Annotated in this window: 51 protein-coding genes and 2 tRNA genes (1 of these 53 only partly in view); 25 read left to right on the top strand and 28 right to left on the bottom strand. The window is 59.8% G+C overall.

The window, feature by feature from the left end:
* Positions 1–95: 95 nt before the first annotated feature.
* From CH92_RS16135 to CH92_RS16110, 6 genes are all read right to left on the bottom strand, one after another.
* On the bottom strand, positions 96–1,037 hold the full coding sequence (locus tag CH92_RS16135; protein ID WP_025242805.1) for a ribose-phosphate pyrophosphokinase: 942 nt from the start codon (positions 1,035–1,037) through the stop codon (positions 96–98).
* Between the two features lie 83 nt (positions 1,038–1,120).
* Positions 1,121–1,195, bottom strand: a tRNA-Gln gene (locus tag CH92_RS16130).
* Between the two features lie 52 nt (positions 1,196–1,247).
* Positions 1,248–1,322, bottom strand: a tRNA-Gln gene (locus CH92_RS16125).
* A gap of 14 nt (positions 1,323–1,336) precedes the next feature.
* A complete protein-coding gene (ispE, locus tag CH92_RS16120; RefSeq protein WP_025242804.1) occupies positions 1,337–2,197 on the bottom strand; it encodes a 4-(cytidine 5'-diphospho)-2-C-methyl-D-erythritol kinase in 861 nt (286 codons plus the stop codon).
* On the bottom strand, positions 2,198–2,818 hold the full coding sequence (lolB, locus tag CH92_RS16115; protein ID WP_025242803.1) for a lipoprotein insertase outer membrane protein LolB: 621 nt from the start codon (positions 2,816–2,818) through the stop codon (positions 2,198–2,200). It abuts the gene before it with no gap.
* Between the two features lie 3 nt (positions 2,819–2,821).
* Positions 2,822–4,549, bottom strand: a complete 1,728-nt coding sequence (locus CH92_RS16110; protein ID WP_025242802.1) for a tetratricopeptide repeat protein — start codon at positions 4,547–4,549, stop codon at positions 2,822–2,824.
* A 182-nt stretch (positions 4,550–4,731) separates the two neighbouring features.
* Here CH92_RS16110 and hemA point away from each other — a divergent pair, with 182 nt between their 5' ends.
* The 6 genes from hemA to CH92_RS16080 all read left to right on the top strand — a co-directional run bounded on the left by hemA (position 4,732) and on the right by CH92_RS16080 (position 10,184).
* Positions 4,732–6,000: a glutamyl-tRNA reductase gene (hemA, locus tag CH92_RS16105; RefSeq protein ID WP_025242801.1), complete on the top strand. Its 1,269-nt coding sequence runs from the start codon at positions 4,732–4,734 to the stop codon at positions 5,998–6,000.
* Positions 5,997–7,079, top strand: coding sequence for a peptide chain release factor 1 (gene prfA / locus CH92_RS16100; RefSeq protein WP_025242800.1), 1,083 nt, complete (start codon positions 5,997–5,999; stop codon positions 7,077–7,079). The genes hemA and prfA overlap by 4 nt, the downstream gene beginning before the upstream one ends.
* Before the next feature lie 108 nt (positions 7,080–7,187).
* A complete protein-coding gene (gene prmC / locus CH92_RS16095) occupies positions 7,188–8,018 on the top strand; it encodes a peptide chain release factor N(5)-glutamine methyltransferase (protein ID WP_025242799.1) in 831 nt (276 codons plus the stop codon).
* A gap of 20 nt (positions 8,019–8,038) precedes the next feature.
* A complete protein-coding gene (locus CH92_RS16090) occupies positions 8,039–8,794 on the top strand; it encodes a molybdopterin-synthase adenylyltransferase MoeB (RefSeq protein ID WP_025242798.1) in 756 nt (251 codons plus the stop codon).
* On the top strand, positions 8,787–9,578 hold the full coding sequence (murI, locus tag CH92_RS16085) for a glutamate racemase (RefSeq protein ID WP_025242797.1): 792 nt from the start codon (positions 8,787–8,789) through the stop codon (positions 9,576–9,578). The genes CH92_RS16090 and murI overlap by 8 nt, the downstream gene beginning before the upstream one ends.
* 87 nt (positions 9,579–9,665) lie before the next feature.
* Complete coding sequence (locus tag CH92_RS16080) at positions 9,666–10,184, top strand: acyloxyacyl hydrolase (RefSeq protein WP_025242796.1); 519 nt, start codon at positions 9,666–9,668, stop codon at positions 10,182–10,184.
* A gap of 41 nt (positions 10,185–10,225) precedes the next feature.
* On the opposite strand, the gene CH92_RS16075 is transcribed toward CH92_RS16080, so the two are convergent.
* From CH92_RS16075 to upp, 3 genes are all read right to left on the bottom strand, one after another.
* Complete coding sequence (locus CH92_RS16075) at positions 10,226–10,543, bottom strand: YkgJ family cysteine cluster protein (protein ID WP_025242795.1); 318 nt, start codon at positions 10,541–10,543, stop codon at positions 10,226–10,228.
* A gap of 90 nt (positions 10,544–10,633) precedes the next feature.
* The gene (locus tag CH92_RS16070; RefSeq protein ID WP_025242794.1) at positions 10,634–11,896 is read right to left on the bottom strand and encodes a uracil-xanthine permease family protein; all 1,263 of its coding nucleotides are present in this window, start codon (positions 11,894–11,896) and stop codon (positions 10,634–10,636) included.
* Position 11,897: 1 nt separating this feature from the next.
* Positions 11,898–12,536 (bottom strand): uracil phosphoribosyltransferase, encoded by a 639-nt coding sequence (upp, locus tag CH92_RS16065; protein ID WP_025242793.1) that lies wholly within the window; start codon positions 12,534–12,536, stop codon positions 11,898–11,900.
* Positions 12,537–12,713: 177 nt separating this feature from the next.
* On the opposite strand from upp, the gene CH92_RS16060 reads away from it, so the two are divergent.
* The 4 genes from CH92_RS16060 (at position 12,714) to CH92_RS16045 (ending at position 20,112) form a co-directional block, all read left to right on the top strand.
* Positions 12,714–13,271 (top strand): hypoxanthine-guanine phosphoribosyltransferase, encoded by a 558-nt coding sequence (locus CH92_RS16060; RefSeq protein WP_025242792.1) that lies wholly within the window; start codon positions 12,714–12,716, stop codon positions 13,269–13,271.
* 601 nt (positions 13,272–13,872) lie between these two features.
* Positions 13,873–15,744, top strand: a complete 1,872-nt coding sequence (locus CH92_RS16055; RefSeq protein ID WP_025242791.1) for a DUF1302 domain-containing protein — start codon at positions 13,873–13,875, stop codon at positions 15,742–15,744.
* Positions 15,745–15,853: 109 nt separating this feature from the next.
* A complete protein-coding gene (locus tag CH92_RS16050; protein ID WP_025242790.1) occupies positions 15,854–17,215 on the top strand; it encodes a DUF1329 domain-containing protein in 1,362 nt (453 codons plus the stop codon).
* 275 nt (positions 17,216–17,490) lie between these two features.
* Positions 17,491–20,112, top strand: coding sequence for a LuxR C-terminal-related transcriptional regulator (locus tag CH92_RS16045; protein ID WP_025242789.1), 2,622 nt, complete (start codon positions 17,491–17,493; stop codon positions 20,110–20,112).
* A 163-nt stretch (positions 20,113–20,275) separates the two neighbouring features.
* Here the strand turns inward: CH92_RS16045 and CH92_RS16040 are convergent, their stop codons facing one another.
* The 4 genes from CH92_RS16040 to CH92_RS16025 form a co-directional block, all read right to left on the bottom strand.
* On the bottom strand, positions 20,276–20,545 hold the full coding sequence (locus tag CH92_RS16040) for a DUF3509 domain-containing protein (protein ID WP_025242788.1): 270 nt from the start codon (positions 20,543–20,545) through the stop codon (positions 20,276–20,278).
* 133 nt (positions 20,546–20,678) lie between these two features.
* Positions 20,679–20,942, bottom strand: a complete 264-nt coding sequence (locus CH92_RS16035; RefSeq protein WP_025242787.1) for a YebG family protein — start codon at positions 20,940–20,942, stop codon at positions 20,679–20,681.
* A 95-nt stretch (positions 20,943–21,037) separates the two neighbouring features.
* A complete protein-coding gene (locus CH92_RS16030; protein WP_025242786.1) occupies positions 21,038–21,502 on the bottom strand; it encodes a hypothetical protein in 465 nt (154 codons plus the stop codon).
* 132 nt (positions 21,503–21,634) lie between these two features.
* On the bottom strand, positions 21,635–22,096 hold the full coding sequence (locus CH92_RS16025) for a DUF721 domain-containing protein (RefSeq protein WP_025242785.1): 462 nt from the start codon (positions 22,094–22,096) through the stop codon (positions 21,635–21,637).
* A 321-nt stretch (positions 22,097–22,417) separates the two neighbouring features.
* Here CH92_RS16025 and secA point away from each other — a divergent pair, with 321 nt between their 5' ends.
* The 7 genes from secA (at position 22,418) to CH92_RS15990 (ending at position 32,123) form a co-directional block, all read left to right on the top strand.
* On the top strand, positions 22,418–25,156 hold the full coding sequence (secA, locus tag CH92_RS16020) for a preprotein translocase subunit SecA (protein ID WP_025242784.1): 2,739 nt from the start codon (positions 22,418–22,420) through the stop codon (positions 25,154–25,156).
* A 112-nt stretch (positions 25,157–25,268) separates the two neighbouring features.
* Positions 25,269–26,486, top strand: a complete 1,218-nt coding sequence (argJ, locus tag CH92_RS16015) for a bifunctional glutamate N-acetyltransferase/amino-acid acetyltransferase ArgJ (RefSeq protein ID WP_025242783.1) — start codon at positions 25,269–25,271, stop codon at positions 26,484–26,486.
* Positions 26,487–26,579: 93 nt separating this feature from the next.
* Positions 26,580–27,521, top strand: a complete 942-nt coding sequence (locus CH92_RS16010) for a Nudix family hydrolase (RefSeq protein ID WP_025242782.1) — start codon at positions 26,580–26,582, stop codon at positions 27,519–27,521.
* Between the two features lie 222 nt (positions 27,522–27,743).
* Positions 27,744–28,307, top strand: coding sequence for an alkyl hydroperoxide reductase subunit C (ahpC, locus tag CH92_RS16005; protein ID WP_025242781.1), 564 nt, complete (start codon positions 27,744–27,746; stop codon positions 28,305–28,307).
* A gap of 143 nt (positions 28,308–28,450) precedes the next feature.
* The gene (gene ahpF / locus CH92_RS16000) at positions 28,451–30,016 is read left to right on the top strand and encodes an alkyl hydroperoxide reductase subunit F (RefSeq protein ID WP_025242780.1); all 1,566 of its coding nucleotides are present in this window, start codon (positions 28,451–28,453) and stop codon (positions 30,014–30,016) included.
* A gap of 222 nt (positions 30,017–30,238) precedes the next feature.
* On the top strand, positions 30,239–31,366 hold the full coding sequence (locus tag CH92_RS15995; RefSeq protein WP_025242779.1) for a DUF3182 family protein: 1,128 nt from the start codon (positions 30,239–30,241) through the stop codon (positions 31,364–31,366).
* Positions 31,350–32,123, top strand: a complete 774-nt coding sequence (locus CH92_RS15990; RefSeq protein ID WP_025242778.1) for an alpha/beta hydrolase family protein — start codon at positions 31,350–31,352, stop codon at positions 32,121–32,123. Before CH92_RS15995 ends, CH92_RS15990 begins: the two co-directional genes overlap by 17 nt.
* A gap of 38 nt (positions 32,124–32,161) precedes the next feature.
* On the opposite strand, the gene CH92_RS15985 is transcribed toward CH92_RS15990, so the two are convergent.
* The 5 genes from CH92_RS15985 to CH92_RS15965 are packed head-to-tail and all read right to left on the bottom strand — an operon-like array spanning position 32,162 to position 37,730.
* Positions 32,162–33,190, bottom strand: a complete 1,029-nt coding sequence (locus CH92_RS15985) for a hypothetical protein (protein WP_025242777.1) — start codon at positions 33,188–33,190, stop codon at positions 32,162–32,164.
* Positions 33,183–33,773 carry a cob(I)yrinic acid a,c-diamide adenosyltransferase gene (locus CH92_RS15980; protein WP_025242776.1) on the bottom strand — a complete coding sequence of 197 codons (591 nt, stop codon included), beginning with the start codon at positions 33,771–33,773 and terminating at the stop codon, positions 33,183–33,185. Before CH92_RS15980 ends, CH92_RS15985 begins: the two co-directional genes overlap by 8 nt.
* 22 nt (positions 33,774–33,795) lie before the next feature.
* On the bottom strand, positions 33,796–35,805 hold the full coding sequence (locus CH92_RS15975; RefSeq protein WP_025242775.1) for an ATP-binding protein: 2,010 nt from the start codon (positions 35,803–35,805) through the stop codon (positions 33,796–33,798).
* Between the two features lie 42 nt (positions 35,806–35,847).
* Positions 35,848–36,765, bottom strand: coding sequence for a putative 2-dehydropantoate 2-reductase (locus tag CH92_RS15970; protein ID WP_025242774.1), 918 nt, complete (start codon positions 36,763–36,765; stop codon positions 35,848–35,850).
* Positions 36,765–37,730: a GGDEF domain-containing response regulator gene (locus CH92_RS15965; protein ID WP_025242773.1), complete on the bottom strand. Its 966-nt coding sequence runs from the start codon at positions 37,728–37,730 to the stop codon at positions 36,765–36,767. Before CH92_RS15965 ends, CH92_RS15970 begins: the two co-directional genes overlap by 1 nt.
* Before the next feature lie 145 nt (positions 37,731–37,875).
* On the opposite strand from CH92_RS15965, the gene CH92_RS15960 reads away from it, so the two are divergent.
* Positions 37,876–38,355, top strand: a complete 480-nt coding sequence (locus CH92_RS15960; protein ID WP_025242772.1) for a YajQ family cyclic di-GMP-binding protein — start codon at positions 37,876–37,878, stop codon at positions 38,353–38,355.
* A gap of 89 nt (positions 38,356–38,444) precedes the next feature.
* A complete protein-coding gene (locus CH92_RS15955; RefSeq protein ID WP_025242771.1) occupies positions 38,445–39,272 on the top strand; it encodes a mechanosensitive ion channel family protein in 828 nt (275 codons plus the stop codon).
* A 46-nt stretch (positions 39,273–39,318) separates the two neighbouring features.
* Here the strand turns inward: CH92_RS15955 and CH92_RS15950 are convergent, their stop codons facing one another.
* Entirely contained in the window at positions 39,319–41,019 is a 1,701-nt protein-coding gene (locus CH92_RS15950; RefSeq protein ID WP_025242770.1) for an AmpG family muropeptide MFS transporter, read from the bottom strand.
* 34 nt (positions 41,020–41,053) lie between these two features.
* The gene (locus CH92_RS15945; protein WP_025242769.1) at positions 41,054–41,413 is read right to left on the bottom strand and encodes an MGMT family protein; all 360 of its coding nucleotides are present in this window, start codon (positions 41,411–41,413) and stop codon (positions 41,054–41,056) included.
* A 138-nt stretch (positions 41,414–41,551) separates the two neighbouring features.
* On the opposite strand from CH92_RS15945, the gene CH92_RS15940 reads away from it, so the two are divergent.
* Positions 41,552–42,556, top strand: coding sequence for a DUF481 domain-containing protein (locus CH92_RS15940; protein WP_025242768.1), 1,005 nt, complete (start codon positions 41,552–41,554; stop codon positions 42,554–42,556).
* A gap of 54 nt (positions 42,557–42,610) precedes the next feature.
* Here the strand turns inward: CH92_RS15940 and CH92_RS15935 are convergent, their stop codons facing one another.
* Entirely contained in the window at positions 42,611–43,369 is a 759-nt protein-coding gene (locus CH92_RS15935) for an SDR family oxidoreductase (RefSeq protein ID WP_025242767.1), read from the bottom strand.
* Between the two features lie 104 nt (positions 43,370–43,473).
* On the opposite strand from CH92_RS15935, the gene CH92_RS15930 reads away from it, so the two are divergent.
* The 5 genes from CH92_RS15930 (at position 43,474) to CH92_RS15910 (ending at position 47,471) form a co-directional block, all read left to right on the top strand.
* Positions 43,474–44,178 carry a HugZ family protein gene (locus tag CH92_RS15930; RefSeq protein WP_025242766.1) on the top strand — a complete coding sequence of 235 codons (705 nt, stop codon included), beginning with the start codon at positions 43,474–43,476 and terminating at the stop codon, positions 44,176–44,178.
* 126 nt (positions 44,179–44,304) lie between these two features.
* Positions 44,305–44,769, top strand: coding sequence for an FxsA family protein (locus CH92_RS15925; RefSeq protein WP_025242765.1), 465 nt, complete (start codon positions 44,305–44,307; stop codon positions 44,767–44,769).
* Between the two features lie 249 nt (positions 44,770–45,018).
* Positions 45,019–45,312, top strand: coding sequence for a co-chaperone GroES (locus tag CH92_RS15920; protein ID WP_019340746.1), 294 nt, complete (start codon positions 45,019–45,021; stop codon positions 45,310–45,312).
* Between the two features lie 57 nt (positions 45,313–45,369).
* Entirely contained in the window at positions 45,370–47,019 is a 1,650-nt protein-coding gene (groL, locus tag CH92_RS15915; RefSeq protein ID WP_025242764.1) for a chaperonin GroEL, read from the top strand.
* Positions 47,020–47,240: 221 nt separating this feature from the next.
* Complete coding sequence (locus tag CH92_RS15910) at positions 47,241–47,471, top strand: hypothetical protein (RefSeq protein WP_025242763.1); 231 nt, start codon at positions 47,241–47,243, stop codon at positions 47,469–47,471.
* 54 nt (positions 47,472–47,525) lie between these two features.
* Here the strand turns inward: CH92_RS15910 and CH92_RS15905 are convergent, their stop codons facing one another.
* From CH92_RS15905 to CH92_RS15875, 7 genes are all read right to left on the bottom strand, one after another.
* Positions 47,526–50,576: a multidrug efflux RND transporter permease subunit gene (locus tag CH92_RS15905; protein ID WP_025242762.1), complete on the bottom strand. Its 3,051-nt coding sequence runs from the start codon at positions 50,574–50,576 to the stop codon at positions 47,526–47,528.
* Between the two features lie 28 nt (positions 50,577–50,604).
* A complete protein-coding gene (locus CH92_RS15900; protein ID WP_025242761.1) occupies positions 50,605–51,759 on the bottom strand; it encodes an efflux RND transporter periplasmic adaptor subunit in 1,155 nt (384 codons plus the stop codon).
* 300 nt (positions 51,760–52,059) lie between these two features.
* Complete coding sequence (locus CH92_RS15895; RefSeq protein WP_025242760.1) at positions 52,060–53,685, bottom strand: methyl-accepting chemotaxis protein; 1,626 nt, start codon at positions 53,683–53,685, stop codon at positions 52,060–52,062.
* Between the two features lie 122 nt (positions 53,686–53,807).
* Positions 53,808–54,902, bottom strand: a complete 1,095-nt coding sequence (locus CH92_RS15890) for a DUF1513 domain-containing protein (RefSeq protein WP_025242759.1) — start codon at positions 54,900–54,902, stop codon at positions 53,808–53,810.
* A gap of 2 nt (positions 54,903–54,904) precedes the next feature.
* On the bottom strand, positions 54,905–55,978 hold the full coding sequence (locus tag CH92_RS15885; protein WP_025242758.1) for an imelysin family protein: 1,074 nt from the start codon (positions 55,976–55,978) through the stop codon (positions 54,905–54,907).
* Positions 55,979–56,020: 42 nt separating this feature from the next.
* Positions 56,021–57,436 carry a di-heme oxidoredictase family protein gene (locus CH92_RS15880; RefSeq protein ID WP_025242757.1) on the bottom strand — a complete coding sequence of 472 codons (1,416 nt, stop codon included), beginning with the start codon at positions 57,434–57,436 and terminating at the stop codon, positions 56,021–56,023.
* Positions 57,437–57,607: 171 nt separating this feature from the next.
* Positions 57,608–57,671: the 3' portion of an imelysin family protein gene (locus CH92_RS15875; RefSeq protein ID WP_025242756.1), read on the bottom strand. Its footprint extends 1,280 nt past the window's final position; only the last 64 of its 1,344 coding nucleotides appear in the window; the start codon falls outside the window, past its right edge; it ends in the stop codon at positions 57,608–57,610.

Here is a 57,671-nt window from a genome sequence, read left to right as displayed (position 1 = left end):
AGTGCTTGCGACCAGCACTACCGGGTGGTTGGGCAAAAAGCCCCGCACGGGGCGGGGCACATTTTCGTCTGCGCGAAGGGCTGAGCTTTTAAGGCTTAGCGGAACATCGCGCTGATCGATTCAGCATTGCTGATGCGGCGAACCGCCTCAGCGACCATTGGCGCGATGTCCAATTGGCGAATACGGGTACAGGCTTGCGCCGCTGCGGACAGCGGAATGGTATTGGTCACCACCAGTTCGTCGAGAACCGAGCCTTCGATGTTCTCGATGGCGCGACCGGACAGAATTGGATGAGTGCAATACGCGAAGACCTTGGCAGCACCATGATCTTTCAGAGCAGTAGCGGCGTGGCACAGAGTGCCGGCGGTATCGACCATGTCATCGACGAGGATGCAGGTACGGCCTTCGATATCACCGATGATGTGCATCACTTCGGACTGGTTAGCCTTTGGGCGGCGCTTGTCGATGATCGCCAGATCCACACCCAGCGACTTGGCGACGGCGCGAGCACGCACCACACCACCAATGTCAGGGGAAACGATCATCAGGTTCTCGAAGCGCTGAGCCTGGATGTCATCGACCAGGACCGGCGAGCCGTAGATGTTGTCCACGGGTAGGTCGAAAAAACCTTGGATCTGATCAGCATGCAGATCAACCGTAAGCACACGGTTGACGCCCACTACATCGAGCATGTCGGCCACGACCTTGGCGCTGATCGGCACACGTGCGGAACGCGGACGGCGGTCCTGACGGGCATAACCAAAGTAGGGAATGACGGCTGTAATGCGGGTAGCGGAGGACCGGCGGAAGGCATCTGCCATCACGACCAGTTCCATCAGGTTGTCATTGGTGGGGGCACAGGTCGGTTGAATCAGAAAGACGTCCTTACCACGAACGTTCTCATTGATTTCGACACTGATTTCGCCGTCGGAGAATTTACCGACGTAGGCGTCACCGAGAGGGATATGCAGCTGACGTACAACACGCCGGGCCAGGTCGGGGTTGGCGTTCCCCGTGAAGACCATCATCTTGGACACGCGCAGTACCTGCCTGAGGGTGGATCCGATGAAACAAAAAGCTGTTCAAAAGGCCAGGCGTTTTGAACAGCTCTCGTGATGTTTGGCAGGGGCGGCTGGATTCGAACCAACGCATGCCAGGATCAAAACCTGGTGCCTTACCGCTTGGCGACGCCCCTGTAGATGTAACCCTGAAAGTGATCGTCTGGCTGTAGCAACCTCGAAAGGTTATGGCAGGGGCGGCTGGATTCGAACCAACGCATGCCAGGATCAAAACCTGGTGCCTTACCGCTTGGCGACGCCCCTACAACGTACAACCTCTAATCACTCACTTCCTGCGTCAGCTGCGCAAGCCTTCGGTGCAGCATCGAAATGTTGCGGCCTTGTGCTACGAAAGCTGGTAAATCGGCTGGAAGTTGGCGGCAAACTCTATCAGCCTCGCCTTTGTTTGGGAAGCTCCCAAACACACAAGCTCCAGTGCCGGTCATCTTTGCTGGAACAAATTTGTTCAACAAGCTCAAAGCGTTACGAACCTCTGGGTAACGCCTTTCGACCACCGGCTGACAGTCGTTATGACCGCCCCCTGCAAGAAGGCTGCGAACTGTAATGGCCGGGGTATTGCGTGTCAACTCTGGGTCGGAAAATATTTCCGCTGTACTAACAGAGACTTGCGGGGCGATCACGAGGAACCAGGGTTCGCTCAATTCGACCGGTTGCAGGCGCTCGCCAACCCCTTCGGCGAAGGCCGCTCGGCCTCTGACGAAGACCGGCACATCGGCTCCAAGCGACAAGCCGATCTCGGCCAGGCGCTCTTCGCCGAGATGGGTTTGCCACAGATGATCGAGGCCAAGCAGCGTGGTCGCTGCATCGGAACTGCCGCCGCCGATTCCTCCGCCCATGGGCAGACGCTTGACCAATTCTATGTCGGCTCCCTGGCTGCATCCGCTCTGGGTCTGCAGCAGGCGAGCCGCACGCACGATCAGGTTGTCGTCATGCGCCACGCCCGGCAGTTCGGAGTGCAGGCGAATCTGGCCGTCCGCCCGCGGCGTGAAGCTCAGTTCGTCGCCGAAATCGAGAAACTGGAAGAGCGTCTGCAGCTCGTGATAGCCGTCGGCGCGACGGCCGAGTATGTGCAGCATCAGGTTGAGTTTGGCCGGTGCCGGCAAGGTCAGCCTGTGCATTCAATGACCGAGCCGGCGCGGCTGCCAGTCCTTGATCACGAGCGTAATCTGCAGGTCTCGACCGGCCAGTTTGATACGCGACGGCAGGCTGTAGCCGCTTTCCTCGCTGTAGCCGAGATACTGCACGTCCCAGTCGTCCTGTTGCAGACTGGCAAGGCGCCCATTGGCATCCAGCGCGACACGGCTGCGGCTGTCCGGGGAGGGGAGGCCGCGCACCCACCAGAGCAGATTCGACACCGGCAGCTGCCAGCCGAGCTGACTTTCCACCAGCGCTTCTGGCGACTCGGCTTCGAAGCGGCCCTGACCTGCAACTTCCAGCGCGACGGCGTCAGGGCGACCGGTCAGACGAGTGGCGCCGCGGCCCAGCGGACCGGACAGCCGGATGTCGAAATAATCCTGGCGCTGTAGCCAGAACAGCGTGCCGCTGCCCGAGTCCTGCGGCGCGCGAATGCCAATCTTGCCATTGATCTGCCAGCCGTCGATTTCGCTGATCTGCCCTTTGTGGGCCTTCCAGTCATCGGCACTGCCTGGACCTTCGACAGATTCCTGCGGGCCGAGACCGGCGCAGCCGGCGAGCAGCAGTACAAGAGTGGAAATCAGCAGGTTGCGCATCGACTTCATGTGTCAGAGGTTCTCCGAGCCGGTCAGGCGTTTGATGGTTTCGCGCAGCACCTGGCTGTCCGGTTGCTGCTTCAGCGCTTCGGCCCAGATCGCTCTGGCTTCTCGCTGCTCGCCGGACGCCCAGAGCACCTCGCCCAGGTGTGCGGCGACTTCATGGTCCGACATGCGCGTATACGCCTTGCGCAATTGGCTTTCGGCTTCGTCAAGATTGCCCAGCCGATAATTGACCCAGCCAAGGCTGTCTAGAATGGCGGCATCGTCCGGGTTGATGCGGTAGGCCTGCTCAATGAGGGCAAGGGCTTCATCGTATCGGTCGGTACGATCGGCGAGTGTATAGCCCAGCGCGTTGATGGCCATGGCATTGTCTGGTTCGCGCTCGATGATATAGCGCAGATCTCGCTCCAGCTGAGCCAGGTCGCCACGCTTCTCGGCGATCATGGCTCGGGTGTAGAGCAAGTTGAGGTCGTCGGGAAACTGCTCCAGCGCTTGCTCGGCCAGTTCCCAGGCCGCTTTGATCTGCTGTTGTCCCGAAAGCGCTTCGATCTCGATCAGGTATAGCTGGATCGCATAGTCAGGCTGCTCCTCCCGGGCGCTGGCCAACAGGCGTGACGCTTCCTGATTGCGGCCAAGGGCAAACAGCAGCTCCGCCTGCATGAGCTTCGCCGGCAAGTACTCGTTGCCGGGGCCGACCTTAGCGAACGCGTTCAACGCTTGCTCCCGGTTGTCCAGCTCGCGATAGGCACGGCCGAGATTGAAGTTGGCTGCGTCGAGGTGGCTGCCGCGCTCGATAAGCTCGTGCAGATAAACAATCGCCTCGCGCCACGCTTGCGCTTCGAGGCACACGAGGGCCATTGAAAAGCGCAGATCGTCGTCGGCGGGGTTTTGTTGGACCAAGGTGGCGAATTCGCCCATGGCGTCGTCAAGGCGGTCCTGCTCGACTAGCAAGCGTGCATAGGTCAGGCGCAGGCGCTTGTCTTCGGGGTGCTGACGAAGGCCTTTCTCCAGCAGCGGCAGTGCTTCCTTACCACGTTCAAGCATCTGCAGCAGTCGAGCCTGGAGCAGGATCGAGGGGATTTCCTGTTCCTTGGCCGGTTGCTCTTCGAGCAACGCGAGTGCTTCTTCAGGGCGGCCGTCCTGTTGCAGCAGTACGGCCTTGCCGAATTTCAGTTGGGGATTGTCAGGGTGTTTGGCCAATAGCTGGTCGAAGCTCTTGAGTAGGCCGGTGCGCGTATCCGGGTCGGTTTCGGCCGCTGACAGGGCAAGGAAATCGAAGTGCGTATCGCCTTGGCCCTGCAGCACTTTCTCCATGAATTGCAGCGATTCCTCGTAGCGCCCGGCGCGCGCCAGCTGCACCGCTGCGGCACGTTGGGCATCGAGATTGTCCGGTGCGTTGCTCGCCCAGATCATCGCCGTGTCCAGCGCCGCCTGATCGGCGCCGAGGTATTCGGCAATACGAAAACCGCGTTCGGCTACCCCGGGGTCCTGGGTCGCGTTAGCCTGCTGAACATAGTTGCCCAGGGCGATATCGAAGCGATTGCGCTGGCCAGCCAGCTCGGCCACCAACAATGCATAAAGTGTGTCGCTGCTGAATGAGCCATATTCGCTCGGGCTGGTTTCTGCTGCTTGCGGTGTGGCCTCCTCGATCGGCGGGCTGCTGTCGGGGGGGCTCTGCATGAAGCTTTGACAGCCACCGAGAAGCAGGACGGCGCTGATGGCGAGGAGTTTTTTCATAGGGAATATAGGCTGGTCTGCGGTCGCGGCATGATGACACAAGCCGTCAGGCAAGCACATGGGCTGGCTTGCCAGGCGAATCGGGCGGCTCGATCTGGTAGAGACAATGATGGGCAACGGTTGTTCTGAAGCAGGCGAAGTAGGAGAATCGCGCGCTCCGTTTTTCGAATCAGCGACCCTGCATGGCTTTCATCGCGCTTGGCATCAATCACAAGACCGCATCGGTGGATGTGCGCGAGCGTGTTGCGTTCACGCCCGAACAGATGGTTGAGGCGTTGCAGCAGCTGTGTCGTGTCACGCCAACACGCGAAGCGGCAATCCTGTCGACCTGCAATCGCAGCGAGCTATATCTTGAGCAGGACCAGATCGAAGCCGAGGCGGTACTGGCCTGGCTGGCCAATTACCATCGCTTGAGCCTTGATGATCTCAAGGCCTGCGCCTACGTCCATACCGACGATCAGGCGGTGCGGCACATGATGCGCGTCGCCTCAGGGCTGGATTCCATGGTGCTCGGTGAACCGCAGATTCTCGGGCAAATGAAGTCGGCCTACGCCGTTGCGCGCGAGGCCGGTAGCGTCGGCCCGCTGTTGGGGCGCCTGTTTCAGGCGACCTTCAGCACCGCCAAAACTGTGCGAACGGATACCGCCATCGGCGAAAACCCGGTCTCGGTGGCCTTTGCGGCGGTCAGTCTGGCCAAGCAGATCTTTGCCAATTTGCATCGCAGTCAGGCCTTGCTGATTGGCGCCGGCGAAACCATCACGTTGGTCGCTCGCCACCTGCACGAGCAGGGCGTCAAGCGCATCGTGGTTGCCAACCGCACGCTCGAACGCGCCAGTATTCTGGCCGAGCAGTTCGGTGCACACGCGATACTGCTTGCCGACATCCCGCATGAACTCCACAACAGCGACATCGTCATCAGCTCCACGGCCAGCCAGCTGCCGATCCTCGGCAAGGGTGCCGTGGAGCAGGCGCTGAAGAAGCGCAAGCACAAACCGATGTTCATGGTTGATATCGCCGTGCCCCGCGACATAGAGGCGCAGGTCGGTGAGCTGGACGATGTCTACCTTTATACCGTCGACGATTTGCATGAGGTGGTTGCAGAGAACCTGAAGAGCCGCCAGGGCGCCGCTCAGGCCGCGGAAGAACTGGTCGCAGCCGGTACCGACGACTTCATGGCGCGGCTGCGTGAGCTGGCCGCCGTGGATGTGCTCAAGGCCTACCGGCAGCATGCCGAACGCATTCGCGACGAAGAGATGTTCAAGGCCCAGCGGCTGCTGGCCAATGGCGGCACGCCCGAGGATGCGCTGGCTCAGCTGGCACGCGGGTTGACCAACAAGCTGCTGCACGTGCCCAGCGTCCAGCTTAAAAAACTTTCCGCCGAAGGGCGGGGGGAGGCACTGAGCATCGTTCAGGAACTCTTCGCCTTGCAGGACAGTACGGACAAATCATGAAAGCGTCGCTGCTCAACAAACTCGACATTCTGCAGGACCGCTTCGAAGAGCTTACGGCGTTGCTTGGCGACGCCGAAGTGATCAGCGATCAAACTCGCTTTCGCGCTTATTCGCGTGAGTACGCCGAGGTTGAGCCGGTCATTGCTACCTATCGCGACTACCGCAAGACCCGGGCCGATCTGGAGGGCGCCCAGGCGCTGCTCAAGGACAGCGATCCGGAGATGCGCGAAATGGCTGAGGAAGAAGTCGGCGACGCCCAGAACCGCCTCGAGGAGATCGAAGCCTGCCTGCAGCGCATGCTGCTGCCCAAGGATCCCAAAGACGGGCGAAACGTCTTTCTGGAGATTCGCGCCGGTACCGGCGGCGACGAGGCGGCGATATTTTCCGGCGACCTGTTCCGGATGTATTCGCGCTATGCCGAACGCCACGGCTGGCGCGTCGAGATCCTGTCCGAAAGCCCTGGGGAGCACGGCGGCTATAAAGAAGTCATCTCGCGCGTCGAAGGCGACAATGTATTCGCCAAACTCAAGTTCGAATCCGGCGCGCATCGTGTACAGCGTGTCCCGGAGACCGAGTCCCAGGGGCGCATTCATACCTCTGCCTGTACCGTTGCGGTACTGCCGGAACCGGACGAGCAAATCGCCATCGAGATCAATCCGGCCGATCTGCGTGTCGACACCTACCGGGCCTCCGGCGCCGGTGGTCAGCACATTAACAAGACCGATTCGGCGGTACGCATTACGCACTTGCCCAGCGGCATCGTCGTGGAGTGTCAAGAAGAGCGCTCGCAGCACAAGAACCGCGCCCGCGCCATCGCGTGGCTGGCGGCCAAGCTGCAGGACGTGCAGGACAGTGCCGCGCATAAGGAAATTTCCGATACGCGCAAGCTGCTGGTCGGCTCGGGCGATCGCTCCGAACGTATCCGTACCTACAACTTTCCGCAGGGGCGGGTGACCGATCACCGCATCAATCTGACGCTGTATTCGCTCAACGAAGTGATTGGCGGCGCAGTCGAGCAGGTGATCGAGCCATTGCTGCAGGAGTACCAGGCGGACCAGCTAGCGGCGTTGGGTGATTGATCGCAACCTGTTGGGGGCCGTGCAAAGCGCCGTTCGCCTCGCCACTGACGATACTGACCTAATCCCGGCATGCCGCATCGGCCAACCGGCTCCTACGGAAGCGCCTTCATGGCCACCATCGAATCACTGCTGCGTGCTGCTGTTCTGCCGGACTCACCGTCCGCCAAGCTTGATGCCGAATGGCTGCTGGCCGCGGCGCTGGGCAAACCCGCCAGCTATCTGCGTACCTGGCCCGAACGAGAAGTGCCGGCCGAGTGCGAAGCGCGTTTCGCCGCTGATCTCGCGCGTCGTCGTCGCGGTGAGCCGGTGGCTTACATACTGGGTTATCAGGGCTTTTGGAGCCTTGAGTTCGAGGTCGCTCCCCATACCTTGATCCCCAGGCCGGACACCGAACTGCTGGTCGAAACCGCGTTGCAGTTATTGCCGCCGATCCCGGCCGACATACTGGATCTGGGCACCGGCACTGGCGCGATCGCCTTGGCACTGGCTCATGAGCGGCCGGCCTGGCAGGTGACCGGGGTCGATCGCGTCGCCGAGACAGTAGAGCTGGCGGCGCGCAATGCCCAGCGGTTGCGCCTCGACAACGCCGTGTTTTGCGAAAGCCGGTGGTTTTCCGCACTCGATGGGCAGCGTTTTTTTTCGCTCATTGTCAGTAATCCGCCCTATATCCCAGCGCATGACCCACATCTTCAGGAGGGGGATGTGCGCTTCGAACCAAGCAGTGCACTGATGGCCGGAGATGACGGTCTGGACGATATTCGTCAGATCATCGCGAGCGCCCCTAGCCATCTGCTCGACCAGGGTTGGCTGCTGTTGGAACACGGCTACGATCAGGCGCCCGCGGTCCGCGCGTTGCTTGTTGAGCGCGGATTCATCGAGGTTCAGAGCCGCAGGGATTTCGGTGGGCACGAGCGTATCAGCCTCGGCCGCCGACCATGACTATCATCGAGGAGAGCGACATGCTGAGCGATGACGAACTGCTGCGCTACAGCCGGCAGATCTTGCTGAAACAGGTCGACATCGATGGCCAACTTAAGCTCAAGCAGAGTCGAGTACTGATCGTCGGGCTGGGTGGGCTGGGTTCGCCCGTGGCGCTTTATCTGGCTGCCGCCGGCATCGGAGAACTGCATTTGGCGGACTTCGACAGTGTCGATCTGACAAACCTGCAACGGCAGATCGCTCACGACACTCCGTCGGTTGGCATGCATAAGGTGGACTCGGTCATGGCGCGACTGTCAGCGCTTAATCCCTTGGCGACGCTGGTGCCGCATCGTGCGGCGTTGGATGTCGACACCCTTGGGGCTGCGGTGGCGGCAGTCGATCTGGTGCTTGATTGCACCGACAACTTCGCCGTGCGGGAAGCAGTCAATGCGGCCTGCGTCACGGCGAAGAAGCCCTTGGTGAGCGGCGCTGCGATCCGTCTCGAGGGGCAGCTCTCGGTGTTCGATCCGCGGGTCTCGACCAGCCCCTGCTACCACTGCCTCTACGGCCACGGCAGTGAAGCCGAGCTGACCTGTAGCGAGGCGGGCGTACTGGGGCCAGTCGTCGGCATGGTGGGAAGTCTGCAGGCTCTCGAAGCGCTGAAGCTGCTTGCTGGCTTCGGTGAGCCTCTGGTGGGCCGGCTGTTGCTGGTGGACGCGCTGTCCAGTCGCTTCCGCGAGCTTAAGGTCAAGCGTGACCCAGCCTGTGAAGTTTGCGGTAACGGCCATGGCTGACAACGCGCCCATCGGCGTCTTCGACTCGGGGGTCGGCGGCCTGTCTGTGCTGCGAGAGATTCGGGCGCGCCTGCCCAAGGAGTCGTTGCTCTATCTGGCCGACAGCGGTCATGTACCTTATGGCGAAAAAAGCCCGGAGTTCATTCGCGAGCGTTGTCGGTCTATAGCAGCCTTCTTGCTAGAGCAGGGCGCCAAAGCGCTGGTGTTGGCTTGTAACACGGCCACTGCGGCAGGCGTCGCCGAACTCCGCCAGCTTTACCCGGATGTACCTCTGCTGGGCATGGAGCCTGCGGTCAAGCCGGCCGCGCAGGCCACACGTAGCGGCGTTGTCGGGGTGCTGGCCACTACCGGCACATTGAAAAGCGCCAAATTTGCAGCATTGCTGGACCGCTTTGCCAGTGATGTGCGCGTCATTACCCAACCCTGTCCCGGTCTGGTCGAGCGCATTGAAGCCGGCGAGCTCGATGCCGAGGCGACACGGTCATTGCTACAGGGGTTCGTCCAGCCCTTGATCGAGCAGGGGTGCGACACATTGATTCTGGGTTGCACCCACTATCCGTTCATCAAGCCGCTGCTGATCGAGCTGCTTCCGTCGACGGTGACCCTGGTAGATACCGGGGCAGCGGTGGCGAGACATCTGGAAGCGATACTCACGGTGCGTGACCAGCTGGGTGCTGGCGACGCGGCGGTGCGTTTCTGGAGTAGCGGTGACCCCCGCCGATTGGCCAGTGTACTGCCGGTACTTTGGGGGGAGCACGGGGCGGTTGCGTACTATCCTGATTAGGAACTCCCCGCTGCGGCTGCTTTCTGTATTTGGGTTAATACTCGAAAAACTACACGCGATGCCAACTTTTCGATAAGGAAATTCCGAATGAAGAAACTGATCTCCCTCGCTGCGGTTGCGGCTGTTTCGTTGGGTCAGGTGGCTGCCTCCCATGCGTTGGATTTGACCGCTGCCGTGGGTCAAACCGGTGAGTCGACCATGACCTACCGTCTTGGTGCGCAGTTCGACTTCAACCGCAGCTGGTTCCAGACGAGCGTCGGTCGGCTCACAGGCTATTGGGATGCTGGGTACACCTACTGGGAGGGTGACGAAACTGCCAGCAACCATAGCCTGTCGCTGGCGCCGGTCTTCGTCTATGAGTTCGCGGGCGACTCGGTGAAGCCGTATCTGGAGGCGGGCGTGGGCATCGCGGCCTTCGAAAACACCGAGGTCGAGAAGAACGACCTGGGTTCGTCGTTCCAGTTCGAGGATCGCTTTGGCGCGGGGTTGCGCTTTGCAGGTGGCCACGAAATTGGCCTGCGGGCTATCCACTATTCCAACGCTGGGCTCAAGAACCCCAACGATGGCATTGAGAGCTACGCCCTACACTATCGGGCGTCATTCTAAAGAGTCGATTGAGAGACGCGACTGACGGCGCGGTGTTGCCGTCAGCGCTCTTCCATATAGGCCGTTGTAGTGCCCCTGCGTTCTTCCAGGCAATCTTCCGAACCCAGTTCGAACTCCCGGCAGATCAACGGACGTTGGGCATAGATGGTGCAGCGCATGCTGTCCCGATCGAGTGCCGCACACCAGCCGTCATCCAGGCGGCGCATGACCTGCCCACCCCAATCGTCCTCATCGATGAAGCGTTCGGGAACGCCGGTGTCAGTCAACAGCAGCACTTCGAGTCGGCAGCAGCAGGCGGCGCAGGTCGAGCAACTGATGCTGTCGTCTGGCAACTGGCGGTGGGGGATGGCGTAGGTCATCGCGGCAGTCTACGCGCCTTGCTCCAGGTTGGCTCCAGATAGCAACTTATCACCAGGAAAGAATGCCAGCACGTGCTGGCGGATGCGACGTCAGCTGTTTTCTTCGAGCTGCTTGTTCTTCCAGCCTTCTCCGCCGGGAAGCACCAAGTTGAGGATCAGGGCGATGATCGCGCACAGCGAGATACCGGACAGGCTGAATTCTCCGTATCCGAAGGCCATGCCGCCGATTCCGAACACCAGCGTGACCGACACGATGATGAGATTGCGTGCTTCGGCGAGATCAACCTGGTGACGGATCAAGGTGCTTAGCCCGACTACGGCAATCGAGCCGAACAGAAGGCAGAGAATGCCGCCCATAACCGGCACCGGAATGCTCAACAGTCCCGCGCCGAACTTGCCGATGAACGCCAGCACGATCGCAAAGATCGCTGCCCAGGTCATGACCTTCGGGTTGTAGTTCTTGGTCAGCATGACCGCGCCGGTGACTTCCGCATAAGTGGTGTTGGGCGGTCCGCCGAAAAGGCCGGCAGCCGAGGTTGCCAAGCCGTCGCCGAGCAGGGTGCGATGCAGGCCCGGCTGCTTGATGAAGTTCTTGCCAGTGACCCCGCCGATTGCCACGACGCCGCCGATATGCTCGATTGCCGGCGCCAGCGCGACCGGTACCATGAACAGGATCGCACCCCAGTGAAACTCGGGCGTTACGAAGTTCGGAACCGCCAGCCAGGGCGCCGAGGCGATACCGGCAGTGTCCACCACGCCAAAGGCGAACGACAGGCCATAACCCACCGCGACGCCTGCCAGGATGGGCACCAGCCGGAACAGTCCTTTGCCGAGCACGGCCACCAGTAGCGTGGTCAGCAGGGCAGGCATTGAGATCATCATCGCTGTTTCATATGGCACCAGCTGGGCGCTACCGTCGCCGGCTTTGCCCATGGCCATGTTCACTGCCACTGGCGACAGGGCGAGGCCGATGGAAATGATCACAGGGGCGATTACAACCGGTGGCAGCAACCGATCGATGAATCCGGGACCTTTAAGGCGAACCGCAAAGCCGAGAATCATGTAAACCACGCCCGCAGCGACCACGCCACCCAGTACCGCGGGCAGACCGAAGTCGCCTTTGGCGGCAATGATCGGCGCGATGAAGGCAAAGCTCGACGCCAGGAATACCGGTACCTGGCGTTTGGTGACCAGCTGGAACAAGAGAGTGCCGATGCCTGCGGTGAACAGGGCGACGTTGGGGTCCATCCCGGTGATCAGGGGCATCAGTACCAGGGCGCCGAACGCTACGAACAACATCTGCGCGCCGGCCAGCACCTGGCGTCCGAGCGATTCTTCCATCGGTTGCGACATCTCAGATGTCCTTCTGCTTGGTGCCGAAGATCTTGTCTCCCGCATCGCCCAGGCCGGGCATGATGTAGCCGTTTTCGTCCAGGCGATCGTCAATCGAGGCGGTATAAATGATGACGTCGGGATGGGCATCCTCAACGGCCTTGATGCCCTCCGGAGCTGCGACGAGCACCAGTGCGCGGATCTCCTTGCAGCCTGCCTTTTTGAGCATATCGATGGCGGCGACCATCGATCCGCCAGTTGCCAGCATCGGATCTATGATCATTGCCAGGCGCTGATCAAGATCGTCTACCAGGCGTTCCAGATAGGTATGGGCCTGCAAGGTTTCCTCATTGCGCGCAATGCCTACCGCGCTGACCTTCGCGCCGGGAATCAGGCTGAGCACACCGTCGAGCATGCCGATGCCGGCGCGCAGAATGGGTACTACCGTAATTTTCTTGCCGGAAATTTTTTCGACCTGGACCGGGCCACACCAACCATCGATGCTGTAGTTTTCCAGCGGCAGATCGCGAGTCGCTTCGTACGTGAGGATCGAGCCGACCTCCTGCGCCAGTTCTCGGAAGTTCTTGGTGCTGATATCTGCGCGGCGCATCAGCCCAAGTTTGTGGCGAATAAGCGGATGGCGAATCTCTCGAATGGTCATGGGTGGCTCCGGCGGTCGTATAAACCGGCGTAGATTAATGCATCGAAGTGTTAGCGGCTATTAATGAGTCAAGCGGGACTTGCCCTGTCCATGGCGGCATCGGTATCGTCGCGCCCTTTATTTTGTTGGGCGGCCAACCGAGCTGCTTCCATCCTCTAACTGTCTTGGAGCATCGCGATGTCCGTCGATCTTGCACATGTACGCCAGATCATGGCTGAAGCCGACTGCCTGCATACCGAAGCCGAAGTTGAAGCGGCAATCGATGCGGTGGCCGCAACGATTAATAACGAACTGGCTGACCGCAATCCGGTTGTGTTCTGCGTCATGAACGGCGGATTGATCTTCTCCGGCAAGCTGGTTCCCAAATTGAACTTCCCATTGGAACTCTCCTATCTCCACGCTACGCGGTATCGCAACGAAACGAGTGGCGGGGATCTGTTCTGGAAGGCCAAGCCGGAAATTTCATTCATCGACCGCGATGTCTTGATCATCGATGACATTCTCGATGAAGGGCATACGCTCGGCGCGATCATCGACTTCTGTCGGCATGCCGGTGCCGCTGCCGTGCATACGGCCGTACTGGTTGACAAGGAGCACCAACGCAAGGCCCGGCCGGACCTGAAAGCCGACTATGTCGGGCTTACCTGTGTCGATCGCTACGTGTTCGGTTACGGCATGGATTACAAGGGTTATTGGCGCAACGCCCCTGGTATCTTCGCCGTTAAAGGCATGTAGGGCAGTATCACCGATAGGTATTCCTGAGGGGCCGAGCGTCGTTCGGCCCTGAACACGATGGCCGGCAAACGGCTATCGCACCACAACGCCCCCTTGCTTCGGGGGATGTGCCTCCCTGCGCGGTTCCGGCACTTATTCCCCTCTTTCCTTTGGTTGTCGGGCTGTGGTTTGCAGCTCTCAGCTGATGCTCGGCTCCAGCCGCTCCTTTTGACTGTTTCGTTTCGCCTCAACGCTGCGCCTCGGTAACGCTCCGGTGCTTTACGAGGTGTATCTCGTCGTCGTGCTTGGTAAGGCCGGGAATCGTGCGTGGCGTGTGGAGGCGGGGGGCCAGCGGGCGATTCGGCACGGTTCCGCTGATTTTTCCGTTATTGGCGTCGCAACTGCTCTATTTCGAGGGTTGCGCCAATTTCGCTTGCGACTAAGCTCTCGGATAGCTTCGCTGCGAGTGGCGTTTCCAAATAGCGCGAGACACCGTTGCAAGCCAATAGCGGGAAGGCTATTCATACTTAAGGATTACAAAACAAATCAAACCTTAGTGCGCTTAACCCTATTCTGCGGTGTGGTTAGGGTGAGCGTACTTCGAACCAACCAGGAGCGCCTCATGACAAAAACAACAAGGCAAGGAATCTTCCAGCCCAAAACCCTGGCCCTCGCGGTCGCGTTGGGCATCGCATCGCCGGCTTACGCTGTTACTTTCAATGTTGGGGAAATCGAGGGTCAATTTGACTCGTCCATGTCTATTGGAGCCAGTTGGTCGACGACTGATCGCGATATGGATCTGGTAGGCCTTGCTAATGGCGGCACCGGTTATACCCAAACGGGTGACGATGGCCGTCTGAACTTCAAAAAAGGCGAGACCTTTTCCAAGATATTTAAAGGCATTCACGATCTCGAACTGCGCTACGGTGACAGCGGTGCCTTCATCCGTGGTAAATACTGGTACGACTTCGAACTGAAAGATGAAGATCGTTTGTTCAAGGACATCAGCGACAGCAACCGCAAGGAGGCTGCGCAATCCTCCGGCGCACAGATTCTCGACGCCTTCCTGTACCACAATTATTACTTGGGCGATCTACCGGGCACTGTTCGACTCGGCAAGCAGGTGGTCAGCTGGGGCGAAAGTACCTTCATCGGCAACTCTATTAACTCGATCAACCCGCTCGATGCGGCAGCGTTTCGTCGGCCAGGTGCTGAGATCAAGGAAGGTCTGATTCCGGTCAATATGCTCTACGTATCCCAGAGCTTGAGTGATCGGCTCAGCATGGAGGCCTTCTACCAACTGGAATGGGACCAGACCATCATTGATAACTGCGGAACGTTTTTCGCAAGCAACGACGTAGCGGCCGATGGCTGCGATGATAACTACACGGTGCTTTCAGCCGAACAGCGTGATGGCATTCTCGGAGCTGGCGCTACGATCGACCAGTTAAATGCGCTCATTGGTGCGGACTATTACGCTGGTTTGGATGATCTGGGCATTATCGTCGGGCCTGAAGGCGTTACTGTTCCTCGCGGTGGCGATCGGGATGCTCGTGATTCTGGCCAGTATGGCTTGGCCTTCCGCTGGCTGGCTGACGCGGCCGAATACGGTCTTTACTTCATGAACTATCACAGCCGTACGCCGACAGTAGGGTATAAAAACGCATCGGCCTCCGAGATTGGTGCGCTTCTTGGTCTGCTCGGTGCAGATTCGCCTGCAACCGGACTGCCGCCGGGTGCCGCGTTCGATGCATTGGCTTCCCCCGCGCTATTGAGCAATGGCGAATACTTTCTAGAATATCCAGAAGATATCCGCCTGTATGGTGCAAGCTTCGCTTCGACCCTGCCTACCGGTACTGCTTGGTCGGGTGAAATCAGCTACCGCCCTAACCTGCCGGTTGCGCTTAACTCCACCTACACCACGGGCTTACTTGCAACCGGTATCGGTGCCTCAATCGGCGCAGGTGACATAGCAGGGGCGATTGGTCAGGCAGGTGTCGAGCATCGGGGTTATAACCGTAAGGAAGTCACTCAGATTCAGACAACCTTTACGCATTTCTTCGATCAGGTGTTCGGAGCTGGACGTGTCACTGTCGTGGGTGAGATTGGTTACGCGCATGTAGGTGGCCTCGAAAGCAAAAGCGAGCTTCGCTATGGCCGAGACTCTATCTACGGCCTTGATACGCCGGAATACGGTAATGATGGCTTCGTTACCGCCAACTCTTGGGGCTACCGCTTGCGTGCTCTGGCCAACTACAGCAACGTGTTTGCCGGAGTGAACCTGACGCCTAACCTGTCCTTCGCACATGACGTCGATGGCTACGGACCGAACGGTTTGTTCAATGAAGGTTCCAAGGCTGTCAGTGTCGGCGTCGATGCCGAATACCAGAACACTTACACGGCCAGCTTGTCATACACCGATTTCTTTGGCGGTGACTACAACACCCTGGTTGATCGTGACTTCCTCGCGCTCAGCGTTGGCGTGAACTTTTAAGGAGGCCGCTTCATTTAACGTGTGTGGAGCCCTGCTCAGGTGCTCCGCTACGGGACTCGCGTTATGCAAGGCCTCCGGCCAAACCAAGATCAAGAGGAACTGGAATCGTATGAAAACAACAAGAAAACTATTCAGTGTCTTGGCCCTTTCGCTGCTCGCCAGCAGCGTGATGGCCGCCGTATCTCCAGAGGAAGCCGCAAAACTTGGCAACTCGCTGACGCCGCTGGGCGCTGAGAAGGCGGGTAACGCTGATGGCAGCATCCCCGAGTGGACTGGCGGACTCGCCACCGATGCGGCATCGCTCAGTGACGGCCATGTCACAAATCCCTTCAAGGATGAACAGCCCGAGTTTGTCATCACCGCGCAGAACGCCGACCAGTACAAGGACAAGCTGACTGCCGGTCAGCAGGCGATGTTCAAGCGTTATCCGGAAACCTACAAAATGCGCGTATTTCCGACCCATCGCAGCGCTGCTGTGCCGGATCGGATCTACGAGGCCGCTAAGAAAAGCGCATTGAATACCGAACTGGTCGGTGGCGGTAATGGCGTCGACAATTTCGCCGACAGCCGTTACTACGCATTCCCGATTCCGAAGAACGGTCTGGAAGTCGTCTGGAACCACATCACCCGTTATCGCGGCGGCAACGTCCGTCGCAACATCGTGCAGGCTACGCCGCAGACCAATGGCAGCTACACCCTGGTGCACTTCGAAGACGAAGTGGCGTTCCCAAGCGACATGACAGACTTGGATCCGGAACGCGCCAAGAATGCGTTGCTGTTCTTCAAGCAGCGGGTAACGGCTCCATCGCGCCTCGCGGGTAACGTGCTGCTGGTGCACGATTCGCTGGACCAGGTAAAAGATCCGCGCCAGGCGTGGATTTACAACGCCGGTCAGCGCCGTGTGCGCCGTGCTCCGCAGGTCGCCTATGACGGCCCAGGTACCGCCGCCGACGGGATGCGGACTACCGATAACTTCGACATGTTCAGCGGTGCCCCGGACCGTTACGACTGGAAACTGATCGGCAAGAGAGAGCTGTACATTCCTTACAACAGCTTCGACATCAACTCCAGTGACGTGAAATACAGCGATATCCTCAAAGCCGGTCACGTCAACCAGGATCTGGCCCGTTACGAGCTGCACCGTGTATGGGAAATCGAAGCCAACCTCAAGGATGGTGAGCGTAACATTTACGCTAAGCGCCGTTTCTTCGTGGACGAGGATACCTGGCAGATCGCGGAGTCCGAGCTTTACGACGGTCGCGGGCAGCTTTGGCGCGTCGGTGAGGCGCACCTTCTGCAGTACTACCAGCACAAGGTTCCGGCGTATGCCTTCGAGGCGCTCTACGATGTGATCTCCGGTCGCTACATTGCGATTGGCATGAGCAACGAAGAAAAAGCGCATGAGTTCGGCTATAAGGCTTCGGCCCGGGATTTCACGCCCGCCGCGCTGCGAAATGCCGGGGTGCGCTGATCACATAGCATCCAACTGATGAATAAGGCGGCCAGTTGGCCGCCTTTTTTTTTCTCCAGAGGCGGAGGATGATACTTTTTAGCCATTAGTAGAGCCGGATATCGGGCCGAGCAGGCTGAGCGTTTGCGCGAGTCGACAAAAGAGATGTAATCGTGCAGGTTGTGACCGCATAAGCGCACCGATACGGTTCAAGTTAGCCTGGTCCCGGAGCAGGACCTGTTGGCCGCGCTCATCGCGTTCCTCAATGGACTGATACGAATAAGAGAAACCTCGCTATGTCCGTACGCTTCAACCCTGGTGCACTCAGCACAGAAGCCGCCGCGCAGGTTCAAGTTGCGACCATCCCACGTCTTCCTCCTTTACACATTCCCAGGCCGAGGCTGACCGAGGCGCTGCTCGAGGCCCGTTGTCGCCTGCGTTTGATATGTGCGCCGGCCGGTTTCGGTAAAAGCGTGCTGATGAATGAGTGTGCTCGGTTGGTGCCCGCTGATACCCATCTTGTCTGGCTCGATCTCGGTGGCCGACCGTGCTCTGCCCAAGCACTTTATTCACAGCTCAGTCGCGTACTGAATAGCTCGACCGTAGCGAGCGGGGACGTGCAGCAGGATCTCGTCAATCTGTTGCATGATTTTCGGCATCCGCTGTGGATCATGCTGGATGATTATCCGCGAGAGACGGCTGCAGAGTTCGATGCCTGCCTCGACCTGCTTCTCGAAAGAGGTCCAGAGTCGGTCAGTTGGTGGGTAAGCAGCCGCCGGCAACCTGCATGGAAGTTGCCAAGATTATTGCTTCAAGGCGACCTGCTCGAGGTGGAGGCTGAGGCTTTGGCGCTGACTGCCGGTGAACTCAGGCAATTACTCAAAGCACACCGGCTGGACCTGGCGGACGACACGTTCAAACAGCTGTTGGCAGGTAGCGAGGGCTGGCTCGCCGGCATCAGTCTGCTGTTATTGAATGCCAATGAACAGGCGGTGCGTGAACGGCTGGTAGCGGGCACGCCTTTGCTGCGTGACTACGTGCAGCGAGAGGTGCTTGAGGGGCAGAGCGAAGACGTCCGCCGCGCACTGTTCGCGTTGGCGCGCATGCCACGTTTTTCACCGCAGCTATGCGAGCATGTGCTCGATGGCATCGGTAGTGACCTCCTCGATGTGCTGAAAACGTTCCAGTTGTTCATTCGCCAAATCGACAATTGCGGCGAATGGTTCCGCCTGTGGCGACCGCTAACCTTGATGTTGCAGCGGATGCCCGAAGCGATATCGCCAACGCAGACCCATCTGCGCGCCTGTCAATGGTTTGCCAACCGCGGCGAGATGCGCGAGGCGGTGGAGCATGCATTGTGGGCGGGGCAGCCGGAAGTCGCAGCCAACTTTCTGCAGCGCTACGGGCAGGAACAATTGCTCATCGGCGATAACGTCTCGCATTTTATGAAGTGGCGCAGCGAATTGCCGCAGGACCTGTTCAACAGCACGACTCGGTTGATCGTGCTGCACGGCTGGGCATTGATCATCTCCGCCCGCCTTGACGAGGCGGATGATTGCCTGGCCGATCTGGCGAAGTTCTTTCCCCAACCCGACGCTCGGCGCCAGGCGCAGCTGCTCGCTCAATGGCAAGCCTTGCGCGGCTTTCTTGCCCGCTTGCGTGGCGAGCCCGAGGCCCGGAATTATTGTCTCCAAGCGCTGGAAGTCTTGTCTGATCATGCATGGGCGCAGCGAGTGCTGTGTTATCAGGCACTGTCCCAGCAGGCGATGGCCGAGAGTCAGCTCGAGCTGGCGCAGCAGTACAACAGTGAAGGCATGAAACTGGCACGGCTCAAGGGCAGCGTGCTTTACGAGGCGATGCTGAACGTCGATCGAATCCAGCTGCTGGAGCTCACCGGTGAGTTCGAACGGGCCGTCGGGGTTCTTGAAGAGTCACTGATGGTGCTGCGCGACAGTGTCAGGCATAGCCCGATAATCGGCCGGTTAAAACTGCTGCAGGGGCATCTGCTCGCTTATCAGGGGCTCGATGAACTGGCCCGCGAGGCGTATCAGCAGGGACGAATCGAGACGGAGACCTGCGGTGATTCCTATGTGTTCTTCGGCTATGCCGGCCTCGCGGAACTTGCTGCTCGCAATCAGGAATTTCCGACGGCGTATCACTGGTTGCGTGAAGCTGAGCGGTTAACCCAGTGGCGACATGTGCCAGAGGCACGTTTCCGCGGCATTTTGCCGTTGATAACCGGTCTGACCTGGTTGCATCAGGGGCAACTGAAAAAAGCCAGGGCCGTATTCATACAGGTAATGGAGCTGTACGGACGGCACACATATCTCGCACCTTCCGGATTCTATGAGTTGCTACCACGAGTTCAGCGATACCTGGCTGTAATCGATATGCTTTCGGGGCGCTTTTCGTTGGCCATCGACACGTTGCAGGAATTAATCGAGCAGAATATTCGCGCTCAGCGCCTGGGGTTGGCCTGTGAATGCCGATTCACACTTGCGGAAGCGTTGCAACTGGATGGTCGACAAGACGAAGCGGAGCTGGAGTTGCGCAAGGCGCTTGGTGAAGCCGCGAGGCAGCATTTGATCAAGCCGATGTATGAATTGCAACATCGTCAGCCGCAGTGGCTCGCCCGAATATTGCCTGCCGGCAAGGGCGAAAGTCTGCGCGATCGCCTGCAGCAATTCGAGCGAGAGCCCGAAGACGCATTGGCTGCGGGTGACGAGGTGATCCTGAGCAATCGCGAACTCACGGTGTTGAGGCTTATCGCCCAGGGTTGCTCGAATCAGGAAATTGCCGAGCAGCTCTTTATTTCACTGCATACAGTCAAAACACATGCTCGGCGCATCAATACCAAGTTGGGTGTCGCCAGGCGTACTCAGGCAGTGGCTCGGGCCAAGGCACTGGCCTGGCTCTGAGCCGCTCTACCGATCAGCGAACGGATGGATCGCCGCTGCGAGGCTGCGCAAGGTGCAGAGCACATTGCGCAGGCGGCGTGGAGACCATCGTATTTCTTGATGCTATCGGAAGGGTGACGCTGAGGTTGCAGTAGCCTGCAGGCAATCAGGCTGACAGTTACTCTTACTGAACGGCAGAATGCGAATGTTTGGTTAGTCGATAAGTGCTGACTTGTTCGCCGCGTTCGATTGCGAGGCTGAACTGCAAACTGGTGATCAATCGCTCAAGCTGCTGCTGGTCCCTCCACTGACTGGAGCTGATAAAGCGTTTGACCGCAACACCTGCTGCGTCGGTCAGCGTCAGCAGGATGCTGCCGTCAGGTTTCTCGATGCTGAAATTGACGTTGTAAGCTGGCTGGAATACATCGCTGATTTTCTTGAAAGGACTGTCCATCGCCGGTTACCTGATTGGATGACTGCACCCAGTGGACCGAGTATGGATTAACTAGTTTCGCCCGCTGGGCATGTTCCCTGCGGCAAAACGAAGCAGGGCGCCGCCGGGTGGCACAGAGCTGCGACCCCTCTCCTCAAGACTCGTCGGTCGACGTTGGCAGCTCGGCCAAGGCTTCGGGGTTGTTCTTGAAGGCTTTGGCAAACAGATCCCGATGCTTGGCCATGAATATGCCGATATCGTCAGCCTGCTGTTCACTCAGCGACGGTGCAGCCTTATGCAGTGCTGCGGCTAAGGCTTCGGCCAATTCAAGCATCTTATCGTGACGGTCTGCTTCGGCTTTATCCATGAACAAACGCTCCAAGTCCCGGCTGCTGCGGTACACCACTTCGACGGCCATCTACCACCTCGGCTCAATTGAATGAATACTGGTTGTTTGTACAGCATAAGCTGCCGGGCGCAGAATGGAAAGCAATCATGTGTCAGATGGCCATCTCAATTGGCGAAGCTGCCTTGCAGTCGTTCGGCTCGAAACTCAAGCGTACTGCTGCGGTAACCCGCACGTAAGGGTGGTATAGGGGCGCAGGTTTCCCAGCGCTGTTGGGGTTGAAGATCACCAGGGCCTCGGTATCGCGGCGCATCGTAGTCTGATGTCACCAGATTCAAACTGGAGCCAGGCGAATAGGCGGCAACTTCCCAGCGAAGGTTTTGTAATGCGCTCGGGCTGTGATTATCAAGGGTGATGCGCAGAGGCTGCGCGGGCGGACAGGCGGCGGGGTCGTAGGCCAGTCGCAATTCGAGCTGAGCGAGCAGGTGCTCTCTGTGTTGCTCTTGCCAGACCACCCACGCGGCAACCAGACCCAGACCGAGAAGCGCGCCCAGTGAAATCGGAACCGCTCGAAGGGGATAGCGAACCAGCAATATTAGCCAGGTGGCGATCAGCAGGGCGCCGATCAGCATGGTGGATGGCCGCTCGAATGGGTAGGCATCGATACCTCGACTTGTCGGTGAACTGCTCGAACATCCTAACGCTGGCTCAGGCGAGTGGCGAATCCCAACCGCGATACAGCTGCCGTGCGTGCACTTGGCTGGTCAGTCATCCGTGACAGGGCGAGCGTGGCTGGCGAGCCGTTCGAGCGCGGCCTTGAGTTTAGGGTCCGTGATAACGCGCGCGGTTTCTTGGATGTTGTCCGCTGCGCGGGCAGACAGCTCAGGTGCTGGTCCGGGTTTGTGCCGCGGCGTCTCGGGAGGCTGGACCTTGAACAGGATCTTGCTCAGGTCTTTAAATTCGTCCATGCCCTGCAGCTGTCGCTGCAAGCGTCGTTGTTGGTAGCGCAGACGCGTCGCCCAATGGCCATCCGTGACGATGAGCAGCAAGGTCCCTTCACGCCATGAGGCCACACGGCAATATTCTCGAGCCGCAGGCTGCAGTTGACTTTCGACCAGATGCTGTAGCCGATCGAGTCGTCGTGCCTCGCCGAACAGGGCTTTTAGCGGTTTTGCCTCGCGCAACAGCGAAGCGGGTGCTTTGGCTGGCAGTGGGCGCAACGACATAGCAGTGACCCGGGCTGAGAATGAGCGGTCATGTTAGCAGAAGCCTAGAGCGGTCCTGAGCTCGCGATGGCCGTCGTTTGGCTGGGGGGCAACGGAGCAGCGGCCGGTCGTGTGCGGTTGTGCTGATCGATACTGGCAGATGGCCCGTGTCAGCTCCGCGTGTGACCGCTGGGTCGTCAGGTTTTCGATGCCACTGGCTGCCATAGCTGCGCAGCAGGCACCTTTCCTCCCCGGCGTTTCCGAGTAGAATGCCCCCTTTGCACGCAGCCGTAGTGGCCCTGCGGCCGTGCCTCCATCCCCAGCATGGAAGTCTTTGTCGATATGTTTGCGCCTTTAATGAAGAAGCTCTTTGGTAGCAAGAATGACCGCGAGGTCAAGCGCATGCTCAAGGCGGTACAAGCCGTCAATGCGCTCGAAGAGCAGATGCTGTCTCTCTCCGACGAGCAATTGCGGAGCAAGACCGAAGAGTTCAAGGCCCGCCTCGGCCAAGGCGAGACCCTCGACCAGATTCTCCCCGAAGCCTTCGCTGTCTGCCGCGAGGCCGGCAAGCGGGTGATGGGTATGCGTCACTTCGACGTACAGCTGATCGGCGGCATGACGCTGCACGAGGGCAAGATCGCAGAGATGCGTACCGGTGAGGGCAAGACCCTGGTGGCGACCCTGGCGGTCTATCTCAACGCACTTGCGGGCAAGGGCGTTCACGTGGTGACGGTGAACGACTATCTGGCGCGCCGCGACGCCAACTGGATGCGCCCGTTGTACGAATTTCTCGGCCTGACGGTGGGTATCGTCACGCCGTTCCAGCCGCCGGAAGAGAAGCGCGCGGCGTACGCCGCCGACATCACATACGGTACCAACAATGAGTTCGGCTTCGATTACCTGCGCGACAACATGGCGTTCAGCCTCGGCGAGAAGAACCAGCGCGAACTCAATTTCGCAGTTATCGACGAGGTGGATTCGATCCTCATCGACGAAGCCCGTACGCCGCTGATCATTTCCGGTCAGGCCGAAGACAGCTCCAAGCTCTATCAGCAGATCAATCAGCTGATTCCATTGCTCAAGCAGCACATCGAGGAAGAAGAAGGTGTCGTCACGCAGGAAGGGCACTTCACTGTCGACGAGAAGACCCGGCAGGTCGAGCTGAACGAGGCCGGTCACCAGTTCGTTGAGGAAATGCTGACCAAGGCCGGACTGCTGGCGGAAGGCGAAAGTCTTTACTCGGCTCATAACCTCGGCCTGTTGACCCACGTCTATTCCAGCTTGCGCGCGCACAAACTGTTCCATCGCAACGTCGAGTACATCGTGCAGAACAATCAGGTTCTGCTGATTGATGAACACACCGGTCGTACTATGCCGGGTCGTCGTCTTTCCGAAGGTTTGCATCAGGCCATCGAAGCGAAGGAAGGCCTGCCGATCCAGCCGGAAAGCCAGACCCTGGCATCCACTACCTTCCAGAACTACTTCCGTCTGTACAAGAAGCTTTCCGGCATGACCGGCACCGCCGATACCGAAGCGTTCGAATTCATGCAGATCTACAACCTGCCGGTCATGGTCATCCCGACCAACAAGCCGCTGGCGCGCAAGGATTACAACGACCTGGTCTATCTGACCCAGGAAGAGAAGTTCGCCGCGATCATTACCGACATCAAGGACTGCCAGAACAATGGCCGTCCGGTGTTGGTCGGCACCGCGACGATCGAAAGTTCGGAATACGTGTCGCAGTTGCTGCAGAAGGAAGGTATCGAGCACAAGGTGCTCAACGCCAAACACCACGACAAGGAAGCCGAAATCATCGCCCAGGCCGGGCGCCCCGGGGCCGTGACCATTGCTACCAACATGGCCGGTCGCGGTACCGACATCCTTCTGGGCGGGAACTGGGAAGTCGAAGTCGCGGCGCTCGAAAACCCATCCGACGAGCAGGTCGCGCAGATCAAGGCCGATTGGCAGAAGCGCCACCAGGCGGTGCTGGAAGCTGGCGGCTTGCATGTGATTGCGTCTGAACGTCACGAGTCGCGGCGTATCGACAACCAGCTGCGTGGCCGCGCCGGTCGTCAGGGCGATGCCGGTTCGAGCCGTTTTTACCTGTCGCTGGAAGACAGCCTGATGCGCATCTTCGCCTCGGACCGGGTGAAGAATTTCATGAAGGCCCTAGGCATGGAGTCTGGCGAGGCCATTGAACATCGCATGGTCACTAATGCCATCGAGAAGGCTCAGCGCAAAGTCGAGGGGCGTAACTTCGACATGCGCAAGCAGTTGCTCGAGTATGACGATGTCGCCAACGAGCAGCGCAAGGTCATTTACCACATGCGCAACAGCCTGCTGGCCGCCGATGAAATCGGTGAAACCATCAGCGATTTCCGCCGCGAGGCGCTGGATTATGCGATCAACCAGCACATCCCGCCGCAGTCGTTGCCGGAGCAGTGGGACATCGCCGGGCTGGAAGCGGTGCTGTACAGCGATTTCGGTACGCGCCTGCCAGTCCAGCAGTGGCTCGACGACGACGAGAAGCTGTACGAGGAAACCCTGCGCGAGCGAATCCTCGAGGCCTTGATCACCGCTTACAACGAGAAGGAAGAGCTGGCTGGCGCCGAGGCGCTACGCACGTTCGAGAAGCAAATCGTGCTGCGCGTTCTTGACGATTTGTGGAAAGACCATTTGTCGACGATGGATCATCTGCGTCACGGCATCCATCTTCGCGGTTATGCTCAAAAGAATCCCAAGCAGGAATACAAGCGAGAGTCCTTCGCGCTGTTTCAGGATCTGCTCGAATCGATCAAGCGTGACAGCATCCGCGTCCTTTCCCATGTCCAGGTCCGCCGAGAAGATCCGGTGGAGGAAGAGCAGCGTCTGCGCCGCGAAGCCGAAGAACTGGCGCAGCGCATGCAGTTCCAACATGCCGAGGTGTCGGCGCTGGAGCAGTCTGACGAAGAGCCGGATGCAGAGGGTGGTGTGGCCACAGCGGCAGCGCCCGTGCGCACCGAGCAGAAGATCGGGCGCAACGAGCCTTGTCCCTGTGGCTCCGGCAAGAAATACAAACACTGTCACGGACAGGTTCAATAACCGGTTCCGTCCGATATGACCCGCGCCGCGACCGGCCTAGCCGCTCGCGGCGTTTTTCTCCGCGTTTTTCACGGTGGCTGAAGGCCATCCAATCGTTTTAAGGAGTGCATCAATGGCTGTCGGTCTTGGTTCCTTACCTACTCTGCATCCTGTCCCCGGTTTCGAGCTGGGCATTGCCTCGGCCGGCATCAAGCGACCGGGGCGCAAGGACGTGGTAGTGATGCGCTGTGCCGAAGGATCGACCGTCGCCGGCGTGTTCACTTTGAATGCGTTCTGCGCCGCACCGGTGACCTTGGCCAAACAACGGGCGCAGGGAGCGGTTCGCTATCTGCTGACCAACACTGGCAACGCCAACGCCGGTACGGGTGAGCCTGGCATGCAGGCGGCGATGCGCAGCTGTGCCAGTCTGGCGAAGCTGACCGGCTGTGACGAAAAATCCATTCTGCCATTCTCCACAGGCGTGATCGGCGAGCCGCTGCCGGTCGAGAAAATCGAGGCCGCGCTGCCCGCCGCGGTAGCGGACCTGGACGAAAACCACTGGGCCGAAGCGGCAACCGGCATCATGACGACCGATACCTTGCCCAAGGGCGCAAGCCGCCAGTTCGAGCACGACGGTGTCACGGTTACCGTGACCGGTATTTCCAAAGGCGCCGGCATGATCCGACCGAACATGGCCACCATGCTCGGCTATATCGCCACGGACGCCAAGGTCGCCCAGCCCGTCCTGCAGGATCTGCTGCGCGACGCCGCGAACAAGTCCTTCAACCGCATTACGATCGATGGCGATACGTCGACCAATGATTGCTGCATGCTGGTGGCGACTGGCCGGGCGGCGCTGCCGGAAGTCACCAAGACCAGTGGCGAGTTGTTCGAAAAACTCAAGCAAGCCGTGTTCGAGGTGAGCATGGACGTGGCGCAATCCATCGTCCGGGACGGCGAAGGCGCGACCAAATTCGTCACAGTCATCGTCAACGGCGGCCAGAACCATCAGGAATGCCTCGATGTCGGCTATGCCGTCGCGCACTCGCCGCTGATCAAGACGGCGCTGTTCGCTTCCGATCCGAACTGGGGGCGTATTCTCGCGGCAGTCGGCCGTGCTGGCGTGGCCGATCTGGACGTGAGCAAGGTCGATGTCTATCTAGGGGCTGTATGCATCGCTAGCCAAGGCGGCCGTTCGCCAAGCTATACCGAAGAACAGGGCGCTGCGGTAATGGCCGAGGAAGAAATAGAGATCCGTATCGAGCTGGGGCGTGGCAGCTGCAGTGAGACCATCTGGACGACCGACCTGTCCCACGAGTACGTGCGAATCAATGCCGAATATCGGACCTGAGGCGCAGCGGCAAGCCACAGGCTTCAAGCTACACGCGCTATTCGTGCGCCGGCTTGAGACCGGCGATTGCAGTGTTTGGCTTGGAGCTCAAGCATGAAACGACTCCATGTGGCTGCCGGGGTGATCCGCTGCAGCGACGGCCGGGTGCTGATCGCCAGGCGCCCCCTCGACAAGCACCAGGGCGGGCTGTGGGAGTTTCCCGGAGGCAAGGTCGAGGAAGGTGAGACCACCGAGGCCGCGCTCGTTCGTGAGCTGGCGGAGGAGTTGGGTATCGGTGTGACGGCGGCGAGGCCGCTGATTCAGGTGCGTCACGACTATCCGGACAAACAGGTTTTGCTGGATGTCTGGGAAGTGTCGGCATTCACTGGCGAGCCGCACGGGGCCGAGGGTCAGCCACTGGCCTGGGTAGAGGCTGCGGATTTGCCGAGCTACAGCTTTCCGGCGGCGAACCGGCCCATCATCGCTGCCGCGCGTTTGCCGGATCGCTACCTGATTACCCCTGACGAGTTTTCTGCGCAACAGCTGCTGAACGGATTGTCGCGGGCACTGGATGCCGGCTTTCGGCTGATCCAGTTGCGTGCACCATCCCTGTCTCCGGTCGATTACCGAGTGCTGGCGGCTGACGTTATGGCCATGTGCGCCGGACGTGCTCAGCTGATGCTGAAGGGTCCTCTGGAGTGGCTGGGCGAGTTTCCCGGAGCCGGTTGGCATCTGACGGCCGAGCAGGTGCGACGGCATGCCGGGCAGGGGAGGCCAGTGCCGGTAGGGCAATGGCTCGCGGCGTCCTGCCATGATGCCGCTGAGCTGGAACTAGCCATGGCAATGGGAGTCGACTTCATCACGCTTTCGCCGGTCCTTCATACTGCCACCCACGCCGGCGCGCAGCCTTTGGGGTGGCCACGCGTCGCTGACTTGCTGGTAGGCTTTAACCAGCCTGCTTATCTACTGGGCGGCCTTGGCCGAGCCGATCTAATGCAGGTCTTCAGTGCGGGCGGCCAGGGCGTCGCAGCCATTCGGGCGTTCTGGCCGCAGTGAAACGAATAACTTTTGGCACTGGCCACAAGAAGTTCTCAATGGTCCGACAGCCCGTTTCGAATTGCAGGTCGATGCCATTGTCGTATTCGATGCCCTCATAGACGAGGATGTAACGTCGATAGCAAAATTATATCGATGCAATTTTCTTAATCAATTAACCGTATGTGCTCAGTTGCGCTATCGTTAGCCCCGTTAAATTTTCGACCTCCAAGGAGTTAGTAGATGTCTCTGATCAACACCCAAGTCCAGCCGTTTAAAGTCAATGCGTTCCATAACGGCAAGTTCATCGAAGTCACTGAACAATCCCTGAAGGGCAAGTGGTCGGTACTGATCTTCATGCCGGCGGCGTTCACCTTCAACTGCCCGACCGAGATCGAAGATGCTGCCAACAGCTACGCCGATTTCCAGAAGGCCGGCACTGAAGTGTATATCGTCACTACCGATACCCATTTCTCGCACAAAGTTTGGCACGAGACTTCCCCTGCTGTCGGCAAGGCTCAGTTCCCGCTGATCGGCGACCCGACGCACCAGCTGACCAACGCCTTCGGCGTACACATCACTGAAGAAGGTCTGGCCCTGCGTGGCACCTTCCTGATCAACCCGGAAGGGGTGATCAAGACCGTTGAGATTCATTCCAACGAGATCGCTCGCGACGTTTCCGAGACCCTGCGTAAGCTGAAAGCCGCTCAGTACACCGCCGCTCACCCGGGCGAAGTTTGCCCGGCCAAGTGGAAGGAAGGCGAAGCCACTCTGGCACCTTCGCTGGATCTGGTTGGCAAGATCTAAATACGGACCGGAAATGCTGCGCCCAGGCGCAGCGCTTCCTTCCCGCGTTTAGGATCATTGACCGATCCGCTACACCAAACGCCTGGGCGTGAACCGTCCGGGCGTTTTATTACCTGAATTCTGCAAGAAGGGGATCGCTGCTCATGTTGGACTCCAATCTCAAAACGCAACTGAAAACCTACCTGGAAAAGGTCACCCAGCCGTTCGAGATCGTCGCGTCCCTCGATGACGGTGCCAAATCCCAGGAAATGCTTAGCCTGCTGGAAGAAATCGCCAGCCTGAGCGACAAGATCACCCTGCGCGCCGATGGCAATGATGATCGTCGTCCGTCGTTCGCGCTCAACCGCATCGGCGGCAATATCAGCCTGCGCTTCGCCGGCATTCCGATGGGGCATGAGTTCACCTCCCTGGTGCTCGCACTGCTGCAGGTCGGCGGGCATCCGTCCAAGACCGCGCCGGACATCATCGAGCAGATCAAGAACCTCGATGTTGAATACAACTTCGAAACCTACTTCTCGTTGTCCTGCCAGAACTGCCCGGACGTGGTCCAGGCGTTGAACCTGATGGCCGTGCTCAACCCGAACATCCGCCACGTCGCCATCGACGGTGCGCTGTTCCAGGAGGAGGTTACCGCTCGCCAGGTCATGTCGGTGCCGAGCATTTACCTCAACGGCGAACTGTTCGGCCAGGGTCGCATGGGTGAGGAAGAGATCCTCGCCAAGCTCGACACCGGCGCCTCGGCGCGTGACGCTGAGAAGCTCAGCGCCAAGGACGCCTTTGACGTGCTCGTCGTTGGCGGCGGGCCTGCCGGCGCCGCTGCGGCCATTTATGCCGCGCGCAAGGGCATCCGTACCGGTGTTGCGGCTGAGCGTTTCGGCGGTCAGGTGCTGGACACCATGGCCATCGAGAACTTCATCTCGGTCAACGAAACCGAAGGCCCGAAACTGGCCCGCGCGCTGGAAAACCACGTGCGTGAATACGACGTCGACATCATGAATCTGCAGCGTGCCGCGGCACTGATTCCGGCCTCGAGCCAAGGCGATCTGCATGAGATCAAACTGGAGAGCGGCGCTTCGCTAAAAGCCAAGACACTGATCCTGGCGACCGGTGCGCGTTGGCGCGAAATGAACGTGCCGGGCGAGCAGGAATACCGCGGCCGAGGCGTCGCCTACTGTCCGCATTGCGACGGCCCGCTGTTCAAGGGCAAGCGTGTGGCGGTGATCGGTGGTGGCAACTCGGGTGTGGAAGCGGCCATCGACCTGGCCGGTATTGTCGCTCAGGTGACCCTGCTCGAGTTCGACAGCCAGCTGCGCGCCGATGCCGTGCTGCAGAAGAAGCTGCACAGCCTGCCTAACGTCACCGTGATCACCAGCGCGCTGACCAGCGAAGTTATCGGCGACGGCAAGAAAGTCACCGGCCTGACTTACAAGGATCGCAACTCCAGCGAATTCCACAGCCTGGAACTCGAAGGCATCTTCGTGCAGATCGGCTTGCTGCCCAACTCCGACTGGCTGAAAGGCACCGTGGAGCTGACCTCGCGTGGCGAGATCATCGTCGATGCACGTGGCGAGACCTCGCTGCCAGGTATCTTCGCCGCTGGTGATGTCACCACCGTGCCGTACAAGCAGATCGTCATTGCTGTCGGCGAAGGGGCCAAGGCCTCGCTGAGTGCCTTCGACCACCTAATACGTAGCTCCGTCGACGACTGAGCGAAGCGCTAACGGTAAGGGGGGCAGATGCGAATCTGCTCCCCTTTTTTGTTTTCGAGGGCTGGTGTCGGGTCGCAGCGGGCTGGGTTGCAGGATAGATAGCGTAAATCGGGGGTCTATTCGATACACCGGATCCGCTTTGGTCGGGTGGAAACGAGCGACGGGAGCGTCTATCGACACTTCGTCGTACATGTACCTGTAGTCCATGGAGCGAGTCCACCTATGAAGAGTGCGGATACCCCGCAAGACGCCCGGGGGGCTGTGGTAACCCTGACCAATCGAGCCAACGAGCCCGAGCACGAAAAGGTTGTGCACGAGCAACTCGCCAAACGGTTGGCAGCGCTGCAAGGGCTGGCCTTTCTCGGTGAATACGACCGAGAGACCAGCTATGCGTGTCCGCTCTATTTCGTGCCTTCCAGCACCGTGGTTGGCTCCAGCCTGGCACGCGAGTTGGGGTTGGAGGGCGAGCGGGACTTGTTTGGCGGTGTCGTACCGCATGCATTTATCGAAACCAAGGCGATTACCCATCCTCTGGTACGCCCAGATGCCGACTCGCCCATTGGCTGGTCGCGAGAGTTCTCCCGGCGCGTCACGGGCAGCGTTTTGCCCGGCTACAGTGTGTTCTCCCTGCATGATGCGCGTGAGGCTGGGCGGCGTCTGCTGAACGAAGGGGCACTGCGAATCAAACCGGTACGGGCCACCGGTGGTCGCGGACAGGAACGGGTGACCACGGTTCAGGCACTGGATCATGTACTGGGGGGGCTGGACGAAGCTGAGTTGGCTCAATACGGGCTGGTCCTCGAGGCAAACCTGGAACATGTGACCACGTTCAGTGTGGGGCAGATAAGCGCTGCGGGACGAATCCTGAGCTATTACGGGACCCAGCGTCTTACCCCTGACAATGCAGGTGTGACCGTTTACGGTGGTTCGGATCTACTGGTCGTCGACGGCGATTTCGATACGCTGCTGGATCTGGATCTGCCGGAAACGACCCGTCTTGCCATCTCTCAGGCTCAAGTCTATGACGCCGCCGCGTCGGCTTGCTTTCGTAACTTCTATGCCTCTCGGCGCAACTACGACATCGCTCAGGGCATCGATAGCCGAGGGCGTGCCTGTTCCGGCGTGCTGGAGCAGTCCTGGCGGATCGGCGGCGCCAGCAGTGCGGAGGTCGCGGCGCTGGAGGTATTCGCCCAAGGCAAAGGCGGGAAGGTCGTTCATGCGTCATCGGTCGAGCTTTACGGTGAGTCGACCGTCCCTGAAAGTGCGACCGTGCTGTTTCGCGGTGACGACGCTGAAGTCGGTTTCATAACCAAATACGCATTGGTGGAGGATTATGGCAACCCAGAGTGAAAGCGTGGACATCCTTGTAGATGACGAACACATTGCCGGCACCTTCCTGTCGCCTCCGACAAAATTGCCGGGCGTACTCTTCGTGCATGGCTGGGGCGGCAGCCAGGAACGCGATCTGGCACGCGCTCGCGGCATCGCTGGGCTAGGTTGCATCTGCCTGTCGTTCGACCTGCGTGGTCATGCCCTGACTTTGGCGCAACAGCAGACCGTCACGCGCGAGCAGAATCTGCGCGACCTGCTGGCGGCTTACGATCTGCTGGCGCAGCACCCGAACATCGACCCCTCGGCAATCGCTGTGGTGGGCACCAGTTATGGCGGCTATCTGGCCGCATTGCTCACATCCTGGCGACCGGTCAGATGGCTGGCAATGCGTGTGCCGGCCCTATACGGCGATGATGACTGGACGGTGCCCAAGCGACAGCTGAATCGCGACAGGCTCAATCAGCTGCGTGGCCGACGGGTAGCTCCAGAGGAGAACCGAGCGTTGGCAGCTTGCGCCAAGTTTCGCGGCGATGTGCTGATCGTCGAGTCGGAACACGATCACCTGGTCCCGCACAGCACGATCATGAGTTATCGGGCGGCCTTTCAGCAGACCCACTCGCTGACCCACCGCATCATCCTCGGCGCCGATCATGCGTTGGCCAATGAAAGCTGCCAAAAGGCCTATACGGATATCCTCGTCAACTGGGCCACTGAGATGGTTGTCGGTGCGCGTATCGATCAACAGCACGGTCCGGCTGCCGCGAAGTCGTGTTAGGGCCTGTTGATGTTTCGCTACGTGGCCAGTAACGGAGTCTAGCCCGGTGGGGTTGGCGGCTCGATGGGCCCGACAAAGCGGCTCCAGCGTCGGTCGAGCACTTGCTGCTTGAGCACTTCTATAACATCGACCAGCAATTCTTCCAGCGCGAGATCAGTGTTCTCGTCCTGGTAAACCCAGGCCTCGAAGCATTCGTCGGCCAGATTGCGGGCCAATCGCTGGAATTGAGCGCCCTGCAGGCCATCTATCGCACCCTTTAGTAGCCGTGCCGCGATGTCGGTGAGGGCTTCGTCCAACGTTTCGGCGACCCGGTCACCCAACGGTAGGCGACGCAGGCGGCTCACTTCGGGGTTATTCGCCAGCGCCTGATGGATCAGTCCGCCGACGTAGCCTTCGATGGCGCCACGGTTATCCCGGTAGCCGCCCTCCAACATGCCGTTCAGGCGTCGAGACAGATCGTCGAGCAGTCGCTCCTTGCGCGGCCTCACCACTTCCTCAAGCAGCCTTCGGGACAGGTCATCGCTGGCGCCTATTTCTTGCTGCATACGGCTGAACAGCCGAACCATGACGCGATCGGACAACTCTTCGAGCAAGAGCGAATAGTAGCGATAGACCAGGCCGAAGATCGCCCATTGACGAATATCGATCAGACCCAGACGTTGTAGCCGAATCAGCAAGCTGCCGACCCGCAAAATACGCAGCCAGCGGAAACCGCTCAGCGGTATACAACCGAGCACGTCGTACCAGTGGGCGAAAGGATAGTAGTACCAGCGCGCGTAACGCCGCTCGAACAGGGCAACGGTCCAGCCGAGAAGCACGTCGAGCACAAATACGGCGACGAAGCCGAGATCAATCAGTTGGAAGTTGCGGTGAATCAGCGTGTCGTAGCGCTGGTGCAGCGTGGGCAACCATTCGGCAAAGACCTGATTGACCAGTGGTACGTTGAACAGGCTGTCGAACACGATCAACCCGAGATTGATGCATACCAGCAGAACGACAAATGCTTCCCAGGCTGCGTGCAGCCCGTTACGGAAGCGTTCGCGCCGATCTGCGCTTCGTTCAGGCATCGGTACTGTCTGGCGCGCTGGCGGCATGCCAGAGAATTTCGGCGCAGCCTTGGCGACGCGCGATCAGCCGAGCAACCACGAAGAACAGATCCGACAGGCGATTGAGATAGGCCAGCCCGACGGGACGCAGCGGCTCGGTTGCATTGAGCTGCTGACAGCGCCTTTCGCCAGTGCGAGCCATGCTGCGACATAGATGCGCGAGCGCGATCAATCGCGTGCCACCCGGCATGATGAAATCCTCGAGCGGTCCGAGTTCGGCATTCCATTGGTCGATCGCTGCCTCAAGACGGGCCACCTCGGCGTCGGTCAACGCTTGATAATCCGGCATCGCTAACTCACCGCCCAGGTCGAACAGACGGTGCTGGCAAGGACTCAGGACTTCGATCAGTTCAGCCAGATCCGGCCAGCGTGCCTGGGCTTCGGCCAGCTCGGCGAGCAGCAGACCCAGCTGGCTGTTGAGCGTATCGATCTCGCCCATGGCTTCGATTCGCGGATGATCCTTGGGGACGCGGCGCCCATCGGCCAGGCCGGTTTCGCCAGCGTCGCCGGTGCGGGTGTAGATCTTGGAGAGTCGATTGCCCATCGATGGCTTCCCTGTTTCAGCTTCAATTAGTGTCGGGGGTCGATGCCAGCGGCAGGCGCAGGGTAAAAACGGTCCCCTGATCCGGCCTGCTTTGAACCTCCATCTGGCCCTTGTGATTATTGGTGATGATGAAATACGAAACGGAAAGACCCAAGCCGGTTCCCTGACCCACCTCTTTGGTGGTGAAAAAAGGCTCGAAGATTCGCTTGCGTATGTGTTCGGGAATTCCGCCGCCGTTGTCTTCCACCTGGATCTCGGCCCACGGTGGATTCAGGCGCGTACGCAGGGTGATCAGCCCGCGGCCACGATCCGGTTTTTGGTGGATGGCCTGCGCGGCGTTTTTCAGCAGGTTCAGTAGCACCTGTTCGACTTCGTTACCGATACAGGGCACGCGGTCTACTTGCGGATCGAAGTCACGGATGATCTCGATGGAACGGAAATCGAAGCCGTCTAGCAGTGCGAAATCACTGCCCGCGATCTCCAGCGCTTGATCGATCAGCACGGTCAGTTGGCACTCGGCCAGTTGCCGGTTGCTCAGGCGACTGAAGCTCAGCATATGGCTGACGATCTTGGCTGCGCGCGAGCCGGCCTGTTGAATCCCATCGAGTAATTGCGGGATTTCCCGCTGCTGCAGGTATTGATTCACGGCTTCCAGCTGTACGCCGGTTTCGGCGGCGGCGTCGCGGTTTCGCTCCAGATCCGGCGACAGGCGTCGGCGGATGTTTTGCGCATTATGCAGAATAGCCCCCAGGGGATTATTGATCTCGTGCGCCATGCCCGCGGCAAGGCCACCCACCGACAGCATCTTTTCCGACTGCACCATGATTTCTTCCATATTGATGCGCTCGGTGATGTCGTCGATGCGGATCACCACGCCGCGGCCACCGCCGCCCATCAACGGATAAAGCGTCAGCGCGTAGTGGCGGAGCTCGTCGTTGAACATCCAGGTGACTCGCTCGATCTTCTCCACCTGGTGGCGTTCGGAGGTTCGGCGAATCTGAGTCAGGAAGGGTTTCAGTGGCTCGAAGGCGATGAATACGGGTTGGTTCAGTGCGTCATCAATGGAGGTGCCGGAGAGCGCACTGGCCTGCTGATTCCATTGAGTCACATAGAGTTGTTCGTCCAGTGCGATGAGCACCGAGGGCATCGAATCGATGATGCTGTTGAGGTAGTTCTGAAAGCCGGTGAGCTTCTTCTCGATCTTGCTGCGAACCTGTACTTCCAGCTCGAGCTTACGGTTGGAATGACGGGTTTCCTCCGCCAGGCCCTGGGCGTGGTCGAACGCATCCTGAGCATCGTCGCGGGCACGCTTGAGTTGCTGTTCGCGTGCCTCCATGCGCGAAAGCATCGTGTTGAAGGCATCGGCCAGATGGCCAATTTCATCCTGGTTTTTCGCCGTCGCCCGCAGGGAATAGTTTTCTTCGCGCGTGACCTGGCGGGAGAGGGCTTCGAGGTCGCGGATCGGACGGGTAATCGCCTGGCGGATCTGTCGGGCCACCAACGCCCAGAGCAGCAGACTGGCCAGCAGAATGGCGAGACTGGCAGTCAGGGTGCCGGTATAGAAAGCCCCGGGCAGTTCGCTGCTGGCAATGATTAGCAGATAACCCGGAGGCCCTGAGGTTTGCGGCAGCTCCACTAGCAGGTTGGCGCGCATCTCGGTTTTCTGCCATGTCGGCATTTCGCTGACCTGCTGCGGGAGATCGAGCGGATCGCCGCGATACAACTGTGCCAGGCGCCTACCGGCGCTGTCGTAGACCACGGCTGCACGCAGCGGGGCGTAGTCGTTCAGCTTCTGCAGCAGCTCATCGGCGGCCGTTGCGGATCTCAGTGCGCGATCGCTCAGTTCGGGGGTCGCGAGTAGAGCGCCGAGTGTGTGCATCGCCTGAGGCGCGACGCTCTGGCGGGAGATCCAATAGGCCGCGCTGATGAAGGCCAGGTTGGACACCAGCAGCACTGCAGCAAGCAGTACGAGCAGGGCGACCAGCAACTTGCGGCCGACCGGGAGATTTTCAAGGCGCTGGCGCAGGGTCATGACAGGCACGGAAGAAGGGTGTTTCAGCAGGGTAGCGGTGCCTCAGTCCGCGGGCAATCGGTGATGACGCAGGAACGCCTGGAGCCGCTCGAGCAACCCGCACAGTTCGGGCGTCCGAAGACCGTGCTGCTGCGCGGTGCGACAAGCTTGGCCCAGCAAGAAGCTGACCTCGGTCCGGCGCCCGCTTCGTACGTCTTGCTGCATCGATGAGTAGTTGTTGGCTGTCGCTTCTGCTACGCGCAGCACGTCGTCTTCGAGCCCATCGGCGGCCTCAGCCTGGTTGCAAACCCGAAGCAGCTCACCGAGTTCGGTACAGAGTCCATGGACCAATATGCGGTGAGTCAGTAATTCGCCGTTGCGGCAGTCATGCAGAACGGTTAGCGGATTGATAGCGCAGTTGATCGCCAGCTTGCGCCACAGCTTGCCAAGGATATCGTCCGCCCAGGCGTAGGGGATGCCGGCGGCGCCCAGCTCGGCGAGCCATGAGGGCAGGACGCTATGGTCAGGTCCGCCCAGCCAGTTATGTCCTTGGCCAGCGTGGACGATACGGAAATCAGCCTGACGATAAGCCCCTTCGGTGCTGGAGACGAATACGCAGCGGCTTTTCGGCCAGCGCTCGGCAATGGCTTGCTGGCTTCCCAGCCCATTCTGTAACAGGAGAATTTCCGCTCCTTTGATCAGTCGCGGCGCCACCCCGGCTATGGCGGCTTCGGCATCGTAGGCCTTGCAGGCGACCAGCAGTCGCCTTATCGGTGCGCTGGCATCAGGCAGCTCCACCGGCACGGGATAGACATGCAGCTGCCCATCCTCGACCAGGCCCAGGCCACCTGCGGCGTGGTAATCGGCGAGCCGTTCCGAAGTGCGCAGGATGATCCGCACTGGTACGCCGGCGCGAAACAGCCGCGTTGCCCAGAGCCCCCCAAGGCTGCCAGCGCCAAGAACATGCCAGGCGGTGGTCATCAGGCTGGCTGTGCGTAACGCAGGGGCACGATACGTCCGGTCGCGTATGCGTTGGGTAACAGGGTCTCGGCGCGGTCGGTGATTGCGCGGGGCTGGGCGGGCAGGGTGCTCGCATCGAGGCTGACCAGACCGATGCCGGCCTTGATCGAGATAAAGCCCTCGCTGGTCTTGAACGCCTTGAGGTTAAGGCCATCGTGTAAACGTTTGAAACTGCTCGGCGAGCAGCCGCGTAGATCGTCGACGAGGGTGAGTAGACCGAAATGCCCCTCATCCAGGCAGGTGAGCACATCCAGCGGGCGCACCAGTTGCTGCAAGCGTCTGGCCACACCTCGAAGCAGCTCCTGGTGAAACTGCTCGCCGTAGCGCTGCCGTTGGCTATAAATCTCCGGCAGGCCTATTACCAGGTAACACAGCGCCCCACCACGGCTTTCGATCTGGCGCATGCTGTCGGCGAGCCGCTGATGAAGGTATCGGGTATTCCCGAGCCCGGTGACCGGATCGATCAGGTTGCGTTGTTCCAGTCTGGCGATGTTCTCGGTCAGCAGGCGGTTTTCCCGCATCAGTCGTTGTAGCGAGCCACAGAGGCGATCGGCCGCATATATACGAGGTACCAATTGGTCGTTCATGACCGACTTGCCAATGAAGTCATCCACGCCGTGATCGAAGGCTTTGCTCAGCACGTCCTGACCGTCGCGCCCGGTCAGGAGGATGATGTAGGTGTAATGATCGGACATTTCATCCTGCTGACGCACCTGGGCAGTCAGCTCCAGGCCGTCCATTTCCGGCATCAGCCAATCGGCGAGCAGAACGTTCGCAGGGCGCTGCTCGATCAGTTCCAGCGCAGCGCTGGCGCTATTGGCGAAGCGAACGTCTTCGTAACCGGCTTTGGACAGCACACGACCGATCATCACGCTGGAAAACTTGGCGTCGTCGACCACCAGGATGCTGAGTTGAGGGTTGGGCATTCATGGGGCTCGGAGAAAGAGGAGTGCCGTAACGCCAGGTAGCGGGGCGTCATTGGCTTGAACAGTTATAATGATGGCCCATTTGAACCGTCAAGCTAAGCGCGCTGGATCACACCGTTGCGCCGTTTTTTATAGGAGGAAGCCCATGCCCTCGTTCGACGTGGTGTCAGAACTGGACAAACACGAAGTCACCAATGCCGTCGACAATGCCCTCAAGGAACTGGACCGGCGTTACGACCTGCGCGGTAAAGGTACTTTTGAGCTCAAGGAGCTGACGATCCATCTGACTGCCGATGCCGATTTCCAGCTGGAGCAGATGCTGGAGATCCTCAAGCTGAGCCTGGTCAAGCGCAAGATCGATATTCAGTGTCTGGAATTCAAGGATCCCTATCCGTCCGGCAAATCGGTCAAGCAAGACGTCGTGCTGCGCGAAGGCATCGACAAGGAACTCGCCAAGAAGATCGTCGCCCATATCAAAGATGCCAAGCTCAAGGTGCAAGCGGCTATCCAGGGTGAACAGGTTCGAGTGACCGGCAAGAAGCGCGACGATCTGCAGGAAGCCATTGCCTTGCTGCGGGCAAAGGACTTCGGCATGCCACTGCAATTCAATAACTTCCGCGACTAAATTACCGCACGTGCGCGTGCCTTCCCCGTTTTAGCCGAGCGATTCCGCGCAGCCGGAGGCTCGGTGCCCCAAAAAGGAGACTCCATCCAATGGATTTCAGTGTCGATTATCTCGTCGAGCTTTCCGAGGCCTGGTTGCCGATTGTCATTCAGTACGGTGCTCAAGTGACGCTAGCGCTTTTCACCTTCCTGTTGGGCTGGTGGCTGATCAGTAAGCTAGTCGGCAAGGTCGGTGGCATATTGAACCGCCGTCAGGTCGACCCCTCGCTGCACGGGTTCATCGAAAGCCTGTCGAGCATCATTCTTAAAGCGCTATTGCTGATCAGCGTGGCATCGATGATCGGCGTCGAGACGACATCCTTCATTGCAGTGATAGGTGCCGCCGGCCTGGCGATTGGCTTGGCCTTGCAGGGCAGTCTGGCCAACTTCGCCGGGGGCGTGCTGATTCTGGTCTTCCGTCCGATACGCGTCGGCGAGTGGATCGAAGCCCAGGGCGTGGCCGGTACAGTGCATGCGATCCAGATCTTCCATACCGTACTCAAGTCGGGCGATAACAAGACCATCGTGGTGCCCAACGGCAGCCTGTCCAACGGACACATCACCAACTATTCCCGTGAGCCGCGTCGTCGCGCAGACATAAACATCGGCATCGATTACGGCGCCGATATCAAGCTGGCACGTAAGATTCTGCTGGAAATCGCCGAAGACGAACGTGTGCTGCGCGATCCCGAACCCGTGGTGCACGTCGTTGCACTGGCTGACAGCTCGGTCAATTTGTCTCTGCGGGTGTGGGTTGCCACAGGCGACTTCTGGCCGGTGACCTTCGGCTTCACCGAGCGGGTCAAGGAGCGCTTCGACGAGGCGGGAATTGGCATACCGTTTCCGCAACGTGTGGTGCATCTGGTCCAGCAGAGCTAAGGCCCAGCCAAGGAAAGCAAAGCCGGCAATGCTGCCGGCTTTCTTTTTAGCTTCGCTCAGTACTGGCCATGGGATCGCCCGGCTCCAGCTGCCTGCGGCTGCGTGACCACTGCCAGGCGATAAGTACCAGCGTCGGCACACCGAGCAATGCGGTGACCAGAAAGAAGTCGCTGTACCCGAGGTGCTCGACCATGACACCGGAATAGCCGCCCAATAGCCGTGGCAACAACAACATCAACGAGCTCAGCAGCGCGTACTGCGTGGCCGAGAATTTCAGGTTGGTGAGGCTCGACAGGTAGGCGACAAAGGCGGTGGAGGCCAGACCTCCGCTGAAGTTGTCGCAGGAGATGGTGACGATCAGCATGTTCAGGTTGGCGCCCATTTCCACCAACAGCATGAACATGAGGTTGGTTGCAGCGGACGCAAGGCCACCGACGAACAGGATGGGCAGTATATTGAAGCGCACGATCAAAAGGCCCCCAAAAGCAGCCCCGAGCAGGGTCATGATCAGCCCGAACAGCTTACTGACGCTGGCGATCTGATCCTTGCTGAAGCCCTGGTCAATGTAGAAGACATTAGCCATGACCCCCATTACGGTGTCGGACATCCGGTAGGTGGCGATCAGCCCCAACAGCAGCAGCGCCTGCCAGCGGTAGCGGAAGATGAAATCGGTGATCGGCGTCAGGACGGGTCCCATCAGTATCCGTCCTGGGCCGGAGAGACAGCCCCAGCAGATCAACAGGTACATGGTGCCGCGCGGCCAGTAACCGCCCCAGTAGGATTGGAACATGCCGGTGGTCGACACCATCAGGATGATCAGCACGATGACCGACACAGCCTGATGGACGAAATCGAACCGCGGCGGGCGCTGGCGCTGGCCTGCCTGGTGCAGCATCTGTCGAACGGGCACCAGCAGCGCGCGGCCCCAGGGCGACAGCGAACCGATGATGAGCAACAGATACAAGGTCGCACGCGGCCAGGCCTGTGCGATCAGCGCGTTGATCATCGCCGGCAGGGATACCAGCAGAACCAGCAGCAAGCCGACACCCGCCAATTGGTGGTTGAAGCTGTACTTCGAGGGCTCGTTGGGCAGCGGCGCAGCACCTTCTGGCTCGGGAATAAGCAGGCTAGTGACCAGGCCCGGCAAAATCAGCAACGCGAAGGCGATATAGGTGGTCGCCCATGCGCTCTGGCTGTACTCGATATTGGTCGAACCCAGCCATTCGGCGAGAAACAGCGCGCCGGCGCTCGCCAATAGCATGGCGATCCGGTAGCCCGTCATATAGGTCGCCGCCAGGGTTGCCTGCAGTTTGTCCTCGGCAATCTCCAAGCGATAGGCGTCGATGGCGATGTCCTGAGTCGCCGAGGCGAAAGCCACCGCGACAGCGAGCGCAATCAGCATGGTCAGGTTGTATTGAGGGTTGCACAACGCCATGCCGACCAGGCCGATGGCAATCACCGATTGTGACAGCACCAACCACGAACGGCGCCGCCCCAGCGCGCCAATCCAGGGCAGACGCCACTGGTCGAGCATCGGCGACCAGACCCATTTGAAGGCATAGGCCAGGCTGATCCAGCTGGCGAAGCCGATCGTTTCGCGCGAGACGCCCGCTTCGCGTAGCCACACCGAAAGCGTGGAAAACACCAGGATAGCGGGGAGGCCTGCGGCGAAGCCAAGCACCAGCAACGTCAGTGAGGCGGGGCTGGCATAGGCGGCGAGGGCGGTACGCCAGGTTTCACGGGACATATGACAGGACGGTTATAGACATGAAGCGCGCACTCTACCCGCTGTGCTCCGCCCAATGCCAGCCATGCCGACGTATGTCGACGCGGTCGTTGACGATGGTTATCCCCTCGGCACGCAGACGCATACGCTGCTCATGTCCAGCGGCTGTTCCCGCTGGCAAGCTGAGTCGTCCGCCGGCCGCGATTACCCTATGCCAAGGTAGGCGGGTGCCCTCGGGCAACTGCGACATCAGCCTGCCAACCCAACGCGCCGCACGACCGAGCCCGGCCATGCTGGCCAGTTCGCCGTAGCTCACCACCTTGCCCTCGGGAATTTGCGCCATGACCAGATAGACAGCCGCCCGGCGCGATTCGGCTTCGGCAGCGGGCGCGAGCATAGGCGGTTGTTCGATCATGGAATGTCCTGTGCGATTAGGCTTGCTGCGTTGACGGCTGAACTCGTTTGCTATTCGACGGTCAGTGCTTGCTGTGATTCAAAGCATAGGGATAATGCCTGCCTTTCTAACCCCATCTGTGCAGATATTCAGTCTTTTATGTTCTCCAGAACCCTGCTTTGCGTGTCACTTTCGCTCTTCTCTTTGCCATCGCTCGCCGACACTGTCTGGCTTAAGAATGGCGATCGCCTAACCGGCAAGATCAGCGTGCTCGATGGTGGAAAATTGTTGATCGAAACCGACTATGGCGGCTCGATACCCGTGAAGTGGAGTCAGGTTGCGACGCTGGAAAGCAACCAGCAACTGTTGGTCAAGCAGGACGACGTCACCGGAGAGGTGGCCAAGTCACTTCAGGCCGCTGACGATGGCAAGGTCACGCTCAGCAACGGCGGGGCACCGCGTACGGTCGAATTATCCAGCATCCAGCAGATTATCCATCCGAAACCGCTGGTTCAGGATTTGACCTGGAAAGGTAACGTCGACGTAGCAATGGACTACAAGCGTGCCGAAACCGACACGGACGACTACGACATATCGTTCAAGACTTCGGCTCGGCATGGCCGCTGGCGTCATAACGGCACCGGCAACTACAACCGCGAATACAGCGACGGTGTGACTTCAACGGACAACTGGGATGCCGAATACGCGCTTGACCGTTTCCTCGATGAGCACTGGTTCTGGCAAGGGCGATTGGAGTATAAACGCGACAAGATTGAAGATGTTCGGCGCCAGCGCACCATTGGTACCGGTCCTGGTTACCAGTTCTGGGACAACGAGCTTGGCGCTTTCTCGCTGGCGTCGCTGATCAACCGCAGCGACTACGAGTTCGCCAACGGCAATACTGCAGACTTCTACTCCCTCGCGATGAAGTGGAACTACAACCGCTATCTGGTCGGCAAGACTTTCGAGCTGTTCAGCAATGGTGAAATCGGCAAGCCGCTGGAAAATGTCGCCGACTACCAACTTGATGCCGAAATCGGGTTGCGTTACAAGGTGACCGATTGGGCATCGCTTAATATGAAGGCCGAGAAGGATCTGGTCAGCGGCGCCGAAAGCAATCTGGACGAAACCAACTACAGCATTGGCTTTGGTATCGGTTGGTAAGCTGAGGCAGTTGCACACCGGGCGCTCATGCGCCCGGTTTCGTTTTTGGGGGGATTACAACCGCAGCCCGCCATCCAGTTCGAGGATGCGGCCAGTGTAATAGTCGTTCTCGAAGATGTAGGCGACCGAATGAGCGATCTCCATCGGTTTGCCGAGCCGCTTAAGTGGAATGCCAGCGGTCATCTTTGCCAGTGCTTCGGGCTTCATACTGGCGACCATCTCGGTCTCGATAAATCCGGGTGCGACGCCGGCGACACGGATGCCATAGCGCGCCAGTTCCTTGGCCCAGACCACCGTATCCGCTGCGACACCGGCCTTGGCGGCCGAATAGTTGGCCTGGCCCATATTGCCGGCGCGCGAGATCGAAGAGATATTGACGATCGCACCCTGGCGCTTGAGCTCGATCATTTTTGCCGCGACCTCACGGGTGCATAAGAACACGCCGGTCAGGTTCACATCGATCACCGCCTGCCACTGGGCGAGGCTCATTTTCGACAGTTCGCCATCCTTGAGTTTGATGGTCATGCCGTCGCGCAGGATGCCGGCGTTGTTGACCAGGCCATCCAGCGCGCCGAAGTCCTCGCTCACTTGGGCGACCATGTGGCTGACCTGCTCTTCGTTGGCAACATTGCACAGATAGGCGCGGGCTTCGCCTCCGGCGCTCTTGCAGGCGGCTACCGCCTCGTCGAGGCGATCCTGGTTGAGATCGACCAAGGCCAGTTGCGCGCCTTTACCGGCGAGGTATTCGCCCATTGCACGTCCCAAACCCTGTCCGCCGCCAGTGATAATGATGACCTTGTCTTTTAGCTGCATGCACCTTTCCTTCTTGATAGATGAGGAAGCCGGTAAACGACGTCCGCTGGCGAAAACGTTATGCTGGTGACTCGTTGAACCAGACAAGCTTTCCAGGAGCACCCGTGAGCGCTGAAACCGCCAAGCATGCCCGACAACTCCTGCTCAAGGAATACCGCGGTGTGCTCTCGACGCACTCCAGGAGCATGCCGGGATTTCCTTTCGGCTCGGCGGTTCCGTACTGCCTGAGCGAGGAAGGCTGGCCGCTGATCCTGATCAGCCGAATTGCTCAACACACGAAAAATCTTCAATCTGACCCTCGGTGTTCGTTGCTGGTAGCCGAGCGCGGTGCAGAAGACGTGCAAGCGAACGGCCGGCTTACGGTGCTCGCTGAGGCGCGAAAGCTCACAGATGCGCCGGCTATAGACGCGGCGGCGGCGCGCTATTACCGTTATTTCCCTGAGTCAAGCGATTACCACCGCGCACATGACTTCGACTTCTGGGTTCTTCAGCCGGTGCGTTGGCGCTACATCGGGGGCTTTGGAGCGATCCACTGGTTGGACGACGTGGCGCAGGCCAATCCATTTGCACGGGCGAACGGCGGCGAGAGCGAAATGCTCGATCACATGAACAACGACCACGCCGCGGCGATCGCCCATTACGTCGAGCAAGCAGGCCTACCGGCCGCACCTGAAGCCATCATGGTCGGTATCGACAGCGAGGGTATCCACCTGCGCATCGGTCAGACCATTCACTGGCTGGCGTTTCCAGATCCCTGTGACAATCCGGGCGCAGTGCGGCAGGCGTTGGTGGCGATGGCGCGGCGCTGATTCAGCCTGACGTAAGCACAGGGGTGAATAATCCGGTTACAGCCTGTTCCCTTTATGGGTTGAATTCGGTTCAGGCTGCCGTCATCTACACGAGATCGGAAGCCGTTCTTCCGTCAAGGACTATCGATGCGTATTTTCTTACTGCTGTTTCTCTTGTTTCCGCTGGCTGAGCTGGCGTTGCTGATCAAGGTCGGCAGCTCGATTGGCGTATTGCCGACCATCCTGTTGCTGATCATCAGCGGCATGGCCGGCATCCTGCTCTTGCGTCTGGCAGGCTTTGCCACCGCCTGGCGTGCACGTGAGCGGTTGGCTCGTGGCGAGCTGCCCGAGCAGGAAATGCTTCAGGGACTGATGATGGCCGTCGCTGGCGGCTTGCTGTTCCTTCCGGGCTTTCTCAGCGACATCGTCGCGCTGCTGGTGTTGTTTCCGCCGTCGCGCAAGCTGTTTCTCAATTTCGTCGGGCGCCGTGTCGAGGCTCAGGCCCAGCGCCGTCGTGCTTTTGCCGACGACCTGCGTCAGCAACAAGAGCGCCATGCTGGGCCCCAGCGACCCAATGTGATTGAGGGTGAGTGGGAGCGCCGCGACAAGTGATGCTTGGTCGCTGGAGAAAAGGCATGCGCAGGCATGCCTTTTTCATTTCTCAATTCAAAAAAATCAGCGATGCGCCCTTGAAATCATTTTTTGTCGCCCGCATGTAGCGGTCACCGCAAGGTCGCTGTCGTGTTTGACAGTCCGTCTTCTGCGGCCCGCATAGCGGGCCGCAACCGGCACCGCCGGATTTGCCCAACCCGTCGATGAAATTCATCGGCATGGAAACCACTGTACTAGGAGAGATCGACAATGAAGCTTCGTCCTCTGCATGACCGCGTCGTGATTCGTCGCAGCGAAGAAGAAACCAAGACCGCCGGCGGCATCGTGCTGCCGGGCTCCGCTGCCGAGAAGCCAAACCGTGGCGAAATCGTCGCCGTAGGCACTGGCCGCGTTCTGGACAACGGCGAAGTCCGTCAGCTGGCCGTCAAGGTTGGCGATCAGGTCGTATTCGGCCCTTACTCCGGCAGCAACACCGTCAAGGTCGACGGTGAAGACCTGCTGGTGATGAGCGAGAACGAAATCCTCGCCGTCGTCGAAGCCTGATCAGCGCTCGCTTTATAGCGATAGCGTTCCATCAACAGAATTTGAGGAAGAATCAACATGGCTGCTAAAGAAGTTAAATTCGGCGATTCCGCTCGCAAGAAAATGCTGGTTGGCGTCAACGTCCTGGCTGACGCGGTAAAAGCGACCCTCGGCCCGAAAGGCCGTAACGTCGTCATCGAGAAGAGCTTTGGCGCTCCGACCATCACCAAGGATGGCGTTTCCGTTGCCAAGGAAATCGAGCTGAAGGATCGTTTCGAAAACATGGGCGCGCAGCTGGTCAAGGACGTTGCCTCCCGCGCCAACGATGACGCCGGCGACGGCACCACCACCGCTACCGTTCTGGCTCAGTCGATCGTCAACGAAGGCCTGAAGGCCGTCGCTGCCGGCATGAACCCGATGGATCTGAAGCGCGGCATCGACAAGGCCACCATCGCCATCGTTGCCGAGCTGAAGAACCAGTCCAAGCCATGCGCTGACTTCAAGGCCATCGCTCAAGTTGGCACCATCTCCGCCAACTCCGACAGCTCCATCGGCGCGATCATCGCCGAAGCCATGGAAAAGGTCGGCAAAGAAGGCGTCATCACTGTTGAAGAAGGCTCGGGCCTGGAAAACGAGCTGTCTGTCGTAGAAGGCATGCAGTTCGACCGTGGCTACCTGTCCCCTTACTTCATCAACAAGCCGGACACCATGGTGGCCGAACTCGACAGCCCGATGCTGCTGCTGGTCGACAAGAAGATCTCCAACATTCGCGAACTGCTGCCGGTGCTGGAAGGCGTTGCCAAAGCCGGTCGTCCGCTGCTGATCGTGGCTGAAGACGTCGAAGGCGAAGCCCTGGCGACCCTGGTCGTCAACAACATGCGCGGCATCGTCAAGGTTGCTGCCGTCAAGGCCCCTGGTTTCGGCGATCGCCGCAAGGCCATGCTGCAGGACATCGCCATCCTGACTGGCGGTACCGTGATTTCCGAAGAAGTAGGCCTGAGCCTGGAAACCGCTACCCTGGAGCACCTGGGTAACGCCAAGCGCGTCGTGCTGAACAAGGAAAACACCACCATCATCGATGGTGCTGGTCAGCAGGTCGACATCGAAGCCCGCGTTGCGCAGATTCGCAAGCAGGTTGAAGACACCACCTCCGACTACGACAAAGAGAAGCTGCAAGAGCGTCTGGCCAAGCTGGCTGGCGGTGTTGCCGTGATCAAGGTCGGCGCTGGCACCGAAGTCGAGATGAAAGAGAAGAAGGCCCGCGTTGAAGACGCCCTGCATGCGACTCGTGCAGCCGTTGAAGAAGGCGTGGTTCCTGGCGGTGGTGTTGCACTGGTGCGCGCGCTGCAGGCGATCTCCGACCTCAAGGGTGACAACGAAGACCAGAACGTCGGCATCACCTTGCTGCGTCGTGCGGTTGAAGCGCCGCTGCGTCAGATCGTTTCCAACGCCGGTGGCGAGCCGAGCGTTGTGGTCGATAAGGTCAAGCAGGGTGAAGGCAACTACGGCTTCAACGCTGCGACCGACGAGTACGGCGACATGATCGAGATGGGTATTCTCGATCCGGCCAAGGTGACTCGTTCTGCTCTGCAGGCCGCAGCTTCCATTGCCAGCCTGATGATCACCACCGAAGCGATGATCGCCGAAGTGGCTGAGGACAAGGCTGCTGGCGGTATGCCGGACATGGGTGGCATGGGCGGTATGGGTGGCATGGGCGGCATGATGTAAGCCAGCCGGCCCCGCTACATAAAAAGCCCCGCCAGAGTGCGGGGCTTTTTTATTCGTTTCGTTACTGGAAGGCTCAGGCGCTTATGAATCTTTACAGCCTGAAGCCTGCATATCAAAGGAAGTGTTGATCAACAATTGTCCATCTGTCATTTTCTTCAACGCTCAGCCAGATTGTGGACTATGGTGAGCATTCGAATCACCTGATAACAAGGACTTGCGCAATGAAGCTGGAATTTGCACGAGGATTGTTTCTAGCCGGCTCGCTGGGTGTCGCCTCCCTGTGTGCCGCCGCATGGAGCGAGCCGGACGCCAGAGTAGTGGCGCGTAGCGAAGTCAGCGATCATTGCCCGATCCCGCGTATGGCCCAAACCTCGATTTGGGAAGCGCGTCCCGACAAGGATCTGTTGTTGTTCATGTACGGCATGTCGCAAAGCTTGGTCGGACGAGGCTAACCGCACCCGGTCAGACCCATCCGCCCGGGCGCGAGCGGGATATTCTGATGTGTCTCAGTCTGTCGTTTGGGCTGCGGTCGTGCTGCGATCAGGGCTTGCCAGCATTGTATAGACGGCAGGCAGAACGAATAAGGTGAAGAGCGTCCCCACCGTCATGCCTGTTGCAATCACCATTCCGATGTCGAAACGACTGACAGCTCCGGCACCACTGGCCAGGATCAGCGGGACCATGCCGAACACCGTCGCCGCCGTCGTCATCAGTACTGGGCGTAAGCGGATAGAGGCGGCTTCCTCCACCGCCTCGCGGCGGCTCAGTCCGCGCTCCTGGCGCAGCTGATTGGCAAACTCGACGATCATGATGCCGTGTTTGCTGATCAGCCCGATCAGCGTTACCAGCCCGACCTGGGTATAGATGTTCATGCTCGACAGGCCGAGGAACAGCGGAATCAGCGCACCACAGATGGACAGCGGTACGGTGACCAGGATCACCAGCGGATCGCGGAAGCTTTCGAACTGTGCCGCCAGCACCAGAAAGATGACGGCGAGTGCAAGCGCGAAGGTCGTATACAGAGCAGTACCTTCCTGGATGTACTGGCGCGACGCGCCGGCGTAGTCGAAGGTGAAGCCCTGGGGTGCCTCCTCCTGAGCGATGCTGCGTAACGTGTCGATAGCCTCGCCCATGCTGACGATCGGAAAGCCCTGAATGGTCGCCGCGTTGAGCTGCTGGAACTGCGCCAGCTGGGTAGGCCGTGCACGGTCATGAACATTGATCAAGGTGGACAATGGCAACATCTCGTCCCGGTCGTTCTTCACGTAGTAATTGCTCAACCAGCCCGGATTGTCCCTATAGGCCTGTTCGACCTGGGCGATCACCTTGTAGCTTCGACCTTCGATCGTGAAACGATTGATCTCGCTTTCGCCGAGTAACGTCGCCAGGGTCACGCCAAGGTCTTCCATAGAGACGCCCATTTGCGCAGCTTTTTGACGGTCGATATCGACGACGATCTCCGGTTTGTCGAATGCCAGATCGATATCGAGAAAGGCGAATTTGCCGGACGCCTCGGCTTTTTCCTTGATCCGCTCGGCGACCTGCAATAGCGACTCGTAGTCGTTCGCCGTGTTGATCACGAACTGAAATGGCAAGCCCTCGCCGGTGCCGGGCAAGGAGGGCAGGTTGAAGCCGAAGACCTGCAGGCCGGGGATCCTGTCGATCTTCGCCTGAACCTCCGGCAGTACCTCCATCTGGGTTCGTTCACGCTCGTCCCAGGGCTTCATCAGGAACCCGCCGATGCCCCTCTGCACGCCGTTGAAGCCGTTGATCTGGAACCAGGAGTAGTACTCCGGGAACGACTTGAATATCTCCAGAAACTGATCTGTGTAGGTGTTCAGATAATTTAGGTTGGCCGTTTGCGGCGAGCTGGCCATCATGAAAATGATGCCCTGGTCTTCCTCGGGTGCCAGCTCACTCTCGGTGAATTTGAGCAGGACCGGGATCAGCCCGAGCACGATCACGGCGAACACCAGCACCACTGGGCGAGTATTCAACGTGCCATGCAGGGCACGCTGATAGCGTACTTTCAATCGCTCAAAGACCAGATCCAGCCGGTGCGCCAGGCCTGTCGGGTTTTCTTCATGACGTAGCAGACGCGAGCACATCATCGGCGACAGCGTTAATGCGACCACGCCGGATATCAACACCGCACCGGCCAACGTCAGCGCGAATTCCTGGAACAGCGCACCGGTCAGACCCTGCAAGAAGCCGATTGGCGCATAGACCGCCGCCAGGGTGATGGTCATGGTGACGACGGGCATGGCGATCTCGCGTGCGCCGTCGATAGCCGCCTGGATCGGCGTCTTGCCTGCCTCGATGTGACGATGGATGTTTTCAACCACAACGATCGCATCGTCCACCACCAGCCCGATCGCCAGTACCATGGCCAGCAGCGTCAGCAGGTTGATCGAATAGCCCATGGTCTGCATGAAGAACATCACGCCGATCATCGAAAGCGGAATGGTGACCACCGGAATCAGCACCGAGCGCAGCGATCCCAGAAAAAGGAACACCACCACGATGACGATCACGACTGCTTCGGCAAGCGTCTTCACCACTTCGTCGATGGAGGCCTGGATGAAGCGTGTCGCATCATAGGCGATGGTGACTTTCAAGCTTGGCGGCAGTTGCGATTCGATCTCCGGCATGATCGCGCGCACTTCGCTGATCACATCCAGCGGGTTGGCGCTGGGGGTGCCCTTGACTCCGATGTAGACCGAAGGAATACCGTCGAAGGAGCTGATGGCGTTGTAGCTTTCCGCGCCCATCTCCACCCGCGCCACGTCGCCGAGCAGTACTCGGCTGTCGCCTTGGGTCTTCAACGGTATGGCGGCGAAGGCTTCGGGCGTCTTCAGTTCAGTGTCGGCATTAATACTGGTGACGACATATTGCCCCTTTACCTCGCCAGCGGCCGAGAGAAAGTTGTACTTGCGCACCGCCTCGTTCACATCGCTTGCGGAGAGACCGTAGGCGGCGAGTTTCACCGGGTCCAGCCAGAGGCGCATGGCGAAAACTTGATTGCCGAGTATCTCCGCCTCGGCCATGCCGGGTAGGGTCGCCAGCTTCGGCTGGATGACCCGCGACAGGTAATCGGTGATCTGCGGATTGGTCAGCTGATCGCTGTAGAAGCTGATGTACATGAGCGCAGTGGAATCGGCGGCCTGCTTGTTCAGCACCGGGTCCTCGGCATTCTGCGGCAGCTGATTCTTCACCGAGTTGGCCTGGCTCAACAGCTCGGTGTAGAGCCGGTCGGTATCGGCACCGATGCGCGCGTAAACCGAAATGACCGAGAGGTTCTGCTGGCTCACCGAGGTCATGTAGTCCACGCCTTCGGCGCTGGCCAGACTCTGCTGCAGGGGTTGGGTGATATAGCCTTGGATAGTTTCGGCGTTGGCCCCCGGGTAGGCGGTAGTCACCGTGATCAGCGCGCTCTCCATTTGCGGATATTGGCGAATCACCAGGCTGTTGAACGCCTGAAAGCCGAGCAGCACGATCAGCAGGCTGATCACGCTGGCCAGCACCGGACGGCGAATGAATGGATCGGTAAAAGCCATGACGATCTATGTCCCTGTAGTCAACGCCTCAGCGGGCGTCGGACCCGCTGTTTGGCTCGAGTTCGAGCGTGCGCTTCTCGGCGATCGCGACGTGGGCACCGGTATCCAACTTGAGCTGGCCGGCGATAACCACCTGCTCGCCAGCCTCTATTCCTTTGAGGATCACCACACGGCCATCGCGACGCTCGCCCGTCTCGACGAAACGACGTTCCACGACCAGATAGGGTTCCCTGCGCTCGGGCGCTTCGGTGCCTTCCTCGGGCTCGGGCGCCTGACCTTCCTTCACCACCAACACCGAGTTGCCATATAGCGTGTAGGTAATCGCGGTTTCCGGCACGACGACTTGGGGTTCTTCACTGGGCAACAGCACCTGCAGATCGGCGAACATGCCGGGCAGCAGGCGCTCGCCGGGGTTGGCCAACTCGGCGCGGACCTGCACGTTGCGGGTGGTGGTTTCAACTTTGGGATTCAGGGCGACGATCTTGCCCTCGAACTGCTCGCCGGGAAAAGCGGCTACTTGGATCCGTACGGGTTGGCCGAGGGCGAGCAAGGGAACCTGCTGTTCGGCCAAGTAGAAGTCGACGAATAGCGTCGACAGATCCTGCAGCGTGGCGATCGGTGTGCCGGCGGCCACGAAGTCACCGACATCCACTTGACGGATCCCGATAGTCCCGGAGAAGGGCGCAAGGATGCGCTTCTTCGCCAGGCTGGCCTTCAACTGTGCGACCGTGGCCGCGGCTTTCTGTGACTCGGCGTTGAGCCGATCGAACTCGCTGCGCGAAATGGCCTGACGGTCGATCAGGCTGCGTGCGCGCTCGAACTCCACTTTGGCCAGATGCAGATCGGCCTCGGCGGCAGTCAGGCTTGCCTGCTCGATCTCGCTGTCGAGCAAAACGATCGGTTGGCCCTTGCTCACCTTTTCACCCGAGCGGAACTGCACGTCGCTGATGGTGCCGGCAATTTCCACCGACAGGTCGATGCCCTGAGACGCGGTGAGCGTACCGATCGCCGGCAGCCGGCTCTGCCAGGGCTGGCGGCTGGACACGACGGCCTCGACATCGATTGGCGGCTTAGGCGCCTTGAATTGCTGGATTTGCGAATAGATCGAATTGAACTTCACGGCGGCGAGGATCAGAACCACGACGATCACCGCGCCGAGCATGAGCAGCATGCGGCGCAACATTTTCCATATTCCTTGGAGAGATGAGCCGGCTGACTACTGCCATGAAATGAGGCAGCCGTTCGAGTGCACACTAGCGACCAATTGCCGGCCGGACACGGGGGCATCGATCTGGGGTTGCCGGCAATACGCCGGGAAACAGCGAAAGTAGCCGCGAATAAGGCGTATGTAAAGGAATAGGTAATGACGTCCTCGGCACGCTGTAACAGGGTGTGCAATTGGCGAAGCAGAGCCGTGAAGGGCGGCGCGAGGACCATGCAACGACCCCTGCCGAAGGAGCCGTTGCGTCGATCGCGAGCGGCGTCAGCCCGCGAGGCGGTGCGTCACTTCGCTGAGCTGGGCCGACAGGCCGTGCAGGTTCTGGCTGGCCTTTTCGGTGCGTTCGACATTGTCCTGGTTGGTCGTGGCGATAGCCGTTATCTCGGTCAGGTTCCGCGAAATGTCCTCCGCCACCGAGGTTTGTTCCTCGGCCGCGGTGGCGATTTGGCGATTCATGTCGCGGATCGCTTCGACTTCCCGGGTGATGCGCTGGAGCATCGTGCCCGCTTCCGTCACCCGTTCGACGCCTTCGTCGCTGCGGTTCCGGCCGCTTTCGATCGCCCGCACCGCGTCCACTGCTCCGGTTTGTACCGTGTCGATGATCTGATGAATTTCGGCAGTCGAATCAGCGGTGCGTCTGGCCAGCGTACGTACCTCATCGGCCACCACGGCGAACCCGCGGCCAGCATCACCCGCGCGGGCAGCTTCGATAGCGGCGTTCAGCGCTAGCAGGTTGGTTTGATCCGCAATGCCGCGAATGACCTCCAGTACTTTGCCAATGCGACCGCTGTCGGCTTCGAGGCGTCGAATGACTTCGGCAGTGCTGACGATCTCGCCGCGCATCTGGGCGATTGTCTGGATCGTCGAACGCATCATGTTCTCGCCATGCTGCGCCGAATGATCGGCTGCATCAGCGGCGTGCGCGGCCTCGGCCGCGTGGCGTGCGACCTCCTGTGCAGTAGCCGACATTTCGTGCATGGCGGTGGCGACCTGATCGGTGCGCGAGAATTGCTCACGAGTGCCTTGGCCCATCAGCGTGGCGATGGCGTTCAGTTCGCCGCTGGCGCTGTCCAGATCCGAGGTGCTGCGTTGCAGACGGGTAAAGGTATCGGCGAGAAAATCGCGAAGCACGTTCGCCGCGACGGCCAGACGCCCTAGTTCGTCCGAGCGGGACGCATCGACGCGCTCGCCGAACTTACCCTGGCTGAGCTTGGCGATATGATCAATCAGATGGCGGATAGGGGTGATCAGGTTGCGATTGACCAGCCACAAGCTGAGCAGGCTGATCAGTGCGCCAGCGGCAAGCATGATCAGCGAACCCGTGATGATCGCCTGTTCGGCTCCACTGCTGATTTCTTCCGAGCTGCGCTGCGCTGCGTCACGTAGTTGATCGACCAGTTCGCTGAGCTGTTCACTGGTGGCTCGGTCGATACCTTTGACCGCGGCGTCGCCAGCAACTGGATCGCTGCCTGCGGCCAGGAACGCTTCGCGGCCGCTGCGATAGGCTAAGCCCAGTTTTCGATGTTCTTCGCGCAATCCCTGGACCTGGCGTGCCAGCGCCTGGTCATGCTGGCTCGCCTGCACAAGGGTATCGAGCAGCGTTTGGACCTTGCGTTCCTGTTCTTCGAAGCTCTGCCAGTACTTGCTCAGGTTCTCGGGTGACTTGCCGCGCAGCAGCACGTTTTTCCATTCCTGCACTTGGACCTTGAATTCAAGGTTGGCTTCATTAATAAGACGCGAGGTTTCGATCGGACCTTTGAGCAGCTTTTGAAAGGCAGAAATGTCCTCGGAGAGGAACGAGAAGCTGGCCAGAGCGATGGCCAAGGTCATCAACAAGCTGCCGCCAATCAGAGCCAGCAGCTGAGCGCGCAGGGAATTTTTCAGGAGCATCGTGAGCGTCTCGCATCGTATGGAAAGCACTTGCGACCAGCGCAAGGGGCGTCGGGCGGCTATCGGAATAACCGCTCGGGTCGGCCAATCTTTCGGCGATCCGCTTCGATACTTGAATGTTTTCAGACCAGGCGCAGGTGGTTATCCCATAACCCCGCCGGCAATTGCAGCGCGCTGCTGACGAAGCGCTCGGCGCTGCAATCGACCAACCGGCAACGCCCTTGTCCCGAACTCACCACGAAGCCTTGCGCGACTGCCGCGACCCCGGCGCAATCCGGCAGGTGTATCTCCTTGCGCAGCGCAGCACTGTCCAGATCCCAGAAGAACACCTTGTTGCCTCGGGGTGCCGTCACGGCTAGCAGACGCAGGCCGTCATGGATTGCCAGACTGGCGGTGTACTGATTCATCGTCTGGCGTTGCGCTTCGCCCAGCGGGAAGGCCTGGAAGGCCTGGCCGGGGCGCTTGATCGCCAACAACGGGGCCGAATCCATGGGGTCGCCTTCGTACTGCTGTCCGGAAACCACCGTGCCATCGGCCGCAACCGCCAGATGACGCACGCTGTTCATCTGCTCGGGCAACTGCTCCTTGCTGATCAGCGCGCCGTCGCGGCGCAGCAGCACCAGGCTCGGTTCCATGGCTTCGAGGTTCATCATCTCGCGGCTGTCGGCTTCGGTACGAATGCCGCCGTTGGCGATTACCAGCGTCTCGCCATCGGGCATCCAGAGCAGCTGATGCGGGCCTATGCCGTGGGTCGAATGCTCGCCAATGCGAACCAGTCGGCGTTCTTCCACACGATAGATACCGAGCACACCGCGGCCGGCGTCAGCGGTGTCGTTCTCGGTGGTATAGAACCAATCGCCGCTGGAATGGAACACACCATGGCCGTAGAAATGCCGATCGGAGGGCGAGGCCAGTACTTGCAGCAATGTGCCGTCGCGGCTATCGATCAGATAGCTCTCACGGCTTGGCCGACGCCCAACGAACACCGCCAGAGGCAAGTGCGGGTGGGCGTAGACGTCGTGGCAACGCTCGTTGACCGGGGTGGCAAAGACTCGAGTGCCGTCGAGCCGATAGCCGACCGCATAGTGGCGGCCATCGGCATCGTCACGCGCGGAGAGCAGTAGCGGTTGCTCGGTGTGTCGGGTGAGTGTCCAGCCGCCGACAGCGGAGGCTGCAACCAGGGCGCTGCCCAGTCCGAGAAAAGCGCGGCGTTTCATTGTCAATCTCCGTCGTGGGCGTTGAAGCCGATTTGCACGCCCAGTGATCGGGCCAGTTCGTTCTGGTGCAGGCGGTGCAGGGCGTCGATGTCCTGGTACAGCTCGTTCAGCCGCTCGCGTCCGGCTTCGTCGGCAACCAATTCGCTGAACGGCAGCATGATGTCAGCCAACTGTTGGCGGGCGGTGGCGTAGGCGAGGTCAATGCGCTTGATCAGTTCGCCCTGTTCTGCCGGGACCAGGTGCTTGAGTCCGTTGTCATCGCTGCCCTGCCATAGTTTTTGGGCCCCGGCGAGGGCCGCATCGATACTGCCTAGCGTGGCGTCGCTGCGCCAGGCCTCGGCCTGGAAGGGTTGTGGGAACCCTTTGGTTTGACGACCCAGCGGCGCGCCCAATTTCTTCTTCAGGCCATCCAGCGCCGTGACCTGCACGCGCAGCAGATCGGCAATCGCTTCCCGCGGCTCGCTGTAGCGCTCGTTGGGGAACTCGCTTAGCTGAGCGGCCATGCCGTCTTCGCCTTCCCACTCCTGGAGCATGTCGGCGGCGAGTTGCTGCTGGTGTTCACCAATCGCTTCCAGCAATCGGCAGTAACGCGCCTTGGTCGGGCTATCGTTCAGGTCTACTGCCTTGTCATAGAGCACGTATTCGTAGGCCGAAAGTCCCTGCAGGACGACACTGCCATTGTCCAGGTCGGCCTGCGTCAGCTCGGGTTTTTTCTTCAGCAGAGCGGTGACCTGCCGTCCGACCAGGTTCTTCTTGTCGGGCCAGAATTGCACCTGCCAGGCGCGGTTGCCTTCACCCATCGGGCCGATCAGCACCGGCTGCAGACCTGCCCAGGCGAATTGGGCCTTCAGAAAGGCTTCGCGCGCACTGTTCAATTCCTCGTTGCCGGCGCAGAAGGCGATGCTGCTGGCGGCCATGCGCCGATTGGTTTCGGCCCACTGGGTATAGGTAGGAAGCAGAACGTCCTCGGCGAGGGTTTTGCTGGTCTCGGCATATGGATCGGACGGCGCGCACGCACTGAGCAGCAGGCCCAGTGCGGTGACGGTGAACGCTGAAAGATAACGGTTGGCGTACATGTTGCTCCTCGGCAAGGCCGGACAGCTCTGGCTGATCCGGCGCTAGAGTGATTCGAGAAAAGCCAGCAAGGCGCTGCGCTCGTCGTTGTTGAAGCCAAGCACCGACTGCTTGGCCTGTTCTGCTTCGCCGCCGTGCCAGAGTATGGCTTCGAGCAGATTGCGGGCGCGTCCGTCATGCAGGAGCTGCGTGTGCCCGCTAATAGTTTCGGTTAGGCCGATGCCCCACAGCGGCGGCGTTCGCCATTCGCTGCCGCTGGCTTCAAACTCGGGCCGGTGGTCGGCAAGCCCTTCGCCCATGTCATGCAGCAGCAGATCTGTGTAAGGACGGATCGTCTGGTTCGCTAGCTCGGGCTCGGCGGCTTCACCGGTAGTGAACTGCGGAACATGGCAGCTCTGGCAACCGGCTCGGTGGAACAACGTCTTGCCTGCCAGGACCTGGGGGGCGTCGACGTTGCGCCGCGCCGGTACGCCGAGGTTGCGCGTGTAGAACAAGACTAATCCGAGAATGTGATCGCTGACTTCGAGCTCGCCGCCATCGGGCATCGTTAGGCATTCCGGTTGCCTTTCGGTGCAGCTACTGCCCGTGAAGAGGCTGGTCGTCAGGCCCATGTCGTTGAAGAAGGCGTCGGCGTTCTGCTGATTCAGGTTTGGTTGACCTGCCTTCCAGCCGAAGCGGCCGATGGCCGTCTTGCGTGTGATCTGGTCGAAGACGTGGTTGGGCCGGCCGGAAATGCCGTTGCCATCGCGATCCTCGGGGTCGGCATTGGCCAGCAGAGCGGATTCGGGAATGGCTTCCAGCAATCCGAGGCCGATCATGGCCGGCGCCACCCGGACGGAGAACTGGGTGTGCGGATGCATCGGGCCGTAACCCAGCTCGGAGATTTCCAGCTGCGGGATTCGCAACTCGACCTTGAAACCGTCGGAGAAGCGTTCGGACCGGGTGTCGTAATGCAGCCGGACCTTGCCTTCGGGCGCCACGCCGGGGATCGCCATGTCTTGTAGCTGTCCGCCATAAGTGGGTTCTGGTGCGATACCCCGCTGTGCTACGACTTCGGCATGTTCAGCGCTGGCAGGAATCGACAGCCGCACCAACATCGACACGGCGTTGCCTCGCTCGGTTTGTGCCGGGCGTCCGCGTCCATCTTTGATATGGCAGTTCTGGCACGCGTTGGTGTTGATCAGCGGGCCGAGCCCGTCGCGCGCAGCGGTGGAAGAAGGGGCGATTACCCAGGGATTGCGAAAAAAACTGTTGCCGACGCTGAAGTCCAGGCGACGCAGGGGGCTCAGGTTGGCAGATGGCAATGAAAAACCATTTTGATCGAACTTCATCACCGTGGCGTCACCCGCGGAAAGAGCCTCTCCAGGCTCTGCTTGGGTGAAGCGCAACGTCTGCTCTTCGCAGCCGACTAGGCCAAAGGCCAGCAGCAAAGCGATGGCAGCACGAGAAAGCGGGTGCATCGGTGATACCAGGGTCGTGACAGGGCGGCAATCTTAGCAGGCTAATGGGCCTGAATAAGAGCAATTTGCATTTGCCGACTTCGAGGTGGTCGAGCGAGCGCTGGGCTCTGCCATGAGATATTCGGATAGAGGACGGCGGCGCGCCGCCCTCTATCTTTCACGAGCGCCAGATCAGAACTGGTGATCAGCCGTGTCCGGATTCAGGTCACTGATACCCAGTGCGGCAGCGGCTTTC

Origin of the sequence: Stutzerimonas stutzeri (genome assembly GCF_000590475.1) — a bacterium.
Taxonomy (GTDB): domain Bacteria; phylum Pseudomonadota; class Gammaproteobacteria; order Pseudomonadales; family Pseudomonadaceae; genus Stutzerimonas; species Stutzerimonas stutzeri_D.
This window is presented reverse-complemented; position numbering and strand designations above follow the sequence as displayed.

Bases quoted from the DNA above. Each gene is read 5' to 3' on its own strand.
- CH92_RS16050 (WP_025242790.1), top strand. From the start codon at position 15,854: ATGAAAACAACAAGAAAACTATTCAGTGTCTTGGCCCTTTCGCTGCTC.
- CH92_RS16040 (WP_025242788.1), bottom strand. From the start codon at position 20,545: ATGGACAGTCCTTTCAAGAAAATCAGCGATGTATTCCAGCCAGCTTAC.
- CH92_RS15945 (WP_025242769.1), bottom strand. From the start codon at position 41,413: ATGATCGAACAACCGCCTATGCTCGCGCCCGCTGCCGAAGCCGAATCG.
- CH92_RS15990 (WP_025242778.1), top strand. From the start codon at position 31,350: ATGGCAACCCAGAGTGAAAGCGTGGACATCCTTGTAGATGACGAACAC.
- CH92_RS15975 (WP_025242775.1), bottom strand. From the start codon at position 35,805: ATGACCCTGCGCCAGCGCCTTGAAAATCTCCCGGTCGGCCGCAAGTTG.
- CH92_RS15960 (WP_025242772.1), top strand. From the start codon at position 37,876: ATGCCCTCGTTCGACGTGGTGTCAGAACTGGACAAACACGAAGTCACC.
- CH92_RS16075 (WP_025242795.1), bottom strand. From the start codon at position 10,543: ATGACCTACGCCATCCCCCACCGCCAGTTGCCAGACGACAGCATCAGT.
- CH92_RS16025 (WP_025242785.1), bottom strand. From the start codon at position 22,096: ATGTCGTTGCGCCCACTGCCAGCCAAAGCACCCGCTTCGCTGTTGCGC.
- murI (WP_025242797.1), top strand. From the start codon at position 8,787: ATGGCTGACAACGCGCCCATCGGCGTCTTCGACTCGGGGGTCGGCGGC.
- CH92_RS16080 (WP_025242796.1), top strand. From the start codon at position 9,666: ATGAAGAAACTGATCTCCCTCGCTGCGGTTGCGGCTGTTTCGTTGGGT.
- ahpC (WP_025242781.1), top strand. From the start codon at position 27,744: ATGTCTCTGATCAACACCCAAGTCCAGCCGTTTAAAGTCAATGCGTTC.
- CH92_RS15980 (WP_025242776.1), bottom strand. From the start codon at position 33,773: ATGGGCAATCGACTCTCCAAGATCTACACCCGCACCGGCGACGCTGGC.
- CH92_RS15985 (WP_025242777.1), bottom strand. From the start codon at position 33,190: ATGCCTGAACGAAGCGCAGATCGGCGCGAACGCTTCCGTAACGGGCTG.
- ispE (WP_025242804.1), bottom strand. From the start codon at position 2,197: ATGCACAGGCTGACCTTGCCGGCACCGGCCAAACTCAACCTGATGCTG.
- CH92_RS15965 (WP_025242773.1), bottom strand. From the start codon at position 37,730: ATGCCCAACCCTCAACTCAGCATCCTGGTGGTCGACGACGCCAAGTTT.
- prmC (WP_025242799.1), top strand. From the start codon at position 7,188: ATGGCCACCATCGAATCACTGCTGCGTGCTGCTGTTCTGCCGGACTCA.
- CH92_RS15995 (WP_025242779.1), top strand. From the start codon at position 30,239: ATGAAGAGTGCGGATACCCCGCAAGACGCCCGGGGGGCTGTGGTAACC.
- CH92_RS15955 (WP_025242771.1), top strand. From the start codon at position 38,445: ATGGATTTCAGTGTCGATTATCTCGTCGAGCTTTCCGAGGCCTGGTTG.
- CH92_RS16060 (WP_025242792.1), top strand. From the start codon at position 12,714: ATGTCCGTCGATCTTGCACATGTACGCCAGATCATGGCTGAAGCCGAC.
- CH92_RS16010 (WP_025242782.1), top strand. From the start codon at position 26,580: ATGAAACGACTCCATGTGGCTGCCGGGGTGATCCGCTGCAGCGACGGC.
- CH92_RS15900 (WP_025242761.1), bottom strand. From the start codon at position 51,759: ATGTTGCGCCGCATGCTGCTCATGCTCGGCGCGGTGATCGTCGTGGTT.
- argJ (WP_025242783.1), top strand. From the start codon at position 25,269: ATGGCTGTCGGTCTTGGTTCCTTACCTACTCTGCATCCTGTCCCCGGT.
- prfA (WP_025242800.1), top strand. From the start codon at position 5,997: ATGAAAGCGTCGCTGCTCAACAAACTCGACATTCTGCAGGACCGCTTC.
- CH92_RS16070 (WP_025242794.1), bottom strand. From the start codon at position 11,896: ATGTCGCAACCGATGGAAGAATCGCTCGGACGCCAGGTGCTGGCCGGC.
- CH92_RS15880 (WP_025242757.1), bottom strand. From the start codon at position 57,436: ATGCACCCGCTTTCTCGTGCTGCCATCGCTTTGCTGCTGGCCTTTGGC.
- CH92_RS15920 (WP_019340746.1), top strand. From the start codon at position 45,019: ATGAAGCTTCGTCCTCTGCATGACCGCGTCGTGATTCGTCGCAGCGAA.
- groL (WP_025242764.1), top strand. From the start codon at position 45,370: ATGGCTGCTAAAGAAGTTAAATTCGGCGATTCCGCTCGCAAGAAAATG.
- hemA (WP_025242801.1), top strand. From the start codon at position 4,732: ATGGCTTTCATCGCGCTTGGCATCAATCACAAGACCGCATCGGTGGAT.
- CH92_RS16090 (WP_025242798.1), top strand. From the start codon at position 8,039: ATGCTGAGCGATGACGAACTGCTGCGCTACAGCCGGCAGATCTTGCTG.
- upp (WP_025242793.1), bottom strand. From the start codon at position 12,536: ATGACCATTCGAGAGATTCGCCATCCGCTTATTCGCCACAAACTTGGG.
- ahpF (WP_025242780.1), top strand. From the start codon at position 28,451: ATGTTGGACTCCAATCTCAAAACGCAACTGAAAACCTACCTGGAAAAG.
- CH92_RS15890 (WP_025242759.1), bottom strand. From the start codon at position 54,902: ATGAAACGCCGCGCTTTTCTCGGACTGGGCAGCGCCCTGGTTGCAGCC.
- CH92_RS16030 (WP_025242786.1), bottom strand. From the start codon at position 21,502: ATGCTGATCGGCGCCCTGCTGATCGCCACCTGGCTAATATTGCTGGTT.
- CH92_RS15925 (WP_025242765.1), top strand. From the start codon at position 44,305: ATGCGTATTTTCTTACTGCTGTTTCTCTTGTTTCCGCTGGCTGAGCTG.
- CH92_RS16110 (WP_025242802.1), bottom strand. From the start codon at position 4,549: ATGAAAAAACTCCTCGCCATCAGCGCCGTCCTGCTTCTCGGTGGCTGT.
- CH92_RS16055 (WP_025242791.1), top strand. From the start codon at position 13,873: ATGACAAAAACAACAAGGCAAGGAATCTTCCAGCCCAAAACCCTGGCC.
- CH92_RS15940 (WP_025242768.1), top strand. From the start codon at position 41,552: ATGTTCTCCAGAACCCTGCTTTGCGTGTCACTTTCGCTCTTCTCTTTG.
- CH92_RS15970 (WP_025242774.1), bottom strand. From the start codon at position 36,765: ATGACCACCGCCTGGCATGTTCTTGGCGCTGGCAGCCTTGGGGGGCTC.
- CH92_RS15910 (WP_025242763.1), top strand. From the start codon at position 47,241: ATGAAGCTGGAATTTGCACGAGGATTGTTTCTAGCCGGCTCGCTGGGT.
- lolB (WP_025242803.1), bottom strand. From the start codon at position 2,818: ATGAAGTCGATGCGCAACCTGCTGATTTCCACTCTTGTACTGCTGCTC.
- CH92_RS15895 (WP_025242760.1), bottom strand. From the start codon at position 53,685: ATGCTCCTGAAAAATTCCCTGCGCGCTCAGCTGCTGGCTCTGATTGGC.
- CH92_RS15905 (WP_025242762.1), bottom strand. From the start codon at position 50,576: ATGGCTTTTACCGATCCATTCATTCGCCGTCCGGTGCTGGCCAGCGTG.
- CH92_RS15885 (WP_025242758.1), bottom strand. From the start codon at position 55,978: ATGTACGCCAACCGTTATCTTTCAGCGTTCACCGTCACCGCACTGGGC.
- secA (WP_025242784.1), top strand. From the start codon at position 22,418: ATGTTTGCGCCTTTAATGAAGAAGCTCTTTGGTAGCAAGAATGACCGC.
- CH92_RS16035 (WP_025242787.1), bottom strand. From the start codon at position 20,942: ATGGCCGTCGAAGTGGTGTACCGCAGCAGCCGGGACTTGGAGCGTTTG.
- CH92_RS15935 (WP_025242767.1), bottom strand. From the start codon at position 43,369: ATGCAGCTAAAAGACAAGGTCATCATTATCACTGGCGGCGGACAGGGT.
- CH92_RS16045 (WP_025242789.1), top strand. From the start codon at position 17,491: ATGTCCGTACGCTTCAACCCTGGTGCACTCAGCACAGAAGCCGCCGCG.
- CH92_RS15950 (WP_025242770.1), bottom strand. From the start codon at position 41,019: ATGTCCCGTGAAACCTGGCGTACCGCCCTCGCCGCCTATGCCAGCCCC.